The following is a 57,671-nucleotide window of genomic DNA, read 5'->3' on the forward strand; positions in this document are numbered from 1 at the left end:
TTTTCAGTTAGTTGCTGGATATTTGCTACCAGTACATCGATAGTGGCATCATGTCCCAGTACTGTTTCGCCAACGTTAGCAAACAGAGTTTCTAGGCGGCTGAGTCGTTCCTCAATGCTTGGTGGTTGTCCTGCATTGGTCATTTGTCCTCCTCGTTTTCTTGAAGCCATTTAATAATCAGTTGATTTAAAACAGAATCCATGTCACTGCCAGCCTTTAAGCAAGCAATTTTAAATCTTAAATGAATGTCTTTTGGTACTCTCGCTCGAACAAATACGTGGTCGTTGGCGCTCCTCGGCATATATCTTTTATATAGCTCTATCGCTCCAGTGTACATATATAATGTACGCTTATTTTGGAGATACAGAGCTATAAGAGAACAACTTTGGAGCTATAGCGCTATTGGAGCTATAAAGCTATAATAGCAATGTAAGCGCAAAACGACCAGAGCAAGCGTAAAACGTATGACGTTTTCCAGTTTGGTTGCAACACTAGGTCTAATACCGTTTACAAGCTGAATTTTTCAAGACTTTTAGATAGTTGCATTCATTGCGGCAGCTTTGTGCTGTTGCACTACTGAACATGACAATCATATGATGTGCTTGCATTACCGTCCAGCCGACGCAGATTGACAAAGTGGTGGATAATGCCAATCCAGCAACAGCAGTTTTTTACACAATTATCTTAACAGACCGCATCGAAATCATTGTCAGGGTTCTAAAGCATATCACTAATGCTCTAAATACAACAATGAGCGAATTTTTGCGAGCCGTAGAGGAATCTTTAAGTGTTGACAGACAATGAAATAGAAAGATTAAGGAAAGCCATAATTGCTACTGTAGCATCTCCGGTTATTGGCTCGATAGAAGATTATGCTTGGGAAGCAATTTTTCATTATGTCAAAGATATTCCTCTTTCCGATCCAGCTTTAGGACGTAGCAAACTTCTTTATGATGCTGTTGATATTACGACTCAAACTGGTTGGTCAATGAAATCGCTTCAACTTAATAATCTCACACCAGGAAACACGTTTTTTTTTGTAATTCAGAGGGCAGATGTGATTAAAAAAGCTAATCAACTTGGCTTTCCTGGTCTTACCGAACTCTCTTCACCACAAGAATTAGGAGCAGCTATTATTCAACATTGGAACGAAAAGATTTTAACAAGCCAGTTACGAAGGTATACTTTTAAAAAATATACAAGGTACTGAATATGTTTATTGTGAATATGAACTCGAAGCACTCGATCCAACTACCTTTTCGTGGGCTTGGACGGTCAATAAAATTTCTGGGAAACAAGGAGCAGGTTTACAAGGAAGTATTGCAGGCAAAACAGATTTAGTATGGTACAAAAATCAAAAACAACTTTTCAAAGCCAGAACAATACTTCCCAACGCAATTCGTATTAATCTTGAACGAATTCGTCTTATACCCGCTCGATACGTAGAAACTATGCTTGCTGCCTGACAATCGCAAATCAACAACCCTTTGCTTGATAACAATTCTGAAGCAAACATCTAGCAATTGCTTTAGCCAAAAGCGGAGGAACAGATTCACCAATTTGAGAAGCCATATCGGTATATGACCCTACAAAGTAAAAGTTATCTGGATAAGAATGCAACCTTGCTGCCTCTCGTATTGTGATAGTTCTATTTTGTGTAGGATGAAGTGAAATCCCGTAGTTAATCCACCCGCACCAGCAAATAAATCAATTAATTTATACATCATATTTTGAATACTATAGTAATCATCTCATATTGTCAACAGATTTTAGAGATGTTGATAAGCTTTCTTCACTCTGAATCTCTCCTTAAAAGTACAAATTCCCTTCTTCCTTAGGAGAAGGGAGAAGGGTGATGAATAAATTCAGCAACGCCAAACTAGGTGGGATGTTACCACCTGCGATATTGACAACGCTATTCTGAATTAGCGACAAGACTCATGGACTATGGCAACTACAAACAAACAGAAGATAAAGATTGCAATGCGGAAAAGCCATGGCAAGAAAATGGAGAATAGAAGTATTGAAACAGTAGAAACTCCAAAAATTTGGGAGATGACATGTACGATCGCAAAACCAAGTAAAGTCCACAGAAAATATTTCAGACCCTTACAAGCCCAGTTAAATAGATTGCTCGTCATGATTTTTGCCCTTTTTGAGAATTAATTGTGAGATAGACGCACCCCCGACTACAATTGACGAAGGTAACGATGGACTCAGGAAAACCTATTAATAGATGCATTCCGGACCCTGACTTACTGTGTTAGAGAATGAAAAACAACTCAAGCTAATTTTCGTTTGAGTAGATTGGTTTGACTTTCAGGTGGTGGCAAATCATTTGAACACGGAGAAGAACCGCCTTGTACCTTGACTTGTAAGCTCCAAGGTGCGACTTGTACAGTGATGGCACCATCAAATTTTGCTATTATCCCTAAAAGAGTAGTAAGCAAAGCCAAATAGACAAAATACCGAAAATTTTGGTTCAATGAAATCACGTTTGCCCTCCAAGCAATTCATTAATTTGTTGTGCTAGTTGCTAGAGACAAAAAAGCAGATATGCGAATCTCCAACAGCATCTGTCGTGGTTCTTCCATCAATGCGCTGTTAGCAGATATTTATTCAATTGTTTGGAAACACTCTCACGCCAAAATTAAAGCTTTATTCAGTGGACTAAGGATAGAGTTGGTCAATGGGGAGTGAGATCCTCCCACAAGTACTCTCTCGTTCCCAGCCAGAGCCTGGGAACGAGGTGGGGGTAAGACCTTTCAAGAAGTCGGGGATCTAGAATAGCCAAATAGTGTAATTTGACCATACATGTTAATACTAGAATCATTATTCAAATAAATTGTGTAGTATAAAATACAAAAATTTAAGTTTTATCATAAATAATGTAAACTCAATATACACGTTAATGCTGAAACTATATATACTTTTGAGTTTATGTATAAATTAACACGGAATATCACTCAGGAAGATTTACAATGTAAATTAGATTTACATTTATATTGTGCACTAAATTAAGAAAATGGGCAGAGAAAGTGTTGGAGACCAAGAAGCGCTGCGCGAGATGCTCCACTTCTTCCTAGAGAAAATGGGAGCAACGCAGGTAGAGCTGTCAGAAGGGATGGGTGTTAGCCGACCGGTGGTCATCGATTTTCTTAATAAGGAAAAAGAACGGTTACCTGTCGATCGCGAAGGCTTGATCCAACTGTGCAAAAATCTTCGCAGTCGTAGAGCATCCAAAAGAAAATTAAAAAGGGAGAGTGAAAAAACTTCAGAAAAAGAAAAAATAGAATCAAATCCTGACGAACTGCGAAAGTTATTGGGAGACACAGGAGCAGATGAACTACTGGAGTCTGCTGGTTTCTTACCAGAGAAAACAAAGATTATCCGAGTTACCTCAGAGAGATTTTTTCAAGTAGCGCAAATAGCTGCATTGCTGGAGTTATTGGAATTGGGAGATTTCCGCTCTACATCTCAAGAGTTTTTGGCAATCGCAAGCAACAAGATAGCGATCGCAAGTCACAAGCTTTTTTTAAATTCTTCCGACACTCAGGAGAACGATTCCCTTGGGTATTTCATTGAAAACTTGAGGAAATCCTATCCAACCTTAGGTTTAAAACTGAGATTGGAGGTTATTGAGAAACTACAGCGAACGTGGGAAAGACTAAAAGCTGGTGGAAAAACAAACTTTTCTCGGCAAGAAGCAATTGCGCTTTTCCTAAGTATTACTATTAAAGAGCAAATGCTTAAATATCCAACAAATCTCCATATGAGAGTTCAAAAGTTGGAATTCAAAACATTATCGCGAACTATCGATTCGGAAAAGGAATATAACGATCTTTACTGTAAATTTTTACAAATCAGCCATCAGGCAGAGTGCGAGTTGAAGACCCCTAGTATGTGCTCAACAATACAATCAGATGCACAATCCCTCAATCCGCTCAATCCCGTGATTATGGCAATGGTCACTTGTAGCTTTAGTCATGATGGCAAATCTTATGAATTTCTTGAATGGATGTATACCTCTAGCAACACGATAGTGGAAAATGCTATTGGTGCATGTAGCTTACACATGGGCTTAACTGAAGAAATAGCCAACGTTACCCTATCAACAAAAACCTTAGACAGCAGTATTGATTCCTTAGTTGAAACAACAGTAGTTTTAGGAACTCAACAACAGTACCAAGGGATTTGGGTCGATAGAGACTCAATGATTACTATGCTGCAAGCAATTGTTTGTGCTGTAAAGCAATGGCTAGCAGAGCAAAGTTGGAATAGAGAACTCAATTTAGAAATTTATGCTTCAGTCTGTAAAACTCTCTCCGATTTAAGGAAAAGACTAACCAAAGTCAGGATGGCTTTTCAAAATTTTCAGTTCCTTGATGAAGAATGTCGCTCAACACAAATTAAGAGAATTGCTGATACAGCTAGAGATGAATTGAAGAAAATTCCTAAAGAGAAAATTTACTTTTCATATCGCCTCAACTTCTATCGTTGCTATTTCCTGGCAAAACGACTGGAGCTAAGGCTATCAAATTTCCAAGGGAATATCAGTAATGCCAAACTGCTCATTCAAACAATTAAAGAAACCCTTGAAGAAGACTGGGAAATCAAGAAACAGCTAGTTCCCATTCAAGCCCTGATCCAATCAGAAATTTATTTATATGAACTTTCTTGCGGACATAACCCAGATTTGTTTGAATCAAGTAAGAGGAAAAAGTGGCTTGGATTAGAAGAATGGGACAATCAAATTAGAAAGGCAATTAAACCAGGCTCTTGTTACAAAGACCCTGGATTAGATATTTATCAAGCCTTATCTGAAATTTATGGAAATGCTGCGCGAATACAGTTTTATCTTTCTAACGATCGTAATTTCCTTGAAGAAGCTGCAGTACATTTTCTCAGAGCCGCTCATTATGCATCACGCATTGGTTTAACACAACGAATGGCTAGATGGCTAGCTTTAGCGGGGCGAGTTTGGGTTAGGCTCGGAGATAGCCATTTGTCAAGACAAGCGTTAAGCTTTGCTGAGAAATTTGCTAAGGCTGATTTAACAACCGGTCACAGCCCTCATTTTTGCCAAGCAGTGCTTTCAGAAATTTATTTGCTGAAAGGGGAACATTTACTCCTGATTCAAGATGAACCTGTTCAAGCTCTAGAGAATTTTTTGAAAGCACTTAAGGGGGCTGTCTACTTGGGGTTGAATCGTCGAATGTGCGATGCACTTTCCAATATTGGAAGATGCTCGAAAAAGCTAGGTAACCTCAGCATTAGGGAGGGACTTAGCAGAGTTTTTAAGGAAGAAGATCGGTTAATTGAATCAAGCAAAAACAAATTCAATCAAATGAGTAATCACACATCTGAGAAAGTTCTAGATTTGCTTTGTAGCTTGTGGAGTAGAGAAGATAATCCTACCTGGTTTCAGGTGCGGGGTGAGTTTTCTAAACTTGCTGCTCAGACTTGGCAAGGATGGCATGATGATACATCTAAACCAGGAATGACGACAAAACACCCCATCGCCGAGCAAATTGAAAGTGAATCTTGGTTGTGTCAAATTATTTAGGGATTGGGGATTCACCTCGTTCCCAGGCGGAGCCTGGGAATGCCTCACGGGAGGCTCTGCCTCCTGTACTCTACCACAGAGTGCGAGGCAGTATCCCACAGTAATGCATTCTGTGCCAGAGGCTGGGAACGAGAGTGGGTATCTACTCATCAGAATTTATGCGATGAACCACTAGTACTCGGCATATCAGGAACTACACTGCGGCTAATTTCGCTCATTGTTACGGCTATATCAAAGTCTAGCGTTACAATTACAAACCCTGAATTTGCGTTTTCAAGAATACTTTTGAGTCTTTCCAAGGCGACGACTGGTAATTTAGATTTTTCCACCAAATATATAACTTCTACCAAAGTTATGGAAGCTACATAAATTGAGTCACCAGCTGTATATGCTTCATCAATTGCCTTTGTAGCGTTGTCCACATCTCACGCCGCACTTGAGCAATATCTTCTGAAGTGATATTGACATTTAAATCAGCCCAAAGTCCTTTAAGAGAACGGCGTGGACGCTCTACTTGATTTTTTTGTGCTAAAAATTCAACAAAATTTAATACCTCTTGCTGTTTTTCTACAGGCAGCAATAAGCCGGGTACGGCTTGCGCTTCGCGAACGCATTTTTGCTAATACGTTTTGTTCTATATTCAACGGTTGTTGCATATATTGTTCCTTTTACATTGCTACCTGAATTATACCTGTTTTTACATTGGGAAGAAGTTGAGCGTGAAAAAGCGCAACTGAGAGGTAGATGTTTTTCAGAATAAGGAGTGAGGAGTGAAAAGTTAAGAGCGCTTATCTTTGTTCCTCACTCATCGGTTTTAATGGTGGTGATGGTGATGATGACCTACAGCTAAGTGAGGATTCACTGTCACCGCTTCTTCTGACAGCAACTCAGCAATGTGAGCATTTGCCCATTCTGCTGCCATTGCCAAAAATGCTGGATCGTCGTTAACGCAAGGCATTTGCACGTAATTGATACCAGAATGCTTTTTCTCTAGAGCATGAATAATGTGATGTACATCCAATAGAGTTTCGTGGTTTTCCGTTGCAAAGCCAATTGGCATAAATACGATCGCTTTGGCACCTAATTGAATCAAATTGTTTGCAGCTTGTTCGACGTTTGGCTGCGTCCATTCAATTAAAGGTGTGTCATGGTTAAGCCAACCAACAGAGATGAGGGGGTAGCGGTTGATTAACTTATCCCGCACTAAATCATAAAGTGCTTGACTTTCAGTGATGCCAGAGGTAAAGCCTTTAGCTTTATGGGGACAACCGTGATTCATCAGAATAATGCCGATTTGGGAAGGGAGATAAGCATTGATTAAATCGGCATTAATTTTTTCTTCAACGAGATGAGCCATCAAATCGATGTAAGCTGGCTCGTTGTAAAAAGAAGGGATATAACGCTGTCCTTTCACCCAGTGTTCCTTACCATCTGCCATCTTGGCTAAAGCATTGTTAACTTGCTCAATGGCAATACCACTGGTGAAGATAGAATCAACCACTAGCAGTGGATAGATAAGTATTTTATCAAAACCCTCGTTTTTGATTTCTGCTAGGACTTGTTTGGGAAGAAAAGGGGCGCAGAAGTTGAAAGCTTTGAAGACTTTCACCCCTTCTCCCCACTTAGCTTGCAGGTTTTTCTCAATACCAGCCCGTTGTTTTTCAAAGATAGAGTTGTGTGGGGAAATGAAATCATGATGCTGGTGTCCCCACTCGTGACGGTCAAATAATGCTAAAAGCTTTGCCAAGGGAGGATAAACCCAAGTTGGCACTGGTGCAAATTTTGCAGTAAGTAGGTTTAAAGCCTGTTCGTTATAGTTGGCGAAATCCTCATAACTTTCAACTTCGCCGTAACCCATAAGCAATACGGCGACACGTTGTTGACCTAATGCGTCCTGGTGTGATTTTTGTAGTTTTTCGGGCGTAGCAACCACAATAACTTCCTCTATACAACTTCAAGAGTGTTCTTTTTTGTACTTGTAAAATTCTATCCTATGCCCCCCCACAGGATGAAAAAGTTACCTTTAGTAATACTTATGGTGTTATACTCCTATCTATCTACAGAAGGATGAAGTATGAATTACTCATCCCCCGAACTCTTCTCCCTTAGGATGCTTACTGAAGATAAGTGCGAAATGTTTCATTTTTATAAGAAATGTTAAGATATTCGCTTTAATGTCAATTGTATGTATTGAAACTTGATGCGAAGCTTTTACACTTAAAACTTCGGCATCAGTAATTGCTGAGCAGTCAGGTTAATTTGTGGAAAAGTTTGCGATACAATCCTTCGCTCGCCACTAAATACTGTTTGATGATAAATTGAACCAGCTAGCAAACAGACTGTTACTTTATTTTCTAACGGATCGACAATCCAATATTCATTAACACCAAAGGCAGCGTACTCTAATGTTTTGATAGCATAGTCGCGCTCAACAGATTCGGGAGATACGACTTCAACAATGAGTGGTGGTGCAGTTCTAAGAATCGCCGATTTCTTTTCAATGGACACAGCTTGTTGTTGAGTCATGACCAATACATCAGGACGCCTAATTTGTGTGCCGCAAGCAACTTCTACACCATTGGAACGCGGTTCTAATGTTAGTCCCAGTCGTTGTTTTTCCAAAATAAACTGAAATAACACGAAGGTGATGATTGCTTCGTGATTACCAGTACCAGGAGGCATTTCTACCAACACTCCCGAATCAAGTTCGTAACGCTTGTCTGTGCCATCATCATAGGTTAGATACTCCTCAACAGTCATTTTTAAAGGTGTGTGGGACATAATTGCCTCCTAATGTATAGTTAGTGGGGGCGTTTAAGACTGGATGTCCTTATGATAAATAAACCATTGAGTTGCTACAAAGTGCAATCGTTTAAAAATTTTTGTCTAAAACCTACGTAGGTGGGTTTTGCCTATATAGCCGTGATTTCTCATCACCAGGCTACAGACGCTCATACCATAATTCATCATTCATAATTCGTCATTCATAATTCATCATTCATAATTCGTCATTCATAATTCATCATTCATAATTCATCATTCATCATTCATCATTCATGAATATAATTCTTTGTCCTGGAATCCATGCACCAGACTTAACCCAGAGCTTTGTATCGGCATGGTTAGAGCAAGCTTCCCGCGAAGCAACAGAGCGAAAACAAGTAAATATACTTATTTTTCCTACCAACAATTATTCAACTTTATCAGCATTTCATATATTCCAATTTTTACGCGAACATTTGAAGAGTAAGCTAGAATCACCAGTGGTCTTTATTAGTTTTAGTGCTGGTGTTGTTGGAGCAATAATTGCTGCTTATATGTGGCAATTATTCGGAGGTCGTGTTAAAGCTTTTATTGCTATAGATGGATGGGGTGTTCCTCTCTGGGGTGACTTTCCCATCCATCGTATGAGTCACGATTACTTCACTCACTGGAGTTCTTCTTTACTTGGTAGCGGGCAAACTAACTTTTATGCAGCCCCATCTGTTGACCATTTAGCAATGTGGCGATCGCCTAACATTGTCCGAGGTTATTGGGTAGACTCATATAGTGGAGATCTATCTCCAATAGAACACTTGAGTGCATCTGAGTTTTTGCACTTGCTTGTCAAGCATTATGAAGACAATTAGTCCGGAAAACAGATTTGCCAATCGGGAGTGAGGAATGATGGAGTGTTCCCCAATATCCCACTCCCCTATTCCCACAGTTACTATTCCACTCATCCCAGATGTTTCCAACTGAACCTGCTGCTGTCAATACCGGATTTATCGCCCTGTTAAAAAACCGTAGTTTTATGCTGCTGTGGATGGGACAGGTGTTGTCCCAATTAGCCGATAAAGTTTTATTGGTTTTACTAGTTGCTATGCTTAAGAACTACCAACCCTCTTCAGGATTGCCAGAAAACTCCATGTACTCTACGTTGATGGTGGCGTTTACAATTCCAGCAATTTTGTTTGGTTCAGCTGGTGGTATATTTGTTGACCGCTTTCCAAAAAAGTTGGTTTTGATTGGCTCGGACGTTCTACGGGGACTCATGATATTGTTGATTCCCTTTTTACCGCGAGAGTTCCTGCTTTTATTGATAATTACCTTTGCCATCTCTACGGTGACGCAGTTTTTTGCGCCTGCAGAACAAGCAGCTATTCCCCTTTTGGTTCATAGCGAAAATTTGATGGCAGCCAACGCTCTATTTAGCAGCACAATGATGGGAGCTATGATTGTTGGCTTTGCGATCGGAGAACCAATGTTAAGTTTTGCTAAAAGTTTTCTGGGAGCGGAGTACGGTCAAGAACTGATTGTTTGTGGATTGTATTTGTTATCTGGCGCATTGATGCAGCCAATTCACCTTAAGGATTACAAACCAATAGAAGAAAAAGAAAAATTTATTCATCCCTGGGCTGACTTTAAATTGGGCTTGCGCTATCTCAAAACAAACCGCTTGGTATTAAATGCCATGCTACAACTGGTTGGTTTGTACTGCGTGTTTGCAGCTTTAACAGTTCTAGCGATTAGATTAGCAGCAGATTTTGGGTTGCAAGAAAAACAATTTGGCTTTTTCTTAGCAGCTGCAGGAGTTGGTATTGTACTGGGTGCAGCAATTCTAGGACACTGGTGTCATAAATTGCACAGGAAACCGTTGCCTCTCATAGGATTTTTGATGATGGCAATGGTATTGGGAGTGCTTACTTTTACCAAGAGTTTGATTTTGGCTTTGGGGCTTTGTGCTGTGTTAGGTATAGGTGCTGCTCTGATTGGAGTGCCAATGCAAACTCTGATCCAGCAACATACTCCACCTGCAATGCACGGTAAAGTCTTTGGTTTCCAAAATCACGCTGTCAACATTGCTCTTTCAGCACCATTGGCGATTACTGGTCCGATAGTAGATCGTTTGGGCTTGCAAGTGACGCTTCTGGGCATGAGTTTCTTAGTTGCTGCTGTTGGAATTTGGACTTGGCAAAATACCCGTCGCGTGTTGCAAGATGCCCTCTAAATTTTGGAAATATAAAGAATTCTTGACTATTTTGCTAGCTAAATTAGAAAATATGCGATCGCTCTGAGAAAATTTTCAGATAAAATGAAACTTTAGATACTACAATCAAGCATTATCTTCGCTACTCTGTGAGGTTTGGCTGTGCGTTCACCAAGTGTCTCCCAAGGAGATTCGCTTTCCCCAATTTCTCTTCCGCAAATAGAAAATCAAATTAACTCGAAGGTTTCTACATCGCCAGTTGCAACACCCAAACGTGCAACTGGTGGTTTCGCGCTGCTTGACAGCCTGAAACGTCATGGCGTGGAACATATTTTTGGTTATCCTGGTGGTGCTATTCTCCCGATTTACGATGATTTGTATAAAGCAGAAGTTGACGGTCGTGGGATCGAGCACATTCTGGTGAGACACGAACAAGGAGCTGCACATGCGGCTGATGGTTATGCTCGTGCAACAGGCAAAGTAGGAGTCTGCTTCGGAACTTCCGGTCCTGGAGCAACCAATTTAGTCACCGGCATTGCTACTGCCTACATGGACTCTATCCCCATGATTATTGTAACGGGACAGGTAGCAAGACCGGCGATCGGTACAGATGCATTCCAAGAAACTGATATCTACGGTATTACCCTACCCATCGTCAAACACTCCTACGTCGTGCGCGATCCCCGCGATATGGCACGCATTGTTGCAGAAGCGTTCCACATAGCAAGTACTGGTCGTCCGGGACCTGTGTTAATTGATGTTCCCAAAGATGTTGCCTTAGAGGAATTTGACTATGTACCTGTAGAATCAGGTTCAGTGAAATTACCAGGATATCGTCCCACCGTCAAAGGAAATCCCCGCCAAATTAGTGCTGCAATTCAGTTAATACGTGAAAGTCGGCGTCCCTTGCTCTATGTAGGTGGTGGTGTGATTACCTCAGGAGCATATTCGGAAATCAAACGCCTAGCAGAGTTCTTTAATATCCCCGTCACCACAACATTAATGGGGCTTGGTGCGTTTGACGAAAACCATCCCCTTTCTTTAGGAATGTTGGGAATGCACGGTACTGCTTATGCCAACTTTGCTGTCAGTGATTGCGATCTGCTGATTTGTGTTGGTGCAAGATTTGACGATCGCGTGACGGGCAAGTTAGACGAATTTGCGTCTCGTGCAAAAGTCATTCACATTGACATCGATCCCGCAGAAGTCGGAAAGAATCGCGTTCCCGAAGTCCCCATTGTTGGTGATGTCAAAACAGTATTGCAAGATTTGCTGCATCGGTGCAAAGAGAATATACCCAACCAAACCCAAGAGTGGTTGACTCTGATTAACCGTTGGAAGGAAGAGTACCCTCTAGAAGTACCCCATTATTCCGATAGCATTTCACCACAAGAAGTCATAGCAGAAGTTGGTCGCCAAGCACCCGACGCCATCTTCACTACAGACGTAGGTCAACATCAAATGTGGGCAGCGCAATTCCTTAAAGCAGGTCCGCGACGTTGGATTTCCAGTTCTGGTTTGGGAACAATGGGTTTTGGCGTGCCTGCAGCAATGGGTGCTCAAGTTGCTTATCCAGATCGCCAAGTCATCTGTATTAGTGGTGATGCCAGTTTCCAGATGAACTTGCAAGAATTAGGTACGCTTGCACAATATGGCATTAATGTCAAGACATTAATTATCAATAACGGTTGGCAGGGAATGGTGCGCCAGTGGCAGCAAGCTTTCTATGGAGAACGTTACTCATGCTCCAATATGGAAGTTGGTATGCCAGATATCGAGTTCTTGGCAAAAGCATACGGCATTAAAGGTATGGTCATTCAAAACCATGATGAGTTGAAAGATGCTATTGCCGAAATGCTCGCACATGACGGTCCAGTTGTCGTCAATGCTTATGTTACCAGAGACGAGAACTGTTACCCAATGGTAGCCCCAGGTAAGAGTAATGCCCAGATGGTAGGCTTGCGCCGCCAACCCCAAAAAGCATCAGTTGAGCCAATTTATTGCAGCAACTGTGGTGCAAAGAACCAGCCTAACAATAATTTCTGTCCGGAGTGCGGTACGAAGTTGTAACATTCTCACTCCAATACAGTTTGGATTAGGACTTACGCATAGCCCCCTTTTTCAGGGGGTTTTTTGTTTTTTAAATCCAGACTGTCTGGGGGACTAAGAGGGGTTGTGTTTGGCAGTCGGTTACAGATTGATTGTCTAGTTTTCTTATGATACAAAGCTTATGAAACGACTAATTCGTTCAAGAAAACCTTAAGAAATTCATGCACAACTGATGAAGATTCTGTCTGTCGTCGCGCTATTGCCAGTTTTAACTTTAGAAAATCGCCTATTAACGGTCGGTAAACGACTCCTTTGGCACTCAAGTTTTGCATATCAGTAAGCACAAATGTAATTCCTGCTCCAGCTGCTACTAATCCCAAACGAGTTTGAGCGAGTTCTGCTTGTTGCACGATGTTAGGAACAAAGCCGACTTGCTCGCAATATTTGATGAAGTCAGCGTAGAGTACAGGTGCAAGCGATCGCGGATAAATAATGAGCGGTTCGTTGGCTAGAGCTTGTAGCGGTATTTGTTTGTATCTTGCAAGCGGATGGGATGAGGAAAGTGCAGCGATGTAAAACTGTTCGTGTAACGGATACACCCATAGAGTTGGTTCGCGAATTGGAAGATAAACAAATGCAACATCAATCTGCTGAGTGCGTAAAGCTTCAACGTGAGCTTCCGTTCCACCGCTTTTCAAGATTAACTCGACTTGTGGGTAACGCTCTCGGTACATTTTTAAAATCCTTGGCGCGTAGCAAAACAATGTTGCTTCAGTTAAGCCAAGTCTTAACTTCCCAATGTGTCCATCAGCCACCTGTCTGGTAATTTGTATCCCTTCCTCTACCTCATGTAGAACCCGACGTGCGGTTTCCAAAAATTTTTGTCCGGCGGGTGTTAGCTGACAAGAGTGTTTTGTGCGATCGAACAGTTGAATCTCTAAATGGTTTTCCAAAGCTTGAATTTGTTTGCTTAATGCAGGTTGGCTCAAATGCAATGACTCAGCCGCCCGACCAAAGTGCAGTTCTTCAGCAACAGCAATGAAATATTTGAGTTGGCGGAATTCCATATGAATTATGTGGCAATAACTATAAGTTATTAAGTCATATCTAATATGAAATAACAATCTTCTGACCGCCTTGTAATATGGGATTTAAGATGTGTTTGCCAGAATTAAACATTGAAAAGTACTTATGGAAAGCAATCAAAGTCATGGTACGTATCCCACTCCCGCTCTGAGTTCAATTTCCCGTCGTACCGCAATTAAGGTGATGGGATTTGGTGCTGCAACCACTGTCGTCACATCCTGTGCTCTCAAAAGTACACAAGCAAAGAACCAAGTAGCGAAACCCAATTCAAATCAGTCATCTCCTATCATTATGAAAGCTATCCCTCGTACAAAGGAAATGATACCCACGATTGGAATGGGAACTTTTATGACCTTTGATATTTTACCCGGACAGCCACGCAATCATCTTCAGGAAGTGATGCGTCGTTTCAAGGATGGAGGTGGGCGTGTTATTGATACTTCACCACTCTACGGGATGTCAGAAATTAGCGTTGGCGATTATGCAACTACACTTGGCATTACAGATAACCTTTTCATTACAAATAAAATCTGGGCTACTGGTGAGTATTTGAGTGACAACAGTCAAGCGCTACGTCAGATCGAACAATCAATGCAAAGATTGTGGCGAAATCGCATTGATGTTATGCAAGTTCATAGCCTAGTGAATGTAGACGTAATCCTCCCAATTTTGCGCTCGTGGAAGCAAGAGGGTAGAATCCGTTATATCGGAATCTCGCATCACGAGTTACCATATTTTGAAGCCTTAGCAGGATGGATTGAGAAAGGCGATTTGGACTTTGTTCAAGTTCATTACTCGATTCATACACGTTTAGCTGAAGAGAGAATTCTACCTGCAGCAAGCGATCGCGGAACAGCAGTTTTAGTTAATATGCCTTTTGAGAAAGCACGCCTCTTCGATCTGGTTAAGGGACAACAACTACCCGATTTTGCTCGTGAGATTGGATGCGAGAACTGGGCGCAGTTTTTCCTCAAGTTCGTTATTTCGCACCCTGCTGTAACCTGTGCTATTCCAGCCACTAGTAACCCCGAACATATGAGTGAGAACATTGGTGCATTAAGAGGAGCGCTTCCGGATCGCCAAATGCGTGCTCGGATGGTAAAGTACTTGGAAAGTATTCCCGGCTTTGATAAACTTGCTCAAATGCGTCCTTATCCAGGTAAACAGTTTAGCGGTGCTGTTCGTTTGTCCTGAATCTGATGATATCATCACAAAGATGGCGAGCGCTATTTTTCTCATCAAGAGTTGCTAGATAGTTACGTGCTTGTTGGCAACCTTGCATGAGTAATTCATCTAATCCTGTAAGTCCCAAAAGTCGATTACACAAAGCTTGGATACGCCGGGACTCAATTTTCTTCGGGTGGTAACCATTTTCTTGCGATCGGGGCTTAATATTACATCGTCTACTGTAGTTGGTATTACAGATACATTTTTTACAGTTACACCTAAATCGCGATCGGACAGCGATCGCTATGACGGCTGTAGACACAGAAGAAGGACGCGATTTAGCTTTGAGGTATGGTTTTCAAACTTACTTAATTAAACCCATCGAACCGGATGAATTAATGCTAGAAATAGCAAAACTCGTTAAAATTCAACCAAAAGAACAACAATCTGAACAAAACTTGGAAGAAATCACATCTACTGACGAAAGCTTATTTGTTTCTGAATTAGAACAGGTGGAGAAGTTACCAATTCAAACGGAATCCTTAAATAAAGGTTTTGATAATAAGGTTGTTGCTAGAGCAAAAGAACTGATAACAGATTCAAAACAGCTTCAAATACAGTATCACGACCTTGGTTCTCGCTTTGTAGCCTTCAAAGCTCATTTTACTCAAATTAAACAGAAATTAAGCTCAATCAAGCCGTATATAAGTGTACAATAGTTAGAGTGACGGGGCTTGCCAAAAATATGATTCAAGATACCGTACAGGGCGAAAGCGATGATATGTACTTGCAGCTTATGGAGATCGGCCAGAAAGCTTTGGAAAATGCACATTATGAAACCGCATACCATGTATTATGCGCCGCTATGCATTATGCCTATGCTCAAAGCAATGAAAAACATTTAGAAGCTGTGGCACAAGCAGCGAGAAACCAACTTAATTGGATTGATACCCACAACCCAACCCATCGTATGTCAAGTCAGTCCTCAGTAAAGCGCAGTGGTATAAACTTGTACCAATCGCTCATGACACAGATTCATGCAGACTTACAGATTATACAACAGCAACGCCGAAAAGAAAACTTTAAACATTTACCCTGGTTTGGTGATGCAAATAACAATCCTTCTGTAAAAGAAGAATAGAGATTTTAGTAGGGAAGCCCTCGGTATTTCCTAATGGATTTTTTAGTACATGGTTTGTGTTCGGTAAAGGGCTGGGATAAAGGGAGACTGTCAAACTCACCTCGCTCTTTTGCTAAGCTTGAATTGCCAGATTTTTCTTCATCCGTTAGAAATAAGTTTTCGGTTGAATTGTGGGGATGAACAGTGGTTGCCAGCTTCGTCTGTGTTTTAACAACAGCATCGGTATCTGCGACTTGATATAAAAGATCTATAGCCTCATGCAACCCATGATTTATTTCAGTTTCGCCTGCTAATCTCTCTTCTTTCTCCTCGACCCAAACTGTTAAATATGACTGATTTTCTACAATTAAACAGAGGAGATTATCATCAAGAAATTCTTGACAAAATTTGATAGCTTTTTGATGATATTGTATGGAAAAATCTATACATCTAGTTAAAATTTTATTTTTAAAAATAATTTGTGATTCTCCCATGTAGGAAACACCTTTAATTTCTAGATCCTCTAGGCTAAGAAAAAACATAGTAAAAATCCGACTTGAATTTCAATACTCTCAAGAAACAAGGCTAAGGGCAGAGAAAAGTTACTAGGAAGATTTCTCTGTAAGCCAACTTGGGTAGGGCAGAAGAAAAATTTTATTTGTTACTGTCATTTATAATGAGATGCAATTACTGCCCTTAGGCTACTCCTAAAAAGCCAATAGTAATTAAGAGTAGCAATGTCAGGTATTGGTTTTTTGGTTAATGCTCCTTGTGCGATTTATATTTTCGCTTGCGAGTCATTAAACTAATATTAGTGAGTATAACAGTTCCTTAGTTATTTCTACTCTCTTCATACAAGGTTTACATTTAATGGTCATTTGTCATTGGTCATTTGTCATTTGTCATTGGTCATTTGTCATTTGTTATGATTACCAAGAAAGACGCAAACCTTGCTTTTTCATCGCTTGTTGCAATTGAGGCATTCTTTGTTTTGGAACAATCTGGGCGGGAGTTAAATCTGGTTGAGTTAGTAGCCAAGCGGCTGTTACTCCAGAAGCAGCGCCAATACCCCACTCGCTATGATGAACGCGAGTTACAGCATTGACAATGTGAGTCACGGCTATACTCTTCCCACCAATCAGAAGATTATCGATTTGCTGAGGAATCATGCTTTCCAAAGGAATCATGACGGGACGAACTACAAATTCTCTAGCTGGGGCTTTGGCGGCTTCATTGGATGGTTCCCAATTACGATAGCGACACCCATGGATATCAATATCATAATGAGTGATAGCGACTACCGTTTTGGAAACATCTCGACCACCTGAAACATCTGTTCTAATATCTGCCTCGCGCATCATGAACTCATTCTGTCCCATGGCTTGGCGTCCTAAAATTCTGCGTCCCTCCCGAATATAGGGCACTATACTCAATCCTGAAACTGTACCCATGGGAGACTCTGTTCCAAAGAGGTAAGTCAGGGGAAAATTAGGTTGAGCTTGAGTTTCTAAAAGCCATTCTGCAAAAAAAAGTGCATGATTTTCACCTTCCTTAAGTGCTTCTAAAGCAAGCCCTCCCACCCAGTTTTGTCGCTGTCCTGAAGCACTTATCTCTTCTTGTGTCAGAATTAAATGGGGATTCATTAAGTTCCAGTCGTTACCTCGATTCCAGTTCACCATAGTTATGTCCCCACGCACAGGAGTATCAACAAAGGGGTTACTACGGCGCATACTAACAATACGTCTGTAATTAAAAAAGCTTCGACCCGCAAATACGGGGGTTCCTTTTATGGAGTAATCTTTTTGATGTTCCTCTTTTGATATTCCTGACTCGATACGAGATAAGCGATCGCGACTCAAACCCCCATCGTCATGAATAGCAACTGCAAATGGATAGGTAAATGCTTGGGTGCATTGGGGGTTATCTTTAGGGGCTGCATGAATTTCACCTGTTGTAGCACGAGATTCCGACCCCTGTCGGTGGGGAATGCCCGCCCATCCTATCAATTCTCCCGTATCCGTGGCGTCAATAACTATCATGCGATCGCCACTTGGGGGTTGCAGTCGCAGTGGGACTTTTTCAAATTCCTCATTATCAAACCAGGAATACCAAGAGGTTAATTCTTGAGAGAGACGACCTTTAGGAACATAGTTAGAATTCCGTGGTATCCTTCTAACTGCATAAATTGAGACAATTTGCTGCCCCGTACTGTCAAATTCAGCCCCTTTAAACGCAATAGAAGTTCCCCAACGACTCCCTGGTGCTGTACTAGACGAAGACTGAAGCAATTGTTCTGCAGCTAACGCGCCTGCTTTGGGAGGAAAACACAACTTACCCACCCAACAACTATTAATATCTTTTACTTTTAGAGGAGAAGAAATGTTTGACCATGCAGGTAGTTCTACAGGTTGTTGTGCAATCAACTGCTTGAATTCAATCCAACTTTTTGAATGATTCTCCTTAGCCCGCATTGCCAGTGATTCATCAACAGCCGAGACACCTTGAGAGCTAATTTGTCCTCCCAGCCAAGGAGTGAGTTCAATCAAGCAAGTTTTTGCTCCCGACTGCATTGCTTCGGATGCTGCTGCTACTCCTCCCAAAGAACCGCCAATCACAACAACAGAACATTCCCAAACCTCTTTTGCTACAGGTAAAGGGTTGAGTTGGGGTAAACCATTCGTTCCTACAAGCGGTTTCACTTTTGTCTTTGAGCTAGGCGTCGAATCGAGTTTCGAGTTTGGCAACAATAGTGCAAAACGGGTATGGAAATAACCCAAACTGACAACAGCAAGGAAACCCAAAGCTGATATTAGCAGAATAAATGGACTGAGACGGCGAGGTTGCTTCACTGGGAATAGAGTAACGGATTTGCATCTTTCAGATGTTATCCTAAGCTTTGCCCAATTTCACACCCTCGTTCCCATTTCACACTCTCGTTCCCATTTCACACTCTCGTTCCCATTTCACACCCTCGTTCCCATTTCACACTCTCGTTCCCAGGCGGAGCCTGGGAATGCCGTCTTAGGAGGCGGAGCCTCCTGCACTGAGCCTACCAAACAATGTAGTAGGGCTTTTAACCCTCAAATCTGTACTCTGAGCCAGAGTTATCAGCACCGCCCCGATTTGCCAACCGTAAGCAAAACTACAAATTATGTATTTGCTGGCTCAGCTGTTGCATACCAAGTTTTGGAAACGATCTTTGCCATTTTTGCTCAAAAGCAACACGAGTTTCAATATCGCGTAAAGCACATTAGAAAAGTCAGAAAAAGTCAGAAAAAGTCTTAGCTTCATTCATAGTCTCCATTTGTTTGCGAAAAGCTGTCCAACCAACCTGAATCAATATGTGAAAGTAAATTCGCTGATAGGTTCAATCGCCTAGAAGCAAATAATGGCATCTACTCAAAAAATATTTCTTTTTTAAAAAAGTGCCATTCAATAGAAGCCAATTTATCACAAAATCACGGCTTCCATGTAATTGTGTTTTCGTTATTTATCTGCAATCAAAGGAGAAAATCATCATGAGTCAACAACATCCTTCAATCTTACGTCGCGGTGACCAAGGTGCAGAAGTTAAACGCTTACAAGGAGATCTCTCTTACTTGGGATATGATTTAGGTCCTGCTGGTATTGATGGCATTTTTGGTGAATACACTGAAAAGGCTGTGATTGCATTTCAAAAAGATAACAACATCACTGTTGATGGTATCGTTGGACCTGAAACAGGAAAAGCTTTGGGTGCTCGTTTAGCAGCATAATATCATGTTCGGCTAGTGACTTATAAATTAGGAAGTGCCATTCAATAGAAGCCAATTTATCACAAAATCACGGCTTCCATGTAATTGTGTTTTCGTTATTTATCTGTAATCAAAGGAGAAAATCATCATGAGTCAACAACATCCTTCAATTTTACGTCGCGGTGACCAAGGTGCAGAAGTTGAACGCCTACAAGGAGATCTCTCTTACTTGGGATATGATTTAGGATCTGCTAGTATTGATGGCAGTTTTGATGAATACACTGAAAAGGCTGTGATTGCATTTCAAAAAGATAACAACATCACTGTTGATGGGATCGTTGGACCTGAAACAGGAAAAGCTTTGGGTGCTCGTTTAGCAGCATAATATCATGTTCGGCTAATGACTTATAAATTAGCAAGTTTCATTTAATGGAAGCCAATTTAATCAAAAAACATGGCTTCAACATAGTTGTTTGTTCGCTAATTATCTGTAATTAAAGGAGAAAATTATCATGAGTCAACAACATCCTTCAATTTTACGTCGCGGTGACCAAGGTGCAGAAGTTGAACGCTTACAAGGAGATCTCTCTTACTTGGGATATGATTTAGGAGCTGCTGGTATTAATGGCATTTTTGCTGAGGACACCGAAAAAGCTGTGATTGCATTTCAAAAAGATAACAACATTACTGTTGATGGGATCGTTGGACCTGAAACAGGAAAAGCTTTGGGTGCTCGTTTAGCAGCATAATATTATGTTCGGTTAATGACTGAATAAACGAATTACAGCAGATTTCAACTTGGTGAGGTACAAAAATTACCCCCCTTTCATCCCCCCAAGGCATCGGGGGGATGAAAGGGGGGTGTACCTCATCAGTCAGCAAGAAGATGGATTTTGTTGCGTTCAGAACAACTCAAAGTATTCTCTTTGCTCCCAGTCAGTCACCTGCTTTAAAGACTCTTCAGGAGCCAATTCAGCTACAGCTGCCTGAAAGCGTTTAATCTCGCTCTGTTTAATTTTTATCATAAAGTTAATAAACTGGTGTCCCATTTTTCTGTGGAAAAGTTCGCTTTGCTTGAGATATGCGATCGCCTCGTTCAAACTTTTGGGTAATAGAGGATTGTCTGCCGTAAAGGGTTCGTGTGTTGGCGAACCAGGGTCAAGTTTGAGATCTACACCATCTAACCCAGAAATCAATTGCGATGCCATGTAAAGGTATGGATTTGCTGCAGGTTCTCCAACTCGGTTTTCGATGTGAGTCGTGGGGTCACCAAAGCCGCCTTGTACTCGAATCATTGCTCCTCGGTTTTCCAGTCCCCACCCAGCGCGGTCAGGAGCTAAGGAATTAGGCTTAAACCGTCTGTAGCCGTTAATTGTAGGAGTTGTGAACACACAAGCAGCATTGGCGTGTTTGAGAAGACCACCAACGAAGTGTTTGCCCAGATCTGACATCAGCGCTGTTGAGTCGTGTGACATCAAAGCATTCTCGCCTGTCGTTCGGTCTACAAGCGATTGATGCAGGTGCCAGCCATTAGAAGAACATCCTTTCAGGGCAGGACGACACATAAACGATGCCAGATAACCTTGCTGACGGCAGATTTGCTTGGTTGCCATGCGGAAGATCGTCATCGTATCCGCAGCTTGCAATCCTGGAATCGGGTCAAACGTGAATTCAAATTGACCGGGACCCCCTTCGTTTTCCACACTCCTTAATGGTAATCCCATTGCAACAAGGTTCTCTGCCAGAATTAGCAGCAAATCGTGAATCTCTGGATTGTGTGATTCCAAAAGGTATTGGAAGCTATGCTCAACGGCACTGACTTTGGGGGATTCACCGGGGTTTCCAGAAGTACCAACGTGAGTGATGTCCAACATTGGGTCTTCCAACTTTGCTAGATACCATTCAACTTCCAAGCCGACAATGTACTCTAACCCTCTCTGATGTAATTCTGCCAGGGATTGCCGCAAAATGCCGCGACTCGAAAGGGGCATTGCTCCGCCATTTTGAAAATACAGATCGCATAAGATCGCACATGTGCGTTTTGCCCAAGGCAGAATTTGGAAGGTATTCGGGTCAGGAACAGCCACAAGATTTGGCGCACCTGTCATCTGATGCATATCTAAGCTACCACCAGAAACGAAGGGATTAAACACTAGGGTCCCTCCAGTATCAAAAAGGAATGTCCCCGTACTGATTTGCATTCCGTTTGAGAGTGCATTGAAAAATGCTTGGGGTAGCAGCGACTTACTACGAACAATGCCATGCTGGTCTTCCCAGGCGGTGCGAATCAACAATAGGTCGCGTTCCTTAACAATAGCCTTGATTTGCTCAGATGCTTCTTTTTGGGCTTCTGTCCACAAGTTGTGACGCTCAATAAATCCAGGTTTTTTCATAAAAACTTGCGGCTTGGGTGTGGAAAATCACGGCTTCTTCTGTCATTTATAACGTAAACAGAAAAACCTTTTTACCTTGTTTACAAATTTCGCTATACGGGAGGCGGAGCCTCCCGGAAGGCATTCCCAGGCTCCGCCTGGGAACGAGGTAGGGGGATCTATTATGAAATTTAAATTTGACGACGGTAGCAGGCAAACTCCATTGAAAAGGTTGCCATACCAGAAGTCAGCGATCGCAACGCTGTAGAATAGCCAAACATTTTCTCCAAGGGAACTTCAGCCCGAATAACCGATTCGCCTTGCATGGTTTGAGAACCCAACAGCAAACCACGACGGGATGAAAGATCGCCCTGGACTCTTCCCACAAATTCGTTAGGTGTTTCCACCTCTACAAGCATAATGGGTTCGAGCATAGCAGGCTTTGCTTGGGCAAAAGCTTGCTCAAATGCTTGATGCGCCGCCGAGCGGAACGCAAATTCCGAAGAATCCACAGGGTGATAGGAACCTCCTTCCAAAACCACTTTCACCCCAGTGACGGGATAACCTTCCAACAATCCCGATAGCATTGCTTCTTTGAAACCTTTTTCACAAGCCGGAATGTATTCCTTGGGAATTGCTCCGCCAACAACCTTATTTTCAAACACAAACGGTTCATCTGAAGGTTCAATTCTCCCAGTGACATGGGCAAATTGACCGGAACCGCCTGATTGTTTTTTGAGTCGGTAGTCGAAACTAGCTCGTTGCAAGATGGTTTCTCGGTAAGCGACTGCAGGTTGTCCCACGTAGACTTCAGCATTGTATTCGCGCTTGATGCGCTCAACGTAGATTTCTAGATGGAGTTCTCCCATACCAGAAATGAGAGTGTTATTTGATTCTGGATCTACGCTGACTCGGAATGTGGGGTCTTCCCGTTGGAAACGGTGCAGTGCTTTCGCAAGACGATCGCTATCTTCTTGTTTCTTGGGAGTAATTGCCAGAGTCATGACTGCTTCTGGAACAAACATCCCTTCCAAAGAAACTGGCATTTCTTCAGAACATAAGGTATCCCCAGAGGCGCAGTCAACACCTAATAGGGCAACAATATCCCCAGCGACAGCATCTTTGACTTCTTCTCGTTTGTTAGCATGCATCTTAACCATACGACCAATTTGCACTCGCTTTTCTGTTCGGGGGTTGTAAACAGTATCACCGGGTTTTAAAGTGCCTGAGTAAATGCGAATGTAGGTTAATTGTCCAAAAGACTCTACTGTTAGCTTGAATGCTAGGGCGACTAATGGACTGTCAGGGTTGGAGTAGATGGGGATTTGAGGTTGGGAATTTGGTTCGTTTGGGCGCTGAAGCGCAACTACAAACCTATCTACAGGAGAAGGAAGGTAAAGGGTGACTGCATCCAATAAGTTTTGCACTCCTTTGTTTTTGAAGGCAGAACCGAGTAGCACTGGGACTAGTTCCAGTCTCAGGGTTGCTTGTCGAATGGTTTCCCAAATCAGTTCTTTAGGAACTTCTTCATCTTCTAGTAGCATGGCTGTCATTGGTTCTGAGAACAATGACAAAGCATCTAGCATTTTTTCCCTTGCTTGTTGTGCTTCATTTTGATGCGTGACAGGAATTGAGCTTTTTACCCAGTTCTCTCCATTTTCGCCCTCATAATAATTTGCTGTCATTTCCACTAGGTCAATGACTCCCTGAAATTGGTCTTCGCAACCAATTGGGTACTGAAATAACACCGCATTCAACTTAAGGCGATCGCGCATTGCTTGCACAACACGGAAAGGGTTTGCGCCAGCCCTATCCATTTTGTTAATGAATGCCAAACGCGGAACTCGATACCGCTTCATTTGACGGTCTACTGTAATCGACTGTGACTGCACACCTGCTACAGCACAAAGCACCATCACTGCTCCATCCAATACCCGCAAGGCACGTTCAACTTCTATCGTAAAATCCACGTGTCCCGGTGTATCAATAAGATTTATTTCTGTTTCTTTCCACTGACAGGTGGTAGCAGCTGAAGTGATAGTAATACCATGTTCTTTTTCTAACTCCATGAAGTCCATAGTGGCACCCTTGCCACCGCCACGCACTTCCTCAATATTATGGATTCTGCCAGTATAAAATAGAATTCGCTCCGACAACGTGGTTTTACCAGAATCTATGTGGGCAGAAATACCAATATTGCGGACGCGTTCTCGGGGTTTCATAGACTTCCTTTTTGATAAATGAACAAATATCTACTTAATACTACATTTATAATACAAGTTTGTAAAGAGCCACCAATCACTGTTGACCACCTCGTTGTTTGCCACCTCGTTCCCAGGCGGAGCCTGGGAATGCCTTACCGGAGGCTCCGCCTCCTATCCTGTAAGCGAGGCGGAGCCTCGCCATCTGCATTCCCAGGTAGAACCTGGGAACGAGAGAAACTGGTCACTGGTCACTGGTCACTGCTCGCTGTTTGTTTCCCCGCTTGTCTGGGTAAATTAGTTGTAAGCAGGTTAACTGAGGATTGGGAGAATTGGATGAAAAGGGTTTCAGGTCGATGGATAAAAACTATTGCATTAGTTTCCATGTTGATGTTTTTGGCATCCTCAGAGAGAATAACTGCTCAAGACATGGGAGCCTGTTATATGGTAACGACTTCTGGTAGAGCCATAAGTTTGGGAAAATTATGCGGTGTTACACCATCAGATAAAGGAGTGTTTCGGATTCCCATCAAACGCCGTATGGGAAAAACGCCAATTGTGGACGTTACATTTAATGGCAATAAAACTTTTGAAATGATTGTTGATACGGGTGCCAGCATAACTCTAATCACCTCAAACATGGCAAATACTCTCAAGCTCAAACCTACAGGTACTATGCAAGCAGAAATTGCTGATGGTAGCCAAGTCAAATTCCCTATCAGTCAAGTTAACTCCATTGCTGTTGGTGGAGCTGTGGTGAATAATGTTGAGGTTGCGATCGCCCCAAAAGCAGGTATTGGACTGTTAGGTCATAATTTCTTTGATAACTATGATGTCAAAATTTTAGGAAATGTTATCGAATTTTCACAGCGTTAAAAGTGCCCGGTCATACTGTTTATAACGTTATGCTACAACAAAAGCCTTCTACATAGTCTATAGAAGGTCGCTCTGTCAATCATCCTTATGGGTTACTTATTTGGTATCTGTGGATATCAGAATAATACTCTTGTTAGAAGTATTTACTGTAACGGTCAAAGTCTTATCTTGTATGCTTTAATAAAAATTAAGCTAATTTTAAATCAAGATAGCTGTTTCCTGCCATAATACCTGTGATAATTGATTCTTGCCTTAAGTTGTGAATTGTTAAATGCTTAACAGGTTCCTCGTCTTAGGTAAACATTCTTGAAAACATGAATGAGTTACTCTTATCAGTGCTTACACTGATACTTTTTAGAGTCAATCGCTAATATAACAGGAACCTACGAAACGAACTAGGAGGAGAAGCAATGATTGTATTAGTGCAGAATCATCTTCAAACATATATAGCTACAAAAGTATACAATCAATCTGAAGTTTCGCTAGCTCTAGAGCCTATAGAATTTGGTGGAACTAACGATATTAGTCAGATTTATCAAACGACTGGGCTGTTTTTCTTAGTCTTCCTGTTAATTAACTATCTTTTGGCTAAATTCTTACACAGAAGGCAATGGGAACAACAAAAGTCGATAGAAAACATTGAGATGTTAAAAAAGCATTGAAACTCAAAAAGAGCAAAGCTTTTTACATCGGTATGCGATCGGCATCACCCGTTGCAATCTGCCATACTACCCTAAATGACTGGAACGACTCTTGTGAAATCCTCTCCTCAACCAAAGCATTAACGGCTCGTTTGAAAATACTGTCTAAGTCTCGCCGAATTTCCAAATGTTCGGTTTCGAGAAATTGCTCGAACTGAGATTCTTCTGACAAAGTTTGTCGTGTGTCTTTAGGAGCTAAGGCATTTCGGAGAGTTGCGTCTAAATTACTTTTAAGCGTTGCAGTTTGAGTTTTTTGATTATCTACGGATATCAATTCAAACGACTTTGTCTGCCAGTTACTTACAAAGGGTAACCATCGGTTTTGCAAACGTTTTTGTCGATATCCATCCCAAAGCTCTGTTGCTCTTTCAGAAATGGTATGGAGAAGTTCTTCTGTTGCTTGTTCGGGAATTTTCTCTATGGCATTCACAACTTTTCGTAAAGTTTTGCTGAAAGATTTTAACGAATCACTAGAAATCAAGTTTTGACTGCGATCGATCTCAGCAGATTTTTTCTCAATTAAAATTTTTGCCGTTTTCTCAATTATGACTTCACTAAATTTTTTTAATTGCTTGGTATTGTTTGAGTTATAAGCTCTTAAATATTCAGCAACTCCATGAACACATTCTGAAGCATCCATCAAAGCAGTCACTTCCCTAATATAGTCATCAGCTTTATTTTTTCGTGCTTGTTCGCGCTGTTTTAACCATAATAAGATCCCTGATATAACAGGAATTGCAAGACCCAAAATTCCTTGTAAAACCTGTATTGTTCCTGAATTTTCCTCCAACCAAGAGGGCTTCTCGCGATCGTAATATGCTTGTGCGCCTTCATGAATGGGGAGACCAACTCCTTTAAATTTGTTGGGAGGACTAATATTAGCAGCTAATGGGAATTCCTTAACTAATTCCTGTTGATGTTCGTATAAAATCTGAGTCAGGGCTTGAATTTCTTTTGGAGAAACATCCTTACGTGCCAAAAGCAATCTTTGAACACTGAGTGTTTTCACTTTTTGCTTTTGATAGTCGGGAACATTGTCAGGTCCGTCATTGGGAATTGGATTTTTTCCACCCTGGTAAGCTCCTTCTGGGATTTCTACTTCTTCCAAATAAGGATTTTGGATTTTTATTGCAGCTGCTTGATCGATTGATACTAACCGTGCTTTGCATTCTCTATCTTTCAGAAGTTCGCGGATATTTTGATTGCCTATAGCACGGACAAAGAAGACTGCATCCACTGTTTTGTCGTCACATAAGGCTTTTTTTAAGTCTGTGTCTTTTTCACCGACTTCTATCATTGTGACTAAGTTTTTTTCTTTTGTTATCAAACCATAGTGTTGCATGAGAAAAGCAAAAGATTTAATTTGACCCCCTTTTTTAGGTGGTAGTGCAATTCTCTTATTCTCTAAATCTGAAACGCTTTTGATGTTAGAACTGTCATCTCTGACAACTAACTGGTACATATCTGGAAACAACAAGGAAACAACTTCAGCTTGCTCTAGCAGTACTAAAGAATCTACACGCACAGTCTTCTGATTCCCTAACTGTATATTAGGGAAATCTCTCATTACCAAAATATCTGCTTGTGCTGTTGCTAACTGCGCTTCGTTTTTCTCTAATTTTTCCAAATTTTCTTCAGTTCCTTGAGGGGTCGGATCTTTGATGAGAGTAATACAAACTTTTTTATCTCCCTCAGAATACTTCTCTACTAAGTTTTTTATCTTCTCTGCAAAGAAATAACTGTCCCCTCCTTGCAAACCAGCTGCCATCTTGAGACAGCGATCGCTCTTAAAGGAGCCTAGTATAGCAGTACTTAAAACAATCAGTCCAACACCAAATGGAACAACGAACCATATGGGACGCTTCATTTGTTTTCCTTTGTTGGTAAAAATATCAAAACTTAAGGCTGGATTACAGCAGTTTTCAAATAAATGAACCATACTATGCTCTTGTGGTACGGACGTCCTCGCCCGTGCATTAAAGAGGATGGGTGGCAATACTGCTCGGTTAAGAGAAATTGTAGGTTGGGTTGAGCGACAGCGAAACCCAACAAATGCCGATAAATGTTGGGTTTCGTTCCTCAACCCAACCTACGTAATTGCGTGTTTTTATGCAAAACCTACGCAGTATTGGGATGGGTGGGATGTTGCTTCCAACCCAGATATAGTCAATAAGTACTACCACTTAGAATTAGTAAATTTCGGAAACGTATAGAAAAATTTGTTGGAGATTCCTAATAAGCTTTTGTGCTTGAGCATATACAGAAAGACGGGCGTCCTCGCCCGTCCCACAAGAGTTAAGTTGACTCTCGGCTGTGAAAGTTATACAGTTATAAAACTGACCATAAATACGTATGATCTTTAGAACCTCACTTCCGAGATCGGGGTCAGCTTTCAAGTTTGTCTCTCAGTGACGGTGTTAAAATCATTAATCCTCTGACTACTTCTTCAGGGGTTGCTGTACCATTAGTGATACGTTTGACAGTTTCCATCACCTCTAACGCTAAATTTTCTGGAATTCCCGATCGCATTAGCCGCTTTAATTCTAAAACGTCTACTCCTTTTTCTAATCCTTCGAGATACTCTTCTACACTTACTCCTAAGTCTTCAATCTCCATTTTTCTTGAATCTTATTGAATAAAAAACTTGGCAATCATTATATCTTGATGTTGGTATGATTTTGTAGAACTGTGAAAGTTAGATTTGACAAAAGGCTTCTTGACAAAAGTTGCCTAATGAAAAAGATTGCCATTTAGTATATTAGGAGCCTTGGTCATCAACCCATCTAGGTAATGTTACCTCACCTTTTGCGTCTTTCACTAACCATTTAACATCCGAGGGAATTTCCTGTAAAATTCTTAAATCATCTATGAAATCTCGACTTTCTCCTATATTTAATACTCCGCATCTCTCTATAGATTCTGGCTGTTTAAGTGCTTGTTCAACACGCCTTTCCAAACAATTTTTATCTTCAACAGAATCCACGCAAAAAATCAAGTTTAATCCGCACAATACCTCTTGAAAGTCAGGTCTGGCGTTAGCAGCATCGTTAATATCTTGTTTTTTGAGCCGCTTAAATTTTCTTAATAATGTTATGGACTTGGGATGTGGATCTGACTCTGAGAATTTTAACATTCCTATGGCAATTTTGACTCCTAAATGTTGTGTTGGCTCAGTCTCGCCAATAAGAGAAAGTAGCAGCCTATAAACTTTGTATTTTTCATTCTCGTTAGCAAGGGTTAGTTTAGTACCTTGTTCTTCCTCTAGCCATTGACGGTTGACTGGAATTCCCATCATTGAAGAACTTGAAGTCGAGTTTAACTGTATGAATGGAATTGTCTAAATCGCCAGTTATGTAAACTACATCATCTGCAAGTGCAACTCCTGTCATGTTGTAAGGTGGTGGTCCACTTGAAAAACCTGGAAGACCAATTGGTAAATTTTGTTTTAGCGTTATGCTTTTCCTGGTATTGATATCAATAGCTTTGACACTTTGTGTACCAACTTCAGCAACAACTGCTATTCCCTTGGGGTGGTAAGCTACTCCCTCTGGAGAGGATAAGTTTTCTGCAAGGACTTGACGCTCTCCAGTCATCACGTCGATCTGCGAAAGTTTATTGCCCAAAGATTCTGTAACTAAAACAGTAGAGCCATCCAATTGAGCCAAACCTGTTGGGCAAGATAAATTTTCTGTAACTATACGTCGGTTAACACCAGTTTCATCCAAGATTTGAACAATATGACCCAGAGCACAATCAGCTACCAAAATACTACCATCTGAAAGTTCAATCGCATCGTAGGGTGCGCCGAAGCCAGTGTAAGTGTTTAGTACATCTCCAGTTTCTCGGTTTAGTCGTTGCACTGTATTAGCAAACCAACTGCTAGCGATCGCGTGAGCGTCATTGACAGAAACGGTTAAGGGATATTGTAGGGGCATTGCAAAAGTACGTAAAGTCTGCCTTATATGTCCGGTTTCTTTATCTAGAAATCGGAAGGAGAAGGTATCAGCAACATAGAGAATGTTATCATAGATGGCAATTCCACCTGGTGCTGTGAGTCCTCCACTTTGGACAACTTTTCGGATGCTACCAGTTTCTGTATTGACTTCAGTAATATCACTATCTATGTTATTAGTAACATACAATAGATCGGTGGAATCAAAGGCTAAATTATCTGTTCCTGGTTGCAACCGGACAATTGGCTCACTCTGACCCGTTATCGTGTTTATTCGCAGAATTTGACCTGTTGCAATATCTAGCGCAAATAGTTCACCTTTGGAATTAAACTTGACAGCAATTGGAGTCACCAAGCCCGAAGTAACTTGTTCGCTAACGCCAGTATCAACATTAATTTTAACGATTTTTCCCGCAAACTGGTCGGGGCGGTTAGTAGAAGTACCCACAACCAGGGCTTATTTTTAAAAGCTTTCATCGTTAGTCCTATTGATTCTTGAGCATTGCATCAAGATTGTCTCACGGTCATACGCGATCGCCTGCCCTTTTTGAGTGATACTAAAGTGGAGTTGAGAGTCGAGAGGTAAGGAGAATGCTTGTGCAAGTGTGCGTTCGGGGGTCACAGGCTCCAGCACAGCATTTACCTCTGGTGTGCCCTCGCTCCAAAACTCCCCGTTAACCATGAGGTTAGCAAAATTGAAGGGAACAGTTGCGGCTCCCAGTACTGGGGTTCAATGTTGGGTTTCGTTCCTCAACCCAACCTACGTAATACCTGTATTACATTTTAATCTGGCGGATGGTCTTAATTGCCATGTCTAACCAATCAATATAGGTTTGCTCTTGTCTTAGCACGAGTTCCAGTACTAACCTTTGCATCATCTGTTGGCGATCGCTGGAGAGGTTGCCAAGCGGTGGCAGATCGATCGCTTTACATTCTTCTAGTTTTTCACACCGCGCTGTTCGTTGTTGCTCTAACAGTTTAATGATGGCATCATTCGGTAACTGAGCGGCAAAAAACATCTGAATGAGTAAGATATCTCGCACAGTTGGTAAGGGTTGCGGTTCTTGAAGCCATCTTGTTAATTCCGCTTTTCCTGCTTCTGTCAAACGGTAAACTTTGCGATTCGGGCGATCGCGTTGAATCTCAACCCTACAGTTAATCCAACCCCGTTCTTCCAGTTTGTCCAAAGTTCTGTAAATCTGTGCTTGGTCAGCTTGCCACAAATGGGCAATGGTGCGATCAAAGCAGCTTGTTTTGAGGTCATAGCCCGTCATCTCTTCTTGTTGAAGCAGACCCATAATTGCGTGTGCCAAGGACATGATACGGTTTTCCGAATAATAATGTTCGCTTAATTACACTGTCATGACCTATATATGCTTGCGCTAATATATGATTAATCATATATAAAGTATAGTACTTTAAAGGAGGACTGCGTGACTACCTTACACCTCAGCAAAGAACGGCGAACGGTTGCAGGGATCATCAGCAGCGTCGAGACGCTGGAGGGTGAGGGCATCCTTGTGCGCCGTCCCTTTCCAAAAAGTACTTTTTCAGATTTCGATCCATTTTTACTTTTAGATGAATTAGGACCTGTTGAGGTTGCGCCAGGTCAAGCTAAGGGAGCACCCAATCATCCTCATCGAGGTTTTGAGACAGTGACCTACTTGTTAAAGGGTCGTTTGGAACATAAGGATTCGCTGGGACATACTGGAACGCTCAATCCAGGTGATGTGCAGTGGATGACAGCAGGATCTGGTATCGTTCACTCAGAAATGCCGGAACGGGAGTTTGCTCGCACTGGTGGTCGGTTGCACGCGCTACAGTTATGGGTAAATTTGCCGCAGCGCAGTAAGTTGATACCTCCTCGCTATCAAGAAATTTCTGCCGAACGCATTCCTACAGTCCAATCGGACGACGGGTTGGTAACAGTAAAAATCATAGCGGGAAGTGCGTTCGGTGTCAGTGCTGCCATTGAAACGCAAACGCCCATTATGTACTTGCACCTCATACTCCAACCAGGTGCAACAGTCGTTCAGCCCGTGCCGAGAGATTATAATGCCTTTGCCTATGTACTTGAAGGTGAAGGAGCATTCGGTGCAGATTCTGAACGGGGTGAGGATGGAAAGATGGTTCTTTTTGCCCAAGATGGGGAAGAGGTCGCGATCGCAAATTCATCAGCAGAAGTACCACTAGAGGTATTGCTGATTGGCGGAGTGCCTTTGAATGAACCAGTTGTTCGCTACGGACCGTTTGTAATGAACACCGAAGCTGAAATCGAGACAGCATTTGCAGATTATCGTAACGGAAGGATGGGTACCATTAATGTCTGACACACTTTTACAACCAACACTTCAACGTTTGTCCCTTCTGCGTGGCAAACTGCTCGACTTACACAAAATCTTGCTTGATGGAGAACGCACGACCTACGAGCAAGTCCGTGGGCGGGTTTCTAGAGGAGAACTGCTACAGCTCCTAATTTCTAACGAGCAATTTGCTTGGTTGCGTAACATCTCCATGTTGGTAGTAGAGATCGATGAAACTTTGAATGCAGATGAACCAGTCACCCTAGAAGATGCTCAAAGTTTGCTTGATAGTGCTCGCCAGCTGCTGACACCTGCAGAGGATGGTAATACATTTGAGAAAAAGTACTACAATGCTCTCCAGCGCGAACCTGATGTTGCACTAGCACACGCAGAGATAACACAGATTCTTGCTCAGAAGTAATACCATTTTGGGAGCGTAGATTTTGTGGAAAATTGAGCCAGTTACTTGCGGTGAGAGGGTTAATTGACAGCTTCTATGGTCTAATGGTACTTGGAAAAGTACACAAACCAAGGTATTATCTGTGGTCATAGCACGTAAAGTTCGCTGGCGTATTAGTTTGCTGGCTCTTGCCGTCGGAACCGCCCTCTTGCACCCTACGTTGGCGCGTACACAAGATGCACCCGAGGCAAGTAGTGGTCGCATTGAGCGCGAAGCTGTTATCACTCAGAAGTATATGGCAGTAGCAGCTAACCCTCTAGCATCTGCAGCAGGTAGTAAAATTCTCCGCGCTGGAGGAAGTGCTGTTGATGCGGCGATCGCGATCCAATTAGTACTTGGCTTGGTTGAGCCACAGTCTTCTGGACTTGGTGGAGGGGCATTCTTAGTTTACTACGATGCCAAAGCTAAACAACTTCGTACCTATGACGGTAGGGAAACTGCACCAGCAGCAGCTCAACCAGATCGTTTTCTGGATGCAGATGGCAAACCGCTACAGTTCTATGATGCTGTTGTTGGCGGAAAATCTGTAGGCGTGCCTGGGGCAGTCAGAATGCTAGAAATGGCACACAAGAAGCATGGCAAGTTACCTTGGAAGCAACTTTTTCGACCAGCGATCGAACTGGCTGAACAAGGCTTCCCCCTCTCACCACGCTTGTACACTCTACTGAGCATAGAACAGTATCTCCAGCGTACTCCCGCAGCTAGAAACTACTTCTTTCAACCAGATGGCACTCCCAAGCCCGTCGGCACCATACTTGTCAATCAACCTTACGCCCAAGTACTGCGCCAAATTGCCAAACGAGGTGCTGATGCCTTTTACGAGGGTGAAATTGCTAAAGATATCGTTGCCACAGTGCAACAGGCAGACATACCAGGCGACTTAACAACCACCGATCTGACAACCTACCAAGCAATAGAACGACCACCAGTGTGTGGAGTTTACCGAGTTTATAAGGTTTGCGGTATGGGAGCTCCTAGCTCTGGGGGTCTGACTGTGTTACAAATTCTAGGCATCCTCGAAAACTTTAACTTGGCAAGCTTGAAGCCAGCTTCATTAGAGGCAGTCCATCTCTTCTCTGAAGCTGGACGGCTTGCCTATGCCGATCGCGGATTTTACATAGCCGATCCAGATTTTGTGTCAGTGCCATCCAACGAATTAATCGACCCAGAATACCTCAAGCGCCGTGCAGCACTCATCAGTCTTGAACGTGCTTTGACTGAAGCCCAACCTGGTGAGCTACCTCTACAGGCTGCGTTTGTGGGAGGAAAAGACGATTCACCAGAGTTTCCCTCTACCAGCCATATTGCAATTGTCGATCGCTACGGAAACGCGGTGTCCATGACTACCAGTATTGAAGATGCTTTTGGCTCAAGATTACTGGTGCGAGGTTTCTTGCTCAACAATGAACTCACAGATTTCTCTTTTTCTCCCACAACAAGTGATGGCAAGCCTGTCGCTAATCGCGTAGAACCTGGAAAGCGCCCCAGAAGCTCAATGGCTCCTATGATGGTATTTGACCAAAATGGCAAACTACTCATGGTGGTTGGCTCTGCTGGCGGTGCAAGAATTATCAACTTCGTTGCCAAGGCTCTGGTTGCTGCTTTGGACTGGAAACTTGATAGTCAGCAAGCAGTAGCATTGCCAAATTTCGGTAATCGCAATGGTCCAACAGAATTGGAGGCAGGCACTGCAAATGTTGCCGATCTCAAGCTTGGTTTAGAAGCACTCGGTCATTCGGTACAAGTTGTAGAGCAAACGAGTGGTTCCCATGCCATTACCCTGACCGATATGGGTTTGGTTGGCGGCGCAGATCCCCGTCGCGAAGGAGAAGCTACAGGCGAATAAGCGTTAACAACAGTTAACAAAAAATCTAGTTAAATCAGATCGAATCTACTCAATTAGGTGATATGATAGATGTCGAGTTGACTTGAAAAAGTTCCGTGCTAAAAGATTTTCAGGTCAAGCGTTGCAAGAATCGATTAAGCAAGCTTTTTTAGAGTAGGAAAAATCGGTGACTTTTACCGTAATTCGGGAACGCTTTTAGCTCGTGTTTAACCAAATACTAAATTTGAGAAGCAGATATCTCAAGTTTTGACCCTATACGGATTGTAGGTTTGTCCAATGACCTTGTTTGGGAGGGTACTGCACTCGTAAACGGATACTAAAAATCTTACCAAAAGGTAAAAGACAGTAATTAGAGGAGAGTCAAGGCAAGTCTCCCAACACATACCTTCTAGCTGGCTGACGAGATCGGATACGTGTAGGTTTAGTGAATCCGGTTTGGCAACGCTTGTTTTGCACTTGGGGAGTGCCGCAAACACTCCCTTGATGAAAGGGTTGTGTCACCCTAGGCGACATTCTTTTTCGATCTGTGTCAAAATAACAGGAGTTGATTATCAATCAATCACAGTGTATATCAAGAGATGAGCCAAACACAACAAATCATTCCCACTGTGCGCCCTTGCAAAATCGACAGCGCCACAGCAACCACTCCGGTAGATTTGGTAGTCGTTATCGATACCAGCCCTTCAATGAAAGATGAAGCGAACGACCTTAGCAATGCTGCAGCCGACGCTATTGCTAGCGCCTCTTCTAGCTGTCCAAGCGATTTGAGAGTCATTTGGCTTGGAATCGAAGGGACTTGGAAAGGGACAAATTTTCAACGCACAGTACGGGATTATCTCTTGAGTGAGTGCCAAGTTTCCAAGGGAGATCTGCGAGCCAGAAAGCGAGGACAATTAGCTGATGCGGGAGCGCAGGAAGATGCAGCTCGAACTGTAGAAGATATCTCAACTCATTTTGATTGGCGACCGGGTGCAGCTCGAGCGATTTTCTATTTGGGAGATGAAGCCCTCGAAGCAGGAGGAGATAGAACCGAAGAGAAAGATATTATCGCTGCAAATAAGGCGATCGCAAAAGCTCAGCAGGCAGGAGTGAAGGTTCATACTTATTTTGGTACCACCAAGAGCAAGTTTAAAGATAGTTTGGAGCAAGAATACGCCAGATTAGCTAAAGAAACAGGCGGACAAGCGTTTAGCGATCGCGATTCTATTGGTGGTTTTACAGAAATTCTTCAAAAGATAATTTGCAATAGCCTTCCAGTTGGGATTCAGTTAGAGATTCAGCAGCCGCTACCATGTTTCGAGTTAAGGAGTAATGGTCAGCCATTTGCAACGCAGGGAGCGGAAACTATTGCGATCGTAGCATCTAACTGTTACTCAAATGTTACCTTCAGAAGTTTAACCGCCGTTTTATCGGTAGTGCGAACCGATGGAACTCCCATTCTCAATTTAGCCGATGGAACGCCAGCTGTTACGATTAAACCATCCACAGAAATAGCCTTTGGTGACTTACTTCCTATTGGCTCTCATAACTCTGAATCTTCTGGAGAACTATTGAGGGAAGTAGTTGTAGAAACCAATAGTCCTAGTAGTGCAGACTATACGCTGAAAATTGAATACTCCTATCACGCAGAGTTTGATTTTAAAGGTGGCGATGACTTTGCCTTATGAATTTCTAATAAAACAACATAAATCTGTAGGGCTGTCACCTCGTTCCCAGCCTCTGGCTGGGAATGACTTACGGGAGGCTCCGCCTCCTTCTGTACTCTACCACAGAGTGCGAGGCGGAGCCTCGCGACCTGCATTCCCAGGCTGAGCCTGGGAACGAGAAAAACGAGAAAACCTAAGATTGAACAATCGGGCTTAGTTGACTGAAAACCCCCGACGTGTAGGCTTAATAGTAGCAAACTCTACTTGAAAAGTTATGCGATCGCTCATTCCACCACTGCTTGCTTCCAACACCCATTGACCGGCACGCAGATTCCAAAAGACAGAACCAGAAGAATCAGTCGCTAGCTTTTCACCATTCAACCACCACTCTACAGGTGCTTTTGATATCCCTGCTAATTTAAACTCCAGTCTTTGTTTTGCTTCATCACCTGGATGCAGCAAGAACAAATCACCCTGATGAGGAGATACAATCTTGAGCTTGCTTGAAGTCAACCCAGATTGCTCTTGCTTTGCCAACCAATCATCATATTCCTCGGACAATTGAAATTGGTTTTGGCGCTGGTAGTCTTGGACGTTTTCTGGATAAAAATATTCTTGTACCACTGAAGAACAATCTGGAGTTGGTTTTAACCCAGAAACAGCACAGATAGGGAGTCGTACCATACCTACTGGAGGAGTAAAACCAGCAGGTTCTTGCTTCTGATGCAGGTGTAACATAATTCGGTTCCATAATGGTGCTGCACCAGTCACACCAGAAACCTGACGCATGGGATCGCCATCGAAATTACCTACCCAAGTCGCTACAGTGTAGTCAGTCGTAAATCCAACCGTCCAAGTGTCGCGAAAATTAGAAGAAGTACCAGTTTTCACAGCAGTCGGAAACGGTAAATTCAGGACTGAATCAACACCAAATGCAGTTGCACGCGCATGGCGATCGCTTAACATATCTGTTATGAGTTGCCATGTTGTGGGATTTTGGATTTTAGATTTTGGATTTTGGATTGAGGAATGAGAAGTTGTGGGATTTTGGATTTTAGATTTTGGATTTTGGATTGAGGAATTAGAAGTTGTGGGATTTTGGATTTTGGATTTTGGATTTTGGATTGAAAAATTAGAAAATGTAGTGAGTAGCGGCGTAACTTCTCCTTGAGATGCCATAGTAACGTAAGCACGAGCTAATTCCCACAAACTGACTTCGCCACTACCCAAAGTTAACCCCAGCCCATAGTACTCTGGCGACTGGGTGAGGTGTTCAAAGCCCAGTTGGTGAAGACGATTGAGAAAAGTTGGCACACCCACCTTTTCTAACGCCCGTATCGCTGGAATATTCAAAGAATTCGCCAAAGCGACACGCACCCGCACAGGCCCTAAAAAACTTTTGTTATAATCCGTGGGGCTGTAAAGTTTTGCTCCAGGAATTGCGTAGTGTGCGGGTACATCTGCCAGGATGGTATTGGGGCGGATGACACCTTTTTCCAAAGCCAACTCATACAGAAATGGTTTGAGGGTAGAACCGGGTTGACGCAGTGCTTGTACTCCATCATTGCGTCCTAGTTTAGCTTCATTGAAGTAGTCAGGCGATCCGACATAAGCCAAAACTTCTCCAGTGTGGTTGTCAATGACTAAAGCAGCTGCATGATGAACGTTGTTGTTAGCAAGGGTAGAAATAACCTGCTGCACTTGTGCTTCTACAAACTGCTGTAAAGGAAGGTCTATAGTGGTTAGGATTGGATGATATTCCCACTCCTGCTTGTCCTGACGCTCTGGAGTTGGGCGGCTCTGAGCAGATAACCAAAACAAAAAGTGAGGTGCAGCAATAATTCCCCGTTGACGAGATTGAAACACAATTTCTTCAGTGTATGCTTGTTTTGCTTGAGAGGGAGTGATATACCCGTCTTGTTCCATACGATGAAGGACATATTTCTGGCGCTGCTTCAAACGTGGATAATGCTGAAGTGGATCGAAGTAAGTGGGATTATTCGGAATAGCAGCAAGGAGGCTTGCTTGAGCAAGATTGATGTCACTCGCTGGTATGGAAAAATAGGTACGGGCAGCTGCTTCCACTCCATAAATATTCCCTCCCATTGGGAGACGATTGATATATGCAGAAAGAATTTCGTCTTTACTCATTCCTGCTGTTAAGCGCCAGGAAAGCCAAATTTCTTGAATTTTGCCTGAGAAAGTACGAGGGGCGGGATTTAGCATCCGTGCTAACTGCATGGTCACTGTAGAAGCACCGGAAACAATCTTTCTGGTGTATATTGCATCTTTAATTGCACGGGCTGCAGCTTTTAAATCCAACGCTCCATGATGATAAAAGTCTCCATCTTCTGCAGCTAAAATCGCTTGAATAAAAAGAGGAGAAACTTGATTCAATGGTACTACGGATGTATGTTCTTGGTCGCGAGTCAATAATGTTCCTAAAGGTAGCCCATTTCGATCGACAAATTCAAGTGCTAGTTGTTGTTGAGCAATATCAGTAGAGCGAACGGGTATCAAATATGGCATGAACCGTACTGTTACGGTTATCAGTAGCAACGCTAGGATAACTTTGCAAGTTCGGCGATTCCACTGATGCCACAGTTTCTTTTTAAAATAGATAAGCGATCGCGAAGCCAGTTTCATCTACATATCCCTTGCAAAGAAAGAAGTACCATTGATTGTTGCTCAACTTCTGACATTAACTGCGCGATCGTTTTCTCTAACTTTCTTCACTTTATTCCTCACAAATTCCTCAAATCATTTTTATAATTTAAAAGTAGATTGCTTCTGAAAAATTCATAAAGGAAAGCGCGGTTGTGGAAATCAAGTCGGTTACCTTAGAAATTCCGGAGGGCTGTAATATTGTCATCGGTCACAGCCATTTTATCAAGACTGTTGAAGACTTGCATGAGATTATGGTGGGAATCTCAGCACAAGTCAAATTTGGTCTTGCTTTTTGTGAGGCGTCGGGACCTTGCCTTATCCGAGTTTCGGGAAACGACGAACTTCTACAAGAAGTGGCGATGAAGAATGCTCAAGAGATCGCATCTGGACACAGTTTCGTCATTTTAATGAAACAAGCATATCCTATCAACTTTCTCAACGCTATCAAACAATGTCCAGAGGTTTGTACTATCCATTGCGCTACTGCCAATCCGGTGGAAGTCATTGTTGTGGAAACCCAACAAGGACGAGGGATTATTGGGGTTGTCGATGGGTTTTCTCCAAAGGGTGTGGAAAGCACCGAACAAGCTACAGATCGTCGGGCATTTTTGCGCCAGATTGGCTATAAGCTTTAGCTTGAAAATAGGGAGTCGGGAGTGGGGAGTAGGGGGAAGAAATACTTATGGTGTCGGACATAGTTAATAGTGACGACTCCACACATTCCCCTGATTACAGGGTGAATGTGGGCTTCTTAAGAAATATTGATGCAAGAGATGGCTCGACCAAATCTGGTTCAGAATTATCCTCTGGTAGGAGAACTCGCAACAAACAAAAAAATGGTGAAAACCTCAGAGCTTACCGTCAACGCAAAATCTCAAAAGGGCAACGGCGAATTAAAAAATCCCGTTACCGATACCAACCCAAGGACTTAGTTCAATTTGAAGGGAAAGTGTATGAAGTTGTTGGAATGCAAAACTTAGGCACTGGTGTTAAATTAAAAAACTATCCTGGTATTAAAAATAAGGTGGTTAACGTTAATAAAGTCTATTCAATTAAAAGGAGATCTGGTTTATGCCAAATCGTGCCGTAATTGGCAATTCCTCAATGCCTACGGCACGAGTAGCGCGAACGACTTCACTCCCGCGTTAATCTTTGATTAACATAAGTAGTTCGTCAATTCGTCATTGCCCCAAGATTCATCTCATCATTCCTCTGATTACAGAGTGAATGAGAGGCTTCTCTTGGATTAAGCTAATTGATTGTGTTAACGTGTGAATACTGGGTAACACAAAAGAAAAGGCAGTGGGATACTACGACTTTTACAAAAATTGCTGCATCGCAATCGCGATCGCGAGTCTGTCTGTACTTAGCAGTGGACTGACTCCACCTGTTTATGCACAACCTACTCGTATTTCCACTATAAAAAGCAACCCTAAAAGCTCAGTTGAGTTTGTGAATCGAGGACGCGATAGATTTCAACGTAAAGACTATAAGGGCGCAGTAGAGGACTTCGATCGGGCAATAATTCTCAATCCTAACGATGCCAACGCTTATTATCATCGGGGTCTTCTTCTACACGAGCTAGGAGACAATTTGAACGCCGTGTTGAACTTCGATCGCGCATTGCAACTCAATCCTCGCTATGCGGACGCTTACTTGCGCCGTGCTGGTGCTCGTTATAACATTGGAGATCGACCCGGAACAATTCAAGACTTACAGCTAGCAGCTAAGTTCTTTCAATCGCAAGGAAACACAAAGGGCTATCAACAAGCACAAAATCTCATGAAACGGCTTAGCACCTGGTAAATTGACTTGGGATACTCAAGAGCGCCAACAAGGACGAGGGATGATTGGGGTTGTCGATGGGTTTTCTCCAAAGGGTGTGGAAAGCACCGAAGAAGCTACAGATCGTCAGGCATTTTTGCGCCAGATTGGCTATAAGCTTTAGCTTGAAAATAGAGAGTGGGGAGTAGGGGAGCCAGCGTCGTGCGGGGGTTGGGTGCGATCTCTATTTGCTGAACGGCATTGTAGCAAATTTTGATAGTTATTAAAAATTCTTATAATTATTTCAATTTATTAAGATATTTCTTTTCTTTATTAGTTTTTCATTTTCTGTTTATAAATTGAAGCCGTTGATGGTTACGTCAATAGTGAACTTGTTTAGCTTGAAGTTTATTTTAAGAAAACAACAACTCTATAACCACCTGACCTTGCTGTGGGAATTTACAGAGTCTCTATATGCTTCAAAGCATCTCGTTTTTCACAGGAGCGTTGCTTTTACCCTGAGCTTTCTAGAAATATGAGGGCTGTCATCATATCTTTAATAACTCAGTACAACTCAGTATAGACAACAGTTATGAAAATTTTGCTTGTAGAAGATGACGCAGTGGCAGCACAAATGCTCAAAGAACATTTGGAAATGAAGCAATGCTTAGTGGATTATGCTACAGATGGTGAAGCTGCTTGGGAATTAGCAGAAGCATTTGCCTATAACTTAATTTTATTGAATGTGGTGCTACCCAAACTGAATGGCATTACGTTTTGTCAAAAACTACGAGCAAAGGGCGATCGCACTCCAATTGTATTATTAACAGCCCAAGATAGCACGGCTCTTCAAATTGCAGGTTTAGATGCAGGAGCAGATGATTACTTAGTGAAGCCCTATCAATTTGATGAATTATTTGCTCGGATACGGGCAGTGGTTCGGCGGGGAGATTCAACGCCTATGCCTGCCATAGAGTGGGGAAAGCTGTGCTTGGAGCCGAATGGCTGTAATGTTACATATGATGGACAACGATTGCACCTGACACCGAAAGAGTATGCTTTATTACAACTTTTTTTAACGAACAAGCAACGAGTGTTGAGCAAAAACGCCCTTCAAGACCATCTGTGGTCATTTGAAGATGCTCCTTCTACCAATGCTATCAGAGCGCACATTAGGAGTTTACGGCAAAAACTCAAGCAAGTGGGAGCTGTTGATTTGATTGAGACAGTATACGGTATGGGCTATCGTTTGACGAGCAATTTAAAAACACAGCAAGCGCAAGAGAGCCACAAAAAAGCAAACACTAGACTCAATGAAATCAGTTTAGCAGGTTCGTTCTTCAGTTGTTGTGTTCCAGAAGTGACGTGCATAGGCCGTCAGATTGAACAAACATTGAAAACTGTGGAAACACCAAAGCAGGCTGAAGAGAAGCATCTTTCTCAACTAGTTCAAAAGTTGCAGCAAGGATTAAGCCAATCACCAATTCATATCAAACCTAGGAATAATATATACTCTAGCCCAAAGCTTGCGATCGCAAACCAAGAAATACACCTTTTAATTATTGAAGGTGATGGGGAAATTGCCTCAGCTTTAACCTCAGAAGCCAAAATTCGGGGAATACAAGCACACACAGCAACGACTGTAGCTCATGCTCGGAAAATTTTAGCCTGCTTTCAACCAAATATTATTTTGTTAGATCTGAGTTTTTCTAATTCCCTAGAAAATGGGTTTGAATTGTTAGTCGAACTTTCTGCTGTCAAATCACCTGTACCCGTGCTCGTGTTAACAGCGAGTGAGAGTTTTAGTGAGCGCGTTCAAGCAACAAAACTAGGAGCCAGAGGTGTTCTGCAAAAACCCGTGTCAGCCTCAGAAGTGATGGATGCAGTAACGCAATTATTACAACAATCAAACACTCCAAGAGCAAAGCTGCTGATTGTAGACGACGATCCTCAAATTCTGGACTTTCTACAAACATTACTATCACCTTGGGGATTTCAATTAGCCTTGCTAGACGATCCCCGAGAATTTTGGGAGACATTAGAACAGTTTGCTCCCAATTTACTCATTTTAGATTGGGAAATGCCTTATTTTAGCGGCATAGATCTCTGCAAAGTTATACGTGCCGATCTTCGTTGGAATGAACTCCCAATAATGTTTTTGTCGGCACATAATGATGCTCAAACAGTGCAACGAGTTTTCACATCTGGTGCTGATGACTACGTAAGTAAACCAATTGTTGAATCAGAATTGATTGCCCGCATACTCAATCGACTCAAACGAAGCAAGATTTTACACAATTTAGCAGATATAGATACACTCACCAGTCTTAGCAATCGTCGGAAATTCATACAAGATTTTAATTATCTACTACGGTTGGCAAACCGCCAAAAACAATCTTTGTGTTTTATACTTCTAGACTTAGATCACTTTAAATCCATCAATGATTCTTATGGACACGATACAGGAGATAAAGTCCTCAAGCAGTTGGCTCAGTTGCTTAAGTACTACTTTCGTGATGAAGATGTTGTTGCTCGTTGGGGTGGGGAGGAGTTTGTTATTGGTTTGTATGGCATAAATCGACAACAGTGCATTCATCGAATGGCAAAATTCCTAAACACTTTTTGCCAGCATGAGTTTAGCGATACTAAAGAGCGAAAATTTCAGGTTTCTTTTAGTGCAGGTATTGCTGAATATCCTTATGATGGTAATAACTTGGAAGAACTTTATCACGTGGCTGATAGTTTGTTGTATAAGGCAAAGGTATCAGGACGAAATCAAGTGTTATCTTTACAATCTGTTTAGTATTATTAGGACGCCTAATGCTTTATACAACTACATATTAATTTATAAGGAGCAACTCAGTCAGTAGATTAGACATCTCCAAAAATTAGGTAATCTTCTGAAGGGAGTCATTTCTGGAGATACCTATATATTATATTGCCAAAAATTGTAACGATATATGTAAATTGCATAGCACCTAGACCGGGCAGATGATAATGCGAAATGATAACAAAAGTTTCTGCCATTAGCATCTTTTTTAAATCTTGAATGCAGTTCATGAAAATTTTATTAGTAGAAGATGACACAGCATTTAGTACAACACTGGCAAAGTTGCTTAGTGCAAATCATTACAGTGTTGACGTAGCAAACAATGGACTAACAGGGCTAGACTTAGCAATGTCGGCTAAATATGATTTAATTTTACTGGATTGGCTAATTCCAAAATTAGATGGTATTAGCCTGTGCAAGCAACTACGAGCGCAAGGTTACTACAAACCAATTCTGCTGTTGAGTGCAAAGAATCATCATGCAGATATTGTGGCAGGGTTAGATGCTGGAGCAGACGATTACGTTACCAAACCCTACAACTTGGAAGCATTACTAGCAAGAATTCGGTCTTTGTTACGGCGAAGTGGCGCACTCTCGCCATCCCCATTAAGCTGGGGAAATCTTTGTTTAAACCAAATCTCTGGCAAAGTTACTTATAAAGAGCAAAACATCTCACTGACAGCAACAGAATACAAATTGCTGGAATTGTTTTTGCAGAACCCCCAACGCATCTTTAGTCGTAGGATGATTCTCGATCAACTTTGGGGATTTGAGGACGCACCGATTGAAAATGCAGTGACAACTCATATCAAAGACTTACGCAGAAAACTGAAAGCGGGTGGTTTGACAGAAGATATTCTTGAAACAGTTTATGGTATGGGGTATCGGTTAAACCCTGTTCCAGAGATGTGTGTTGCAGATCGTTCCGTAAATTCAGACTATCAGGATACCAAAAAATTACCCAACACCAAAGATACAGCCTCCATTCGTAAAGTCTTAGAAGATTTTCGCAATTCCTTTGGTCTACAAGTTGCGGTGTTGGAGCAAGCAAAAACTGCTCTGTTAGCTGGAAATTTCAGCAAGGAGTTACAGCAGCTGGCATTGCATGAAGCCCACAAAATGGCAGGCTCAATGGGGTCGTTCGGGTATTCAGAGGGTTCTAGATTGGCACGGAGAGTAGAGCATTTATTGATACAGGATAGTACCCTAACAGATGAAGAAGTTTGTCAATTCTCTCAATTGGTAACGGCATTGCAACACGAGTTAACAAAGCCACCCGTGACGATCGCTACCCGAGCAGAGCCTCTATGTCAGATTCATCACGTGCTGGTGATTGATGATGATGCTATGCTGAGGGGGCAGCTGCTTGCAGAAGCAGATTCTTGGGGAATAAGCATGAAAATAGCTCCTGATTTGACAACTGCTCGCTCCTGCCTTTCTTTGGCAACGCCTGAAGCAGTTCTACTGGATTTGAGCTTTCCCGATGCAGAAGAAGATGGATTAACCCTGCTGCGGGAACTGGTAGAACGATGGCCAAATCTACCTGTTATAGTTTTCACTGCGCGAGACTCTCTTACCGATCGATTAACCGTATCGCGTTTGGGTGTGCGGCAATTTCTGCATAAGCCGGCAACAACTCAACAGATTTTTCAAGCGCTGGCTCGTGTGCTACCTCAACCACAAGCTTTAGAAGCTAGGGTTCTCATTGTAGATGATGACCCTACCATGCTGGCTCTCTTATCGGCATTACTCACTCCTTGGGGGCTGGATGTAACAACTTTAGCCGAACCACAGCAATTTTGGGAAGTGCTGATAGCGATCTCTCCAGATTTAGTGGTGTTAGATTTAGAGATGCCAGTAGTGAATGGGTTAGAATTATGCCAAGTCGTGCGGCAGGATGCCCTGTGGGGCGATCTACCTATTTTGGTAGTTACTGCCCATACTGATGCTCAATCCCTTCAGGAAGCTTTTGCGGCGGGAGCCGATGATTTTATCACTAAGCCAGTGCTAGGTCCAGAACTCGTTACACGGGTACTTAGCCGAATTGAGAGAGTACGAGGGTGCTTGCAAGCAGGCGAAATCAAAAAGAGGTAAAAATTATGGGATGTTATCCGCAATTATTACCCTACGCTGTTGCCATTGGTTCAACAGCGATCGCCCTGTTGCTGAAACTTTGGTTAGAACCACTTTTGACTCAAAGTTTAGGTGCGTTTTTTTACATTACAGTCTTAATCAGTAGCTGGTATGGTGGCTTTCGAGCGGGGATCGTTGCAGTCGTCCTTTCAACACTAGCAATCAATTATTTCTTTTTTCAACCCCGGTATCAAACTTGGCTCTTTCAACCCAAAAATGTCTTCCAGTTAGGTATTTTTCTGCTGATTGCTTTCACGATCGCCCTGCTCACAAGTAATTTTGTCAACAGCAAACAGAAGGTTGAACAACTCAGTCAACAGCTGGCTCGGGAAAATGCTACGCAACTGCACATGGCTCTGTCAGCAGCGTACATGGGGATATGGGATTGGGACATTGTAACAGGTCTCATCAAGTTGTCACCAGAACTCGAACAGTTATTAGGCTTGGCTGTCGGTACCTTTGATGGTCAATACGAAACCTTTAATGGCTGCGTGCATCCTGACGATCGCCAAGCACTCAACCAAGTAGTACAAAAGGCGCTACAAACTCACAGCCCCTACCAGCATGAATTTCGCGTTATTTGGGCAGATGGTAGTACTCACTGGATTGAAGGAAGGGGGGAGCCATTCTATAATTCAACTAGTCAGCCTGTTCGCATTATGGGAACAGCTATGGCAATTGACAAGCGTAAGCAAGCTGAAAATGCATTGCGGCAAAGCGAACAGCGATATCGTGCATTAGTCAATGCTTCGTCTCAGATTGTCTGGCGCACCGATCCCGATGGCAACACAATAGCGGCTCCAGAAGGTTGGGAAGAACTGACCGGACAATCTGTAGCCCAATGCTTGGGATGGGGTTGGCTTAATGTTGTTCACCCAGAAGATCGGGAAAGCAGTGCTCAATGCTGGCGAGAAGCTTACAGAAATCGCACCTTATATGTAACGGAGTATCGTCTTCGGATGAAAAATGGCGATTATCGTGATTTTGCGGTTCGAGGTGTACCAATTCTGGATGTTGATGGCAAAATTAGCGAGTGGATCGGTACCTGTATAGATATTACAGAGCGCAAACAAGCAGAAATTGCCTTACAGAAAAGTCAAATTCAGCTTCAGCAACAGTTAGCTGAAATTGAGACTATCTACCAGTCAGCCCCAATAGGGTTGAACGTCTTGGACACCGATCTCCGCTTTGTCCGCATTAACGAGCGCCTAGCAGAAATCAATGGGTTTTCCGTTAAAGCGCATATCGGTCGTACAGTGCGTGAGTTATTACCCGAACTGGCTGACACCTCCGAACAACTGTTGCGCTCCATTTTGGTAACAGGCAAACCGCTTCTAAACGTGGAAATTAGTGGAGAAACCCCGGCTCAACCGGGCGTGCAACGAACCTGGCTGGAAAGCTTTCTACCGTTAAAGGATGGATCGCGCATCATTGGTATCAGTACTGTTTGCGAGGAAATTACCGAACGCAAACGAGCAGAACAAAGTTTGCAGGAGCGGGAAGCAACTTTACGCTTATTTATCCAGTATGCACCTGCTGGTATTGCTATGTTCGATCGGGATATGCGCTATTTGATGGCAAGTCAAAGATGGGTGGACGATTATAATCTTGATTCGGTTGAATCGCTCAGAGGGCGATCGCACTACGAACTTTTTCCGGAAATCTCAGAGCAATGGCGACAAATTCATCAACGGTGTTTAGCTGGAGCAAGAGAAAAATGTGATGAAGATTTGTTTGTGCGTTTGGATGGGAGCCAGCAGTGGGTACGTTGGGAAGTTCACCCCTGGCATACTACTACAGGTGAGATTGGTGGCATCATTATTTTTGCTGAGGATATTACACAACGCAAACAGGCGCAAATAGCCCTGCAACAATTGAATGCCGAACTTGAGCAACGGGTAGCCGAGCGTACAGCACAACTGAGTCAAGCAAATGAGCGCCTGCTAGAAAGGGTTATAGAGCAACAGCAAATCCAACTCATTCTTTTAGAACAGACGCAATTACTGGATTTAGCACATGACACCATCATGACCTGCGACTTAAACGGTGCGATCGCTTTCTGGAACGAGGGAGCAGAGTCTATGTACGGATGGACGAAAGCCGAGGCTTTGGGGCAAATCTCGTATACTCTCCTGAAAACTCAATTTCCTCGGCCATTAACAGAGATTGAAGCCGAACTTGTTGAAAAAGGCTATTGGGAAGGAGAACTTGTCCATTTTAGCCGAGACGCTCAACCTATCAATGTAGCCAGCCGTTGGGTTTTACAAAAAGACAATGCTGGTAAACCAATTAAAATCCTACAAATCAACAATGACATTACTGAGCGTAAACAAGCACAATTAGCCTTAAGGGAGAGTGAAGAACGTCGCCGACTGGCTCTCGATTTGACTCATATTGGCTGTTGGGATTTACACTTGCCAAGCAGAAATTTAACCTGGAACGACAATCACTTTACTTTATTGGGTTTAGCTCCCTACGCAATAGAGCCAAGCTATGATATCTGGTGCAATCAAATTCATCCTGAAGATATTAGTTGGGTTGAACAACGGTTTTTGGAATCTATCAAAAACCGTACCGATTACACAGCTGAGTATCGAGTTGTTCACCCGGATGGTTCAGTGCATTGGTTAATGGCACGGGGACGGGCAATTTACGATGAATCGGGGCAACCCGTGCGATCGCTAGGTGTAGTGTTAGATATCACGGAACACAAACACACCGAAGCCGTTCTCCGTCAATACGAACGCATCGTATCCACTGCCAAAGATGGCATTGCACTGCTCGATCAAAATCATATTTATAAAATCGTTAACCAAGCATACTTGGACTGGTATAATAAATCTAAGACTGAAGTTGTAGGACATTCCGTAAGGGATGTTTTGGGTAAAAATTTATTTGATGATTTTATTAAATCTCAGTTAGATAAATGTTTAACAGGAGAGACAATTCAGTATGAAAGATGGTTTGACTCCTCCAATTTAATCCGGCAGTTTATTAGCTTTACTTATACGCCTTACTATGAAACAGATGGAAGCATTTCAGGCGTTATCATTAACCAGCGCGACCTAACTCGACTTAAACAAGCAGAACAAATGCTGGAACTTCAGGCTGTCATCACCCGAAACATGGCGGAAGGCATTTGCTTAGTGAGAGCTGATAATGCATTCATTGTCTATGCCAATCCTAAATTTGAGCAGATGTTTGGCTATGACTCTGGCGAACTCAACGGTCAGCACGTATCAATTGTCAATTATGAAAGTGAACACATGACCGCCCAAGAGGTTAACCAAGCAATTCGTACTGCCGTTCTGCAAAATGGGGAAGCTACCTATGAAGTTCACAATGTTAAAAAAGACGGTACTCCATTTTGGTGTCGTGCGACTTGTTCTGTATTCAAGCATCCCGAGTATGGCGATGTTTTGGTTGCGGTTCACCAAGATATCACCGATCGCAAACGCATGGAAGAAGCTTTACGCGAGAGTGAAGAAAAGTTTCGCCAACTTGCGGAAAACATCCAGACAGTATTTTGGATGACAGATATTCATTATAAGCAATTTTTATATGTAAGCCCTGCCTACGAAACCATCTGGGGCATGAGTTGTGAAAGCCTTTACCAAAACTTTTCTTTTTGGTTAGATGCAATTCATCCAGACGATCGCCAGTCGGTCGAAATTGTATTTATGGAACAAAGAACAGAACAATACGATGTCAAGTATCGCATCATTCGCCCCGACGGTTCAATCCGTTGGGTTCGCGATCGTGCATTCCCTATAAAAAATAAATTAGGGGATATGGTTCGGATTGCGGGTATTGCAGAAGACATTACGGAGCAGGAGAAAATTGAGCAAATGAAAAGTGAGTTTATCGGCATTGTCAGTCACGAACTCCGTACTCCTTTAACTGCAATTCGAGCAGCATTGGGTTTATTGAAAACTGGTATTTACGACAAAAAACCAGACAAGTTCAAGCGCATGATTGAGATTGCATCTATCGACAGCGAGCGTCTGGTGCGGCTAGTCAATGATATTCTAGATTTGGAACGCTTAGATTCGGGTCGAGCTGTTCTGGAGAAAACAACCTGTGATGCGGCTGATTTAATTCACATTGCAGTAGAAGGGGTGCAAGCGATCGCACAGAAGCAACATATTAGCTTTGATATCCATTCCACCGATGCTAAAGTTTGGGCATCAGCTGATGCTATTATTCAAACACTCACCAATCTGTTAAGTAATGCCCTGAAATTTTCACCTCCCAATTCCACTATTACCTTGAGTGTTCAACAGCAAACAAATAGCGTATTATTCCAAATAACGGATCGAGGACGGGGTATTCCACCAGAGAAGTTAGAAGCTATTTTTGGACGATTTCAGCAAGTCGATGCTTCTGATGCTCGTGATAAAGGCGGAACAGGCTTGGGACTGGCAATCTGCCGTAGTATTATCGAACAGCACGGTGGAGAAATCTGGGTTGAAAGTACTATTGGTATAGGAAGTACATTTTTCTTCACTCTGCCATTGCCACCGAAGGAGAAAAAATGACGACTAAACAAGTATTAATTGTAGATGACGAAGAACGAATTCGGGAACTTGTACAAGTTTGTTTGTCAGAGTTGGGAGGATGGTCTGCGCTAACAGCTGCATCAGGACCCATTCGGGACAGGTTAAGGCAAAATCAGTTTTGTCAATAGTAATTACGCTATAAATCAGCCGCTTGATGGAGTATTAAATTAAGCCTTGTACTGAGTTTTGAGGGGAAGAATGAATGATGCTTTTAAAATTAACGCGTTCGCGCAGCGGCGGCTTCCGCATCGCAGGCTTAAAAATTATGTTTTTTCCCCAATTTTTGGTAAATTTTTGAGCACTATTGCTTATTGACAAATTGTTCATAACCTTAGGAGATAAGATGACAAAACAAGTGTTAATTGTAGATGACGAAGAACGAATTCGGGAACTTGTACAAGTTTGTTTGTCAGAGTTGGGAGGATGGTCTACGCTAACAGCGGCATCAGGACCCGAAGCATTAAAAATTGCCCAGACACAACCCATTGATGCTATTTTACTTGACGTGTCTATGCCTGAGATGGACGGCTATGCAGTTTACGAACAACTTCAGGCAAATCCAGCAACCCAATCAATACCAGTCATTTTGCTAACAGCGAAAGTTCAAAGGAGCGATCGGGTTCGGTTTGCCCAGATAGGAGTCCAAGGAACGATTGTTAAACCCTTTGAACCTACTACCATTTCCGAGGAAGTTGCTGAGATTCTTGGTTGGAATGATGAAGTAGGTATAGGTAAGTAAACTGAAAATTACTTAATACTTCCCATGGGTATAGATTGCCCTTTCTCCTTGAGTTGTTTCTTTTTTTCCGAAAAATCTAATTTCTCTGATGCAACTGGAAAATTGTATTTTTTGGCTTTAAGTTGTTCATTTGAATACTCAACGTATAGCCGTGCAAAGTATAATTCATAAATTTTGTAACAAAATCCAGTTCTTTATTAGTTTTTCATTTTTTAAATTTATCTTTCAACTATAGAGTTGAACGGGGCAGTCACGGTCAGCACCCTACACGCTTCGTGACAGGGCTTCATGCCGAGCGCATTTTAGTTAGTTGACCTGCTTATGTTCTTAACTGAACTACGTTGTGATGAATGTTTAATATATTAAAGGATTGGTCGAATTTGTTCTATTTTCCTTGTTTGCGCTGTGGAGTCTAGTGAAATGAATCTTGTGAAGGAGGTAGATATAGGCACCAAAACAATATTGCTGATTGATGAAGAAATCAACGTGCGAGAGGTTGTGGAACTCAGCCTCAAAGATTTAGCGCATTGGGATGTAGTCACTGCCGATTCTCCGTTAAAAGGATTGCAAAAAGCAGCACTTATTCAGCCTGATGCGATCGTACTGGATTGGTCAATAGGCGGCATGGATAGTTTTATGTTTTTGACAATATTAAGAAATAATTTAGAAACTCAAGCTATTCCTGTAGTGCTGCTGAGTGCTAAGGCTCGATGGCTTGATTCACAAATTCTTCGACAGTATCAAATCGTGGGTGTAATTCTCAAACCCTTCGATCCAGTTGCCCTCCCCGGACAGGTTGCTAAACTACTTGGTTGGAATTTGACTCTACCGCTCCCTAAGTTTGATAACAGCCTCTAACGGAGGAAGACTTCTTGTCATCTTCTTCAGGAAATTTCATATTTATTAATCTAATTTAAATAATTTAAAATTTATTAACTTCTTTTTTTCTTTATTAGTTTTTCATTTTTTGTTTATAAATTGAAGCTGTTGGTATTTATATACCTATTCTCTTTATGAAAGCAAGACATCGAGATTTCCCTAAGTTCCCTATCAATTGGGGTAATTTGAGAATTTCCTTTCTTTTCAAGGGGCGTCACTTTATTGGGGAGACGCCACCGTAAGTAGGTTCTCTAACCTTCAGCAAATACGGTTTCTTAGAAGAGGGATTAAGCGAATAGCGTAAGTAGGTGGGTGTAAGTCATTATCAAGTTTGAAAATGCAAGCATTAAACACAACGAATTTTACAGAATCTGTTACTCCAGAACCCTGCAATCTCAGCAACTGCGATCGCGAACCGATCCACATTCCCGGTCTAATTCAACCACATGGGTTATTGCTGACATTGTGCGAGCCGCAACTGGAGATTTTGCAAGTTAGTGAAAATGTCGAGCAAGTCTTGGGTATAGCTGCTCAAGAGCTGCTCGGACAACCACTTACTCGGCTATGCTCGAAAACGAAAGTTAAGGAAATTTCTCAATGTCTCAAACAAGACAACTGGGAAGTATTTAGCCCGTTGGAATTGAGATTTCGCAGTGTCCCGACATCATCCGCTAACCAAAAAGCGGAATTTCAAAGTTTCCGAAGTCTTTTGCACCGCACCGACGGGGTGTTAGTCATGGAGCTAGAACCTGGTGAAGTCACCAGAAGCCAGCAGGTTCTCAAGTTTTACCACCTTTTGAGAGAAGGCATTGCTAAAATTCGACAAACTAAAACCTTCAAAGATTTGGTCGAAACTTTGGTCAAACAAGTCAGACAAATAACCGGGTTCGATCGCGTTATGATCTACCAATTTGCGGTTGACAACAGTGGGGTTGTGGTTGCGGAAGATAAAGCCGAACACTTGGAGAGTTATTTAAACTTGCATTATCCCGCTTCCGATATTCCCCAGCAAGCCCGTCAACTCTATTATGAAAATTGGCTGCGATTGATTCCCAATGTCAACTATCAACCAGTCCAACTCATTCCTACAAATAGTCCCATAAATGGAATGCCACTCAATCTCAGTCGTGCCAATTTACGGAGTGTATCACCTCTCCATGTGGAATATTTGCAAAATATGAGTGTTGCGGCTTCCATGTCGATTTCCTTGATTAACGAGAAAAGACTTTGGGGATTGATTGCTTGCCATCATAGCACTCCCAAGTATGTTGATTATGAAACGCGCAAAGCCTGTGAATTTTTAGGTCAGTTTGCCTCAGTTGAGTTAGTTTATCAACAAGAACAGGAGATGAATCGCTATCGCCTACAGGTTAAATCAATTCAGGAACAATTGCGACAGACTTTTGCCAACGACGCCAGCTTTATAGAATTAGTGCTGCGGCACAACGAAGTTGAGTTATTGAGTTTGGTTCATGCACGGGGAGCCGCCCTCATTTTAGATAAAGAAGTTTCGCTACTTGGTCAAACACCTTCCTACTCTGAAGTTCAGGCATTCATGACTTGGCTGTTACAGCAAGAAACAAGAGCGATGTTTGTTACTGATTCTATCTCTCAACTTTACCCCCAAGCACAGCAATTCACATCAGTTGCAAGTGGGATTTTAGCAATTTCTATTGTTCTACCTCAAAAGTCGTATCACATTGTTTGGTTTAGACCGGAGCAAATTCAGACGGTTCACTGGGCGGGCGACCCTAATAAACCCATGTCTACTTCCACCAGCAATGGGGAAATACGCCTAACACCGCGTAAATCATTTGAACTTTGGAAAGAAACGGTTCAAGCAAAATCGCTACCTTGGCAACCAGCCGAGATTGAAGCAGCCTGGGAAATGCGAAACACCTTCATGCTAGCAGTACTGGAGTTTTCACAGGCAGCTCTGGAACAAGCTGCAGAAAGAGCTGCGATTGCTAATCGCGCCAAAAGCCAGTTCCTTGCTAAAATGAGCCATGAATTGCGGACTCCGCTTAACGCCATCTTGGGATTTACCCAATTAATGACACGTGCTCATAATACTCCAGATGAATTTCGTGAAAATTTAAGCATCATTAACCGCAGTGGAAAACACTTGCTCGCACTTATTAATGACGTTTTAGAGATGTCCAGGATTGAAGCAGGGCAATTGCGACTCACCGAAAACTCCTTCGATTTGCATTGCCTGCTGAATTGTGTCATGGATATGTTTGCCCTGAAAGTATCTGAGAAAGGATTAAATCTTAGAAGTAACTGGGATGCTACTGTCCCCCGTTATGTGTACGGTGATGAAGCAAAACTGCGCCAAATCTCCATCAATTTGCTAAGCAATGCTATTAAATTTACAACAAGAGGAAGTATCACGCTTAGGTGTAAAGCTGTTTTGCCAAGCAATGTCACCATTAACCAAACGAGTTCAACCAATCTTAAACAAACAATTATCCTGTATCTTGAAGTTAAAGATACGGGCTGTGGCATTGCTCCGTCAGATTTGGAATCCATTTTTGAAGCCTTTATGCAAACAGAACGGGGTCGCCATGTTCAAGGTACAGGTTTGGGTTTATCCATCAGCCGTCAATTTGCCCGATTGATGGGTGGTGATATTACAGTCCACAGTACTTTGAACCAAGGATCTACTTTCATCTGCCAGATACCGTTGCGTTTAGCAGACTCAGTAGATTTGGGAGAGCCTCAAGTAACTCGCCATGTCATTGGTCTGGAACCAGGACAACCGACTTACCGTATTCTTGTGGTAGAAGACGTTCTTGAAAATCGTCAACTGCTAGTTACGTTACTGGAGTCAGTTGGGTTTGAAGTTTGTGCAGTGGAAAATGGCGCAGAAGCTTGCACCCAGTGGATGGAATGGCAACCTCACTTGATTTGGATGGATATTCAAATGCCTGTCATGGATGGTTACACAGCCACTCAAAAAATCCGAACAACTCAGGGGGGCGAAAATGTAATCATTATTGCTTTAACTGCTTCTGCTTTTGAAGAAGACCGCATTGCTAGTCTTCAAGCGGGTTGTAACGACTACCTTGCCAAACCTTTTGTGCTAACAGCGGTGTTCGATAAGATAGCACGCTACTTGGGAGTACGCTACCTCTATACTGAAGAGATCGCACCAGATATTAACACAGCCACTTCGCTCCAACAACCCCTGACGCCCCAAGACTTGCAAGTCATGCCACCAGAGTGGATTGCTCAAGTACATGAAGCAGCACTCGATCTCAATGATACCAAGGTCTACGAACTGATTGCTCAAATTCCCATCCAAGAACAACCCCTAGCAAATGCCCTAAAATATTTGGTTGATAATTTTCAGCTAGAAGTGCTCGCTACCCTGACTCAAGCCTAATTGAAACTCCTATGGCTACGCTATTTAAACCTGCATCTCAAACCAAGATTTTGCTCATAGATGACACTCCTGATAATCTACGCTTGTTAGCCAATATGCTAGAGTTGCGGGGTTATGTCGTTCGTAAATCGCTCAATGGCAGAATGGCACTACAAGCTGTCCAGAGAGATCAACCCGATCTAATTCTGCTCGACATCAATATGCCAGACATGAATGGCTATGAAGTTTGTCAGCAATTGAAAACTTTAGAAAAAACACGTCAAATTCCGATTATTTTTATTAGTGCGGTCGATCAAATCAAAGATAAAATACGAGCTTTTGAGTTAGGGGGACAAGATTACATTACTAAACCATTTGAAGAACTAGAAGTCCTGGCAAGAATTAAAAATCAATTACTCCTTCAACAACAGCAGCAACTCCTCATTCAGCAAAATCAAAGATTAGAACAGGAAATTGAAGAACGTCAGCGTGCCGAAGCCCTAATCAAGCGACTGAATGTTAATTTAGAGCAACAAATACAACTTCGCACCCTGGAATTACAGCAATCCTTAAACTTTGAAGCAACACTCAAACGGATTTCTGATAAAGTTCGAGATTCTCTCGATCGAAACCAAATCTTGCAAAGTGCTGTAAAAGAACTGGCAATAGCCTTGGGAGCGAAATGCTGTGATGCAGCGTTTTATACTCCTAAGCATCAATCCTCTATCATTCGTTACCAGTATGTTGCGCCAGGAGAACCTGTTAGTCAAGGACAACTACTCTATATGGCAGACGCACCGGAAATTTACCATCAGTTGCAACAGCAGAAATGTTATTTAGGCTTCTGCCAAATTCAGCCGATACCAACTCGCAGCCACTCTGCAATTTTAGCGTGTCCCATTTTTGACGATCGGGTGGAAGAAACAGGCATTTTGGGCGATTTGTGGTTATTTAAAGAAACTAATTCCTGTTTCAGTGAGATGGAAATTCATTTAGTGCAACAAGTCGCCAACCAATGTGCAGTTGCCTTGCGCCAAGCTTATCTCTATGAAGCCTCTCAAGCCCAGGTCAAAGAACTTCAACGGCTCAATCAACTGAAAGACAATTTTCTCAACACCATCACCCATGAATTACGCTCTCCCCTTGCTAATATGACAATGATAATACAGTTATTGACAAATTTAAATGAGCAAAGACATGACCAGATTCCAGAAATTTCTTCAACACCTGTTGGGAGGAATCCAACTGTTAAATATCTTGCACTCTTACAAAAAGAGTGTGAGTGCGAATTGAAGTTGATTGATGACATATTAAATTTGCAACACTTAGAAGCAGGAACATACCCCGAACAACTGACACAAATTAACCTTCAGAATTTGATTGAGCACATTATTGAACCATTTGAAACTCAATTTCAAAACCAGCAACAAAACTTTGAGTCTACTCTTGCACTAGACTTAACGATCGTCGAAATTGATTCGGTCAGCTTTAGCCATATTATCAAAGAATTGCTTACCAATGCTGGTAAATATACTCCTCCCGGCGAGAAGATTTCAATAGCGATCGCTGTTCAAAAAGATGAAACAACTGCAGAAAAAGTTTCCAATCTCCTAGAGTACCGCCAGTTATCCCTCCTGCAATTGGTTATTACAAATACAGGAGTAGAGATTGTTCCTGAAGAAATTAAGCGAATCTTTGACAAGTTCTATCGCCTTCCCTGTTTCGATCGCTCGAAACAGGGCGGTACTGGCTTAGGGCTAACATTAGTTAAAAAACTAGTTGAGCAAATGAACGGAACAATCCGGGTTGAGAGTGCTAACAACCAGACTTGTTTTATTGTAGAGATTCCAGTTGCTCCAACTAGCCCTGCTCGGGAAACAGAATTAACAAACAAGCGAAACACCTGACATTCCTATAAACAGACGCTCCAAGCAGTATTGAGTAGGAGGCATAGATATTTCACAATTCAAAAATCTTTCCATAACACATGAACAACAAAAATTTAAAGGAATTAGCAATTATGAAGATTCTTATTGTAGAAGACAACGAATGGATAATCAAAGCACTTACGGCACTTCTTCAAAATCAAAATTATGCGGTTGAACTAGCCACAGATGGTCAAGCTGCTTGGAGCTTAATTCAAGCTTTTCACTACGACTTGATATTGCTTGATATCAAGTTGCCTAAACTGGATGGTATTAGCCTTTGCCGACAGTTACGAACACACGGTTTTAAAGTACCTATCCTTTTGCTAACAGGTCAAAATAGCAGTAAAGATAAAGCTATGGGGTTAGACGCAGGGGCAGATGATTATGTTGTGAAGCCCTTTGACTCTAAGGAATTAGTTGCTCGCATTCGTGCTTTATTGCGTCGAAGTAGTTCCATACTATCACCAGTATTAAAATGGAGAGAGTTGCACCTCGATCCTAGCAAACTTGAAGTAGAGTATAAATCACGGCCTATACAATTAACCCCTAAAGAGTATGCTCTGCTAGAGTTGTTCCTGCGGTATCCTTCCCAAGTGTTTAGTTGTGAGAAAATTATTGAGCACGTTTGGTCATATGAAAACGTACCTACAGAAGACGCAGTAAGAACTCAAATCAAGGGTTTGCGGCAGAAATTAAAATCAGTGGGTGCAGCCTCTGATTTTATCGAAACTGTTTATGGTATGGGTTATCGTTTGAA

At 42.3% G+C, this 57,671-nt stretch carries 53 protein-coding genes (1 of these 53 running past the window's edge); 34 read left to right on the top strand and 19 right to left on the bottom strand.

The genetic code is table 11. The features are described 5' to 3' along the window. The first annotated feature begins 639 nt into the window (after positions 1-639). Positions 640-804 carry a hypothetical protein gene (locus F7734_RS63960; RefSeq protein ID WP_243147132.1) on the top strand — a complete coding sequence of 55 codons (165 nt, stop codon included), beginning with the start codon at positions 640-642 and terminating at the stop codon, positions 802-804. Beyond that, positions 788-1,210, top strand: coding sequence for a hypothetical protein (locus F7734_RS63965; RefSeq protein ID WP_243147133.1), 423 nt, complete (start codon positions 788-790; stop codon positions 1,208-1,210). The genes F7734_RS63960 and F7734_RS63965 overlap by 17 nt, the downstream gene beginning before the upstream one ends. Before the next feature lie 266 nt (positions 1,211-1,476). On the opposite strand, the gene F7734_RS28145 is transcribed toward F7734_RS63965, so the two are convergent. Together F7734_RS28145 and F7734_RS63970 are read right to left on the bottom strand one after the other, a co-directional pair. Then, positions 1,477-1,620 carry a DNA cytosine methyltransferase gene (locus F7734_RS28145; RefSeq protein WP_243147134.1) on the bottom strand — a complete coding sequence of 48 codons (144 nt, stop codon included), beginning with the start codon at positions 1,618-1,620 and terminating at the stop codon, positions 1,477-1,479. Continuing rightward, positions 1,587-1,727, bottom strand: a complete 141-nt coding sequence (locus F7734_RS63970) for a hypothetical protein (RefSeq protein ID WP_243147140.1) — start codon at positions 1,725-1,727, stop codon at positions 1,587-1,589. Before F7734_RS63970 ends, F7734_RS28145 begins: the two co-directional genes overlap by 34 nt. Before the next feature lie 220 nt (positions 1,728-1,947). On the opposite strand from F7734_RS63970, the gene F7734_RS62255 reads away from it, so the two are divergent. Further along, on the top strand, positions 1,948-2,166 hold the full coding sequence (locus F7734_RS62255) for a hypothetical protein (RefSeq protein ID WP_155747900.1): 219 nt from the start codon (positions 1,948-1,950) through the stop codon (positions 2,164-2,166). A 116-nt stretch (positions 2,167-2,282) separates the two neighbouring features. Here the strand turns inward: F7734_RS62255 and F7734_RS28155 are convergent, their stop codons facing one another. Continuing rightward, complete coding sequence (locus F7734_RS28155) at positions 2,283-2,495, bottom strand: hypothetical protein (protein ID WP_155747901.1); 213 nt, start codon at positions 2,493-2,495, stop codon at positions 2,283-2,285. 31 nt (positions 2,496-2,526) lie between these two features. Between F7734_RS28155 and F7734_RS28160 the strand changes: the two genes are divergently transcribed. Beyond that, positions 2,527-2,700 (top strand): hypothetical protein, encoded by a 174-nt coding sequence (locus F7734_RS28160; RefSeq protein WP_155747902.1) that lies wholly within the window; start codon positions 2,527-2,529, stop codon positions 2,698-2,700. 325 nt (positions 2,701-3,025) lie between these two features. Beyond that, positions 3,026-5,566: a hypothetical protein gene (locus F7734_RS28165; protein WP_155747903.1), complete on the top strand. Its 2,541-nt coding sequence runs from the start codon at positions 3,026-3,028 to the stop codon at positions 5,564-5,566. A 149-nt stretch (positions 5,567-5,715) separates the two neighbouring features. On the opposite strand, the gene F7734_RS28170 is transcribed toward F7734_RS28165, so the two are convergent. The 4 genes from F7734_RS28170 to F7734_RS28185 all read right to left on the bottom strand — a co-directional run bounded on the left by F7734_RS28170 (position 5,716) and on the right by F7734_RS28185 (position 8,347). Beyond that, complete coding sequence (locus F7734_RS28170; protein ID WP_155747904.1) at positions 5,716-5,988, bottom strand: PIN domain-containing protein; 273 nt, start codon at positions 5,986-5,988, stop codon at positions 5,716-5,718. Beyond that, complete coding sequence (locus tag F7734_RS28175) at positions 5,928-6,146, bottom strand: DUF2281 domain-containing protein (RefSeq protein ID WP_155747905.1); 219 nt, start codon at positions 6,144-6,146, stop codon at positions 5,928-5,930. Before F7734_RS28175 ends, F7734_RS28170 begins: the two co-directional genes overlap by 61 nt. Positions 6,147-6,380: 234 nt before the next feature. Beyond that, entirely contained in the window at positions 6,381-7,499 is a 1,119-nt protein-coding gene (locus tag F7734_RS28180) for a ferrochelatase (RefSeq protein WP_166482206.1), read from the bottom strand. Between the two features lie 284 nt (positions 7,500-7,783). Beyond that, on the bottom strand, positions 7,784-8,347 hold the full coding sequence (locus F7734_RS28185; protein WP_155747906.1) for a Uma2 family endonuclease: 564 nt from the start codon (positions 8,345-8,347) through the stop codon (positions 7,784-7,786). Positions 8,348-8,622: 275 nt separating this feature from the next. Between F7734_RS28185 and F7734_RS28190 the strand changes: the two genes are divergently transcribed. The 3 genes from F7734_RS28190 (at position 8,623) to ilvB (ending at position 12,605) form a co-directional block, all read left to right on the top strand. Continuing rightward, entirely contained in the window at positions 8,623-9,195 is a 573-nt protein-coding gene (locus F7734_RS28190; protein WP_155747907.1) for a hypothetical protein, read from the top strand. Between the two features lie 98 nt (positions 9,196-9,293). Continuing rightward, complete coding sequence (locus F7734_RS28195; protein ID WP_155747908.1) at positions 9,294-10,556, top strand: MFS transporter; 1,263 nt, start codon at positions 9,294-9,296, stop codon at positions 10,554-10,556. A 141-nt stretch (positions 10,557-10,697) separates the two neighbouring features. Continuing rightward, positions 10,698-12,605 carry a biosynthetic-type acetolactate synthase large subunit gene (ilvB, locus tag F7734_RS28200; protein WP_166482207.1) on the top strand — a complete coding sequence of 636 codons (1,908 nt, stop codon included), beginning with the start codon at positions 10,698-10,700 and terminating at the stop codon, positions 12,603-12,605. 158 nt (positions 12,606-12,763) lie between these two features. Here ilvB and F7734_RS28205 read toward each other — a convergent pair whose 3' ends face one another. Further along, positions 12,764-13,651, bottom strand: coding sequence for a LysR family transcriptional regulator (locus tag F7734_RS28205; RefSeq protein WP_155747910.1), 888 nt, complete (start codon positions 13,649-13,651; stop codon positions 12,764-12,766). A 124-nt stretch (positions 13,652-13,775) separates the two neighbouring features. Here F7734_RS28205 and F7734_RS28210 point away from each other — a divergent pair, with 124 nt between their 5' ends. The 3 genes from F7734_RS28210 (at position 13,776) to F7734_RS28220 (ending at position 15,978) form a co-directional block, all read left to right on the top strand. Further along, the gene (locus tag F7734_RS28210; protein ID WP_166482208.1) at positions 13,776-14,864 is read left to right on the top strand and encodes an aldo/keto reductase; all 1,089 of its coding nucleotides are present in this window, start codon (positions 13,776-13,778) and stop codon (positions 14,862-14,864) included. Between the two features lie 218 nt (positions 14,865-15,082). Beyond that, positions 15,083-15,556 (top strand): hypothetical protein, encoded by a 474-nt coding sequence (locus F7734_RS28215; RefSeq protein WP_155747911.1) that lies wholly within the window; start codon positions 15,083-15,085, stop codon positions 15,554-15,556. A gap of 26 nt (positions 15,557-15,582) precedes the next feature. Further along, positions 15,583-15,978 (top strand): hypothetical protein, encoded by a 396-nt coding sequence (locus F7734_RS28220; protein WP_155747912.1) that lies wholly within the window; start codon positions 15,583-15,585, stop codon positions 15,976-15,978. Between the two features lie 5 nt (positions 15,979-15,983). On the opposite strand, the gene F7734_RS28225 is transcribed toward F7734_RS28220, so the two are convergent. Together F7734_RS28225 and F7734_RS28230 are read right to left on the bottom strand one after the other, a co-directional pair. Then, entirely contained in the window at positions 15,984-16,499 is a 516-nt protein-coding gene (locus tag F7734_RS28225; protein WP_155747913.1) for a hypothetical protein, read from the bottom strand. Between the two features lie 387 nt (positions 16,500-16,886). After that, a complete protein-coding gene (locus F7734_RS28230) occupies positions 16,887-18,806 on the bottom strand; it encodes an FAD-dependent oxidoreductase (protein ID WP_166482209.1) in 1,920 nt (639 codons plus the stop codon). 669 nt (positions 18,807-19,475) lie between these two features. Between F7734_RS28230 and F7734_RS28235 the strand changes: the two genes are divergently transcribed. The 3 genes from F7734_RS28235 to F7734_RS28245 all read left to right on the top strand — a co-directional run bounded on the left by F7734_RS28235 (position 19,476) and on the right by F7734_RS28245 (position 20,440). Next, positions 19,476-19,712, top strand: a complete 237-nt coding sequence (locus F7734_RS28235) for a peptidoglycan-binding domain-containing protein (protein ID WP_155747914.1) — start codon at positions 19,476-19,478, stop codon at positions 19,710-19,712. 127 nt (positions 19,713-19,839) lie between these two features. Beyond that, a complete protein-coding gene (locus F7734_RS28240) occupies positions 19,840-20,076 on the top strand; it encodes a peptidoglycan-binding domain-containing protein (RefSeq protein ID WP_155747915.1) in 237 nt (78 codons plus the stop codon). Between the two features lie 127 nt (positions 20,077-20,203). Beyond that, the gene (locus F7734_RS28245) at positions 20,204-20,440 is read left to right on the top strand and encodes a peptidoglycan-binding domain-containing protein (protein WP_155747916.1); all 237 of its coding nucleotides are present in this window, start codon (positions 20,204-20,206) and stop codon (positions 20,438-20,440) included. A 153-nt stretch (positions 20,441-20,593) separates the two neighbouring features. On the opposite strand, the gene F7734_RS28250 is transcribed toward F7734_RS28245, so the two are convergent. Both F7734_RS28250 and fusA read right to left on the bottom strand, forming a co-directional pair. Beyond that, positions 20,594-22,084 carry a glutamine synthetase family protein gene (locus F7734_RS28250; RefSeq protein WP_155747917.1) on the bottom strand — a complete coding sequence of 497 codons (1,491 nt, stop codon included), beginning with the start codon at positions 22,082-22,084 and terminating at the stop codon, positions 20,594-20,596. A 170-nt stretch (positions 22,085-22,254) separates the two neighbouring features. After that, positions 22,255-24,285, bottom strand: a complete 2,031-nt coding sequence (gene fusA, locus F7734_RS28255; protein WP_155747918.1) for an elongation factor G — start codon at positions 24,283-24,285, stop codon at positions 22,255-22,257. A 315-nt stretch (positions 24,286-24,600) separates the two neighbouring features. On the opposite strand from fusA, the gene F7734_RS28260 reads away from it, so the two are divergent. Beyond that, a complete protein-coding gene (locus F7734_RS28260) occupies positions 24,601-25,140 on the top strand; it encodes a retropepsin-like aspartic protease (protein WP_155747919.1) in 540 nt (179 codons plus the stop codon). Between the two features lie 410 nt (positions 25,141-25,550). Continuing rightward, the gene (locus F7734_RS28265; RefSeq protein WP_155747920.1) at positions 25,551-25,802 is read left to right on the top strand and encodes a hypothetical protein; all 252 of its coding nucleotides are present in this window, start codon (positions 25,551-25,553) and stop codon (positions 25,800-25,802) included. A 22-nt stretch (positions 25,803-25,824) separates the two neighbouring features. Here the strand turns inward: F7734_RS28265 and F7734_RS28270 are convergent, their stop codons facing one another. Continuing rightward, positions 25,825-27,708: a TAXI family TRAP transporter solute-binding subunit gene (locus F7734_RS28270; protein WP_166482210.1), complete on the bottom strand. Its 1,884-nt coding sequence runs from the start codon at positions 27,706-27,708 to the stop codon at positions 25,825-25,827. Between the two features lie 118 nt (positions 27,709-27,826). On the opposite strand from F7734_RS28270, the gene F7734_RS28275 reads away from it, so the two are divergent. Beyond that, on the top strand, positions 27,827-28,054 hold the full coding sequence (locus F7734_RS28275; protein WP_155747922.1) for a hypothetical protein: 228 nt from the start codon (positions 27,827-27,829) through the stop codon (positions 28,052-28,054). Positions 28,055-28,226: 172 nt separating this feature from the next. Here the strand turns inward: F7734_RS28275 and F7734_RS28280 are convergent, their stop codons facing one another. The 5 genes from F7734_RS28280 to F7734_RS28300 all read right to left on the bottom strand — a co-directional run bounded on the left by F7734_RS28280 (position 28,227) and on the right by F7734_RS28300 (position 31,112). After that, positions 28,227-28,457, bottom strand: a complete 231-nt coding sequence (locus tag F7734_RS28280; protein ID WP_155747923.1) for a hypothetical protein — start codon at positions 28,455-28,457, stop codon at positions 28,227-28,229. A gap of 142 nt (positions 28,458-28,599) precedes the next feature. Continuing rightward, positions 28,600-29,136, bottom strand: coding sequence for a hypothetical protein (locus F7734_RS28285; RefSeq protein ID WP_155747924.1), 537 nt, complete (start codon positions 29,134-29,136; stop codon positions 28,600-28,602). Beyond that, positions 29,084-30,241: a hypothetical protein gene (locus tag F7734_RS28290; RefSeq protein WP_155747925.1), complete on the bottom strand. Its 1,158-nt coding sequence runs from the start codon at positions 30,239-30,241 to the stop codon at positions 29,084-29,086. Before F7734_RS28290 ends, F7734_RS28285 begins: the two co-directional genes overlap by 53 nt. Before the next feature lie 15 nt (positions 30,242-30,256). Beyond that, positions 30,257-30,475, bottom strand: coding sequence for a hypothetical protein (locus tag F7734_RS28295; protein WP_155747926.1), 219 nt, complete (start codon positions 30,473-30,475; stop codon positions 30,257-30,259). Positions 30,476-30,569: 94 nt separating this feature from the next. After that, complete coding sequence (locus F7734_RS28300) at positions 30,570-31,112, bottom strand: PadR family transcriptional regulator (protein WP_155747927.1); 543 nt, start codon at positions 31,110-31,112, stop codon at positions 30,570-30,572. A gap of 114 nt (positions 31,113-31,226) precedes the next feature. Between F7734_RS28300 and F7734_RS28305 the strand changes: the two genes are divergently transcribed. The 4 genes from F7734_RS28305 (at position 31,227) to F7734_RS28320 (ending at position 36,069) form a co-directional block, all read left to right on the top strand. Next, on the top strand, positions 31,227-32,123 hold the full coding sequence (locus tag F7734_RS28305) for a pirin family protein (RefSeq protein WP_166482211.1): 897 nt from the start codon (positions 31,227-31,229) through the stop codon (positions 32,121-32,123). Then, positions 32,116-32,517: a hypothetical protein gene (locus tag F7734_RS28310; RefSeq protein ID WP_155747928.1), complete on the top strand. Its 402-nt coding sequence runs from the start codon at positions 32,116-32,118 to the stop codon at positions 32,515-32,517. Before F7734_RS28305 ends, F7734_RS28310 begins: the two co-directional genes overlap by 8 nt. 121 nt (positions 32,518-32,638) lie before the next feature. Then, the gene (ggt, locus tag F7734_RS28315; RefSeq protein ID WP_166482212.1) at positions 32,639-34,402 is read left to right on the top strand and encodes a gamma-glutamyltransferase; all 1,764 of its coding nucleotides are present in this window, start codon (positions 32,639-32,641) and stop codon (positions 34,400-34,402) included. 578 nt (positions 34,403-34,980) lie between these two features. Next, positions 34,981-36,069 (top strand): hypothetical protein, encoded by a 1,089-nt coding sequence (locus F7734_RS28320; protein WP_155747929.1) that lies wholly within the window; start codon positions 34,981-34,983, stop codon positions 36,067-36,069. A 192-nt stretch (positions 36,070-36,261) separates the two neighbouring features. On the opposite strand, the gene pbpC is transcribed toward F7734_RS28320, so the two are convergent. Next, complete coding sequence (gene pbpC / locus F7734_RS28325) at positions 36,262-38,694, bottom strand: penicillin-binding protein 1C (protein WP_155747930.1); 2,433 nt, start codon at positions 38,692-38,694, stop codon at positions 36,262-36,264. A gap of 173 nt (positions 38,695-38,867) precedes the next feature. Between pbpC and F7734_RS28330 the strand changes: the two genes are divergently transcribed. From F7734_RS28330 to F7734_RS28390, 13 genes are all read left to right on the top strand, one after another. Then, positions 38,868-39,350 carry an adenosine-specific kinase gene (locus F7734_RS28330; RefSeq protein ID WP_166482213.1) on the top strand — a complete coding sequence of 161 codons (483 nt, stop codon included), beginning with the start codon at positions 38,868-38,870 and terminating at the stop codon, positions 39,348-39,350. Between the two features lie 47 nt (positions 39,351-39,397). Then, positions 39,398-39,805: a hypothetical protein gene (locus F7734_RS28335; RefSeq protein WP_243147135.1), complete on the top strand. Its 408-nt coding sequence runs from the start codon at positions 39,398-39,400 to the stop codon at positions 39,803-39,805. 212 nt (positions 39,806-40,017) lie between these two features. Next, complete coding sequence (locus F7734_RS28340) at positions 40,018-40,521, top strand: tetratricopeptide repeat protein (protein ID WP_166482214.1); 504 nt, start codon at positions 40,018-40,020, stop codon at positions 40,519-40,521. A 1-nt stretch (position 40,522) separates the two neighbouring features. Further along, the gene (locus F7734_RS28345) at positions 40,523-40,663 is read left to right on the top strand and encodes an adenosine-specific kinase (protein ID WP_243147136.1); all 141 of its coding nucleotides are present in this window, start codon (positions 40,523-40,525) and stop codon (positions 40,661-40,663) included. Between the two features lie 408 nt (positions 40,664-41,071). Beyond that, a complete protein-coding gene (locus F7734_RS28350; RefSeq protein WP_155747932.1) occupies positions 41,072-43,282 on the top strand; it encodes a response regulator in 2,211 nt (736 codons plus the stop codon). Between the two features lie 255 nt (positions 43,283-43,537). Continuing rightward, positions 43,538-45,403, top strand: a complete 1,866-nt coding sequence (locus F7734_RS28355) for a response regulator (protein ID WP_155747933.1) — start codon at positions 43,538-43,540, stop codon at positions 45,401-45,403. A 5-nt stretch (positions 45,404-45,408) separates the two neighbouring features. Further along, positions 45,409-49,980 (top strand): PAS domain S-box protein, encoded by a 4,572-nt coding sequence (locus tag F7734_RS28360; protein WP_155747934.1) that lies wholly within the window; start codon positions 45,409-45,411, stop codon positions 49,978-49,980. Next, positions 49,977-50,129, top strand: a complete 153-nt coding sequence (locus F7734_RS28365) for a hypothetical protein (protein ID WP_207714232.1) — start codon at positions 49,977-49,979, stop codon at positions 50,127-50,129. The genes F7734_RS28360 and F7734_RS28365 overlap by 4 nt, the downstream gene beginning before the upstream one ends. 215 nt (positions 50,130-50,344) lie before the next feature. Next, positions 50,345-50,740, top strand: coding sequence for a response regulator (locus F7734_RS28370; protein WP_155747935.1), 396 nt, complete (start codon positions 50,345-50,347; stop codon positions 50,738-50,740). Positions 50,741-51,160: 420 nt separating this feature from the next. Next, complete coding sequence (locus F7734_RS28375; protein ID WP_155747936.1) at positions 51,161-51,598, top strand: response regulator; 438 nt, start codon at positions 51,161-51,163, stop codon at positions 51,596-51,598. Positions 51,599-51,956: 358 nt separating this feature from the next. Continuing rightward, complete coding sequence (locus F7734_RS28380; RefSeq protein ID WP_155747937.1) at positions 51,957-55,007, top strand: ATP-binding protein; 3,051 nt, start codon at positions 51,957-51,959, stop codon at positions 55,005-55,007. An 11-nt stretch (positions 55,008-55,018) separates the two neighbouring features. Next, a complete protein-coding gene (locus F7734_RS28385; RefSeq protein WP_155747938.1) occupies positions 55,019-56,893 on the top strand; it encodes a response regulator in 1,875 nt (624 codons plus the stop codon). Positions 56,894-57,006: 113 nt separating this feature from the next. Next, on the top strand, positions 57,007-57,671 hold the 5' portion of the coding sequence (locus F7734_RS28390) for a response regulator (protein ID WP_155747939.1). Its footprint extends 1,663 nt past the window's final position; only the first 665 of its 2,328 coding nucleotides appear in the window; its start codon is at positions 57,007-57,009; its stop codon lies off the right edge, out of view.

The organism is Scytonema sp. UIC 10036, assembly GCF_009725235.1.

Bases quoted from the DNA above. Each gene is read 5' to 3' on its own strand.
- F7734_RS28245 (WP_155747916.1), top strand. From the start codon at position 20,204: ATGAGTCAACAACATCCTTCAATTTTACGTCGCGGTGACCAAGGTGCA.
- F7734_RS28360 (WP_155747934.1), top strand. From the start codon at position 45,409: ATGGGATGTTATCCGCAATTATTACCCTACGCTGTTGCCATTGGTTCA.
- F7734_RS28225 (WP_155747913.1), bottom strand. From the start codon at position 16,499: ATGTTTTTTCTTAGCCTAGAGGATCTAGAAATTAAAGGTGTTTCCTAC.
- F7734_RS28300 (WP_155747927.1), bottom strand. From the start codon at position 31,112: ATGTCCTTGGCACACGCAATTATGGGTCTGCTTCAACAAGAAGAGATG.
- F7734_RS28185 (WP_155747906.1), bottom strand. From the start codon at position 8,347: ATGTCCCACACACCTTTAAAAATGACTGTTGAGGAGTATCTAACCTAT.
- F7734_RS28220 (WP_155747912.1), top strand. From the start codon at position 15,583: ATGATTCAAGATACCGTACAGGGCGAAAGCGATGATATGTACTTGCAG.
- F7734_RS28350 (WP_155747932.1), top strand. From the start codon at position 41,072: ATGAAAATTTTGCTTGTAGAAGATGACGCAGTGGCAGCACAAATGCTC.
- F7734_RS28250 (WP_155747917.1), bottom strand. From the start codon at position 22,084: ATGAAAAAACCTGGATTTATTGAGCGTCACAACTTGTGGACAGAAGCC.
- F7734_RS28270 (WP_166482210.1), bottom strand. From the start codon at position 27,708: ATGAAGCGTCCCATATGGTTCGTTGTTCCATTTGGTGTTGGACTGATT.
- F7734_RS28370 (WP_155747935.1), top strand. From the start codon at position 50,345: ATGACAAAACAAGTGTTAATTGTAGATGACGAAGAACGAATTCGGGAA.
- F7734_RS28375 (WP_155747936.1), top strand. From the start codon at position 51,161: ATGAATCTTGTGAAGGAGGTAGATATAGGCACCAAAACAATATTGCTG.
- F7734_RS28335 (WP_243147135.1), top strand. From the start codon at position 39,398: ATGGTGTCGGACATAGTTAATAGTGACGACTCCACACATTCCCCTGAT.
- F7734_RS28210 (WP_166482208.1), top strand. From the start codon at position 13,776: ATGGAAAGCAATCAAAGTCATGGTACGTATCCCACTCCCGCTCTGAGT.
- F7734_RS28385 (WP_155747938.1), top strand. From the start codon at position 55,019: ATGGCTACGCTATTTAAACCTGCATCTCAAACCAAGATTTTGCTCATA.
- pbpC (WP_155747930.1), bottom strand. From the start codon at position 38,694: ATGAAACTGGCTTCGCGATCGCTTATCTATTTTAAAAAGAAACTGTGG.
- F7734_RS28310 (WP_155747928.1), top strand. From the start codon at position 32,116: ATGTCTGACACACTTTTACAACCAACACTTCAACGTTTGTCCCTTCTG.
- F7734_RS28365 (WP_207714232.1), top strand. From the start codon at position 49,977: ATGACGACTAAACAAGTATTAATTGTAGATGACGAAGAACGAATTCGG.
- F7734_RS28235 (WP_155747914.1), top strand. From the start codon at position 19,476: ATGAGTCAACAACATCCTTCAATCTTACGTCGCGGTGACCAAGGTGCA.
- F7734_RS28265 (WP_155747920.1), top strand. From the start codon at position 25,551: ATGATTGTATTAGTGCAGAATCATCTTCAAACATATATAGCTACAAAA.
- F7734_RS63970 (WP_243147140.1), bottom strand. From the start codon at position 1,727: ATGATGTATAAATTAATTGATTTATTTGCTGGTGCGGGTGGATTAACT.
- F7734_RS28205 (WP_155747910.1), bottom strand. From the start codon at position 13,651: ATGGAATTCCGCCAACTCAAATATTTCATTGCTGTTGCTGAAGAACTG.
- F7734_RS28295 (WP_155747926.1), bottom strand. From the start codon at position 30,475: ATGGTTAACGGGGAGTTTTGGAGCGAGGGCACACCAGAGGTAAATGCT.
- F7734_RS28280 (WP_155747923.1), bottom strand. From the start codon at position 28,457: ATGGAGATTGAAGACTTAGGAGTAAGTGTAGAAGAGTATCTCGAAGGA.
- F7734_RS28260 (WP_155747919.1), top strand. From the start codon at position 24,601: ATGAAAAGGGTTTCAGGTCGATGGATAAAAACTATTGCATTAGTTTCC.
- F7734_RS28355 (WP_155747933.1), top strand. From the start codon at position 43,538: ATGAAAATTTTATTAGTAGAAGATGACACAGCATTTAGTACAACACTG.
- F7734_RS28195 (WP_155747908.1), top strand. From the start codon at position 9,294: ATGTTTCCAACTGAACCTGCTGCTGTCAATACCGGATTTATCGCCCTG.
- F7734_RS28165 (WP_155747903.1), top strand. From the start codon at position 3,026: ATGGGCAGAGAAAGTGTTGGAGACCAAGAAGCGCTGCGCGAGATGCTC.
- F7734_RS28380 (WP_155747937.1), top strand. From the start codon at position 51,957: ATGCAAGCATTAAACACAACGAATTTTACAGAATCTGTTACTCCAGAA.
- F7734_RS28240 (WP_155747915.1), top strand. From the start codon at position 19,840: ATGAGTCAACAACATCCTTCAATTTTACGTCGCGGTGACCAAGGTGCA.
- F7734_RS28320 (WP_155747929.1), top strand. From the start codon at position 34,981: ATGAGCCAAACACAACAAATCATTCCCACTGTGCGCCCTTGCAAAATC.
- F7734_RS28285 (WP_155747924.1), bottom strand. From the start codon at position 29,136: ATGATGGGAATTCCAGTCAACCGTCAATGGCTAGAGGAAGAACAAGGT.
- F7734_RS62255 (WP_155747900.1), top strand. From the start codon at position 1,948: ATGGCAACTACAAACAAACAGAAGATAAAGATTGCAATGCGGAAAAGC.
- F7734_RS28275 (WP_155747922.1), top strand. From the start codon at position 27,827: ATGGGTGGCAATACTGCTCGGTTAAGAGAAATTGTAGGTTGGGTTGAG.
- F7734_RS28190 (WP_155747907.1), top strand. From the start codon at position 8,623: ATGAATATAATTCTTTGTCCTGGAATCCATGCACCAGACTTAACCCAG.
- fusA (WP_155747918.1), bottom strand. From the start codon at position 24,285: ATGAAACCCCGAGAACGCGTCCGCAATATTGGTATTTCTGCCCACATA.